This window comes from Dasania sp. GY-MA-18, from assembly GCF_024734385.1.
Taxonomy (GTDB): Bacteria; Pseudomonadota; Gammaproteobacteria; order Pseudomonadales; family Dasaniaceae; genus Dasania; species Dasania phycosphaerae.
In genome coordinates, this window is sequence record NZ_JANHAP010000003.1 from 230687 (window position 1) to 287738 (window position 57052).

The 57052-nt window shown below is 48.7% G+C and carries 52 protein-coding genes and 1 other RNA gene (2 of these 53 cut by a window edge); 31 read left to right on the forward strand and 22 right to left on the reverse strand.

Annotation, left to right across the window (positions count from 1 at the left end; genetic code table 11):
* The 5 genes in view from NO559_RS05215 to NO559_RS05235 are tightly spaced (at most 52 nt apart) and all read left to right on the forward strand, a layout consistent with a single transcriptional unit that may run on beyond the window.
* Positions 1-850, forward strand: partial view of an alpha/beta hydrolase gene (locus NO559_RS05215; RefSeq protein ID WP_258330740.1) — the 3' portion only. The gene continues 107 nt to the left of window position 1, outside the view; 850 of the gene's 957 nt are visible here — the last part of the coding sequence; the start codon falls outside the window, past its left edge; its stop codon occupies positions 848-850.
* Positions 851-2239 (forward strand): FAD-binding oxidoreductase, encoded by a 1389-nt coding sequence (locus tag NO559_RS05220; RefSeq protein WP_258330741.1) that lies wholly within the window; start codon positions 851-853, stop codon positions 2237-2239.
* A 33-nt stretch (positions 2240-2272) separates the two neighbouring features.
* Complete coding sequence (locus NO559_RS05225) at positions 2273-2653, forward strand: VOC family protein (protein WP_258330742.1); 381 nt, start codon at positions 2273-2275, stop codon at positions 2651-2653.
* Positions 2654-2685: 32 nt separating this feature from the next.
* Positions 2686-3039, forward strand: a complete 354-nt coding sequence (locus NO559_RS05230; RefSeq protein ID WP_258330743.1) for a DOPA 4,5-dioxygenase family protein — start codon at positions 2686-2688, stop codon at positions 3037-3039.
* Between the two features lie 52 nt (positions 3040-3091).
* Positions 3092-4153: a CNNM domain-containing protein gene (locus tag NO559_RS05235; protein WP_258330744.1), complete on the forward strand. Its 1062-nt coding sequence runs from the start codon at positions 3092-3094 to the stop codon at positions 4151-4153.
* Between the two features lie 3 nt (positions 4154-4156).
* Here the strand turns inward: NO559_RS05235 and NO559_RS05240 are convergent, their stop codons facing one another.
* Complete coding sequence (locus NO559_RS05240; protein ID WP_258330745.1) at positions 4157-4495, reverse strand: hypothetical protein; 339 nt, start codon at positions 4493-4495, stop codon at positions 4157-4159.
* 164 nt (positions 4496-4659) lie between these two features.
* Between NO559_RS05240 and NO559_RS05245 the strand changes: the two genes are divergently transcribed.
* Together NO559_RS05245 and NO559_RS05250 are read left to right on the forward strand one after the other, a co-directional pair.
* On the forward strand, positions 4660-5091 hold the full coding sequence (locus NO559_RS05245; protein ID WP_258330746.1) for a GFA family protein: 432 nt from the start codon (positions 4660-4662) through the stop codon (positions 5089-5091).
* 15 nt (positions 5092-5106) lie between these two features.
* The gene (locus NO559_RS05250) at positions 5107-5655 is read left to right on the forward strand and encodes an NADPH-dependent FMN reductase (protein ID WP_258330747.1); all 549 of its coding nucleotides are present in this window, start codon (positions 5107-5109) and stop codon (positions 5653-5655) included.
* Here the strand turns inward: NO559_RS05250 and NO559_RS05255 are convergent.
* The gene (locus NO559_RS05255; protein ID WP_258330748.1) at positions 5652-7919 is read right to left on the reverse strand and encodes an EAL domain-containing protein; all 2268 of its coding nucleotides are present in this window, start codon (positions 7917-7919) and stop codon (positions 5652-5654) included. The two genes, NO559_RS05250 and NO559_RS05255, sit on opposite strands and share 4 nt — an antisense overlap.
* Before the next feature lie 530 nt (positions 7920-8449).
* Between NO559_RS05255 and NO559_RS05260 the strand changes: the two genes are divergently transcribed.
* The 3 genes from NO559_RS05260 to dmeF all read left to right on the forward strand — a co-directional run bounded on the left by NO559_RS05260 (position 8450) and on the right by dmeF (position 13286).
* Positions 8450-9658 carry a multidrug effflux MFS transporter gene (locus tag NO559_RS05260; RefSeq protein ID WP_258330749.1) on the forward strand — a complete coding sequence of 403 codons (1209 nt, stop codon included), beginning with the start codon at positions 8450-8452 and terminating at the stop codon, positions 9656-9658.
* A gap of 309 nt (positions 9659-9967) precedes the next feature.
* Positions 9968-12070: a TonB-dependent siderophore receptor gene (locus NO559_RS05265; RefSeq protein WP_258330750.1), complete on the forward strand. Its 2103-nt coding sequence runs from the start codon at positions 9968-9970 to the stop codon at positions 12068-12070.
* Positions 12071-12326: 256 nt separating this feature from the next.
* Positions 12327-13286: a CDF family Co(II)/Ni(II) efflux transporter DmeF gene (gene dmeF, locus NO559_RS05270; protein ID WP_258330751.1), complete on the forward strand. Its 960-nt coding sequence runs from the start codon at positions 12327-12329 to the stop codon at positions 13284-13286.
* A 26-nt stretch (positions 13287-13312) separates the two neighbouring features.
* On the opposite strand, the gene NO559_RS05275 is transcribed toward dmeF, so the two are convergent.
* The 6 genes from NO559_RS05275 to rpiA form a co-directional block, all read right to left on the reverse strand.
* Positions 13313-14104, reverse strand: coding sequence for an alpha/beta fold hydrolase (locus NO559_RS05275; RefSeq protein WP_258330752.1), 792 nt, complete (start codon positions 14102-14104; stop codon positions 13313-13315).
* 75 nt (positions 14105-14179) lie between these two features.
* Positions 14180-14617, reverse strand: a complete 438-nt coding sequence (locus NO559_RS05280; RefSeq protein ID WP_258330753.1) for an OsmC family protein — start codon at positions 14615-14617, stop codon at positions 14180-14182.
* A gap of 107 nt (positions 14618-14724) precedes the next feature.
* The gene (locus NO559_RS05285) at positions 14725-16617 is read right to left on the reverse strand and encodes an FAD/NAD(P)-binding protein (protein WP_258330754.1); all 1893 of its coding nucleotides are present in this window, start codon (positions 16615-16617) and stop codon (positions 14725-14727) included.
* Positions 16618-16629: 12 nt separating this feature from the next.
* The gene (locus tag NO559_RS05290) at positions 16630-17094 is read right to left on the reverse strand and encodes a cupin domain-containing protein (RefSeq protein WP_258330755.1); all 465 of its coding nucleotides are present in this window, start codon (positions 17092-17094) and stop codon (positions 16630-16632) included.
* A gap of 182 nt (positions 17095-17276) precedes the next feature.
* A complete protein-coding gene (locus NO559_RS05295) occupies positions 17277-18920 on the reverse strand; it encodes a methyl-accepting chemotaxis protein (protein WP_258330756.1) in 1644 nt (547 codons plus the stop codon).
* Positions 18921-19060: 140 nt separating this feature from the next.
* Complete coding sequence (gene rpiA / locus NO559_RS05300; protein ID WP_258330757.1) at positions 19061-19732, reverse strand: ribose-5-phosphate isomerase RpiA; 672 nt, start codon at positions 19730-19732, stop codon at positions 19061-19063.
* Between the two features lie 200 nt (positions 19733-19932).
* Here rpiA and ilvA point away from each other — a divergent pair, with 200 nt between their 5' ends.
* Positions 19933-21456 (forward strand): threonine ammonia-lyase, biosynthetic, encoded by a 1524-nt coding sequence (ilvA, locus tag NO559_RS05305; RefSeq protein ID WP_258330758.1) that lies wholly within the window; start codon positions 19933-19935, stop codon positions 21454-21456.
* Positions 21457-22012: 556 nt separating this feature from the next.
* Here ilvA and NO559_RS05310 read toward each other — a convergent pair.
* The 4 genes from NO559_RS05310 to NO559_RS05325 all read right to left on the reverse strand — a co-directional run bounded on the left by NO559_RS05310 (position 22013) and on the right by NO559_RS05325 (position 23437).
* Positions 22013-22609 (reverse strand): 5-formyltetrahydrofolate cyclo-ligase, encoded by a 597-nt coding sequence (locus NO559_RS05310; protein WP_258330759.1) that lies wholly within the window; start codon positions 22607-22609, stop codon positions 22013-22015.
* Between the two features lie 63 nt (positions 22610-22672).
* Positions 22673-22852, reverse strand: a non-coding RNA gene (gene ssrS / locus NO559_RS05315) — 6S RNA.
* Positions 22853-22889: 37 nt separating this feature from the next.
* Positions 22890-23204, reverse strand: coding sequence for a cell division protein ZapA (locus tag NO559_RS05320; protein WP_258330760.1), 315 nt, complete (start codon positions 23202-23204; stop codon positions 22890-22892).
* 23 nt (positions 23205-23227) lie between these two features.
* Entirely contained in the window at positions 23228-23437 is a 210-nt protein-coding gene (locus NO559_RS05325) for a TIGR02449 family protein (protein ID WP_258330761.1), read from the reverse strand.
* A gap of 251 nt (positions 23438-23688) precedes the next feature.
* On the opposite strand from NO559_RS05325, the gene NO559_RS05330 reads away from it, so the two are divergent.
* From NO559_RS05330 to gcvH, 5 genes are all read left to right on the forward strand, one after another.
* Positions 23689-24333 (forward strand): UPF0149 family protein, encoded by a 645-nt coding sequence (locus tag NO559_RS05330; RefSeq protein ID WP_258330762.1) that lies wholly within the window; start codon positions 23689-23691, stop codon positions 24331-24333.
* A 17-nt stretch (positions 24334-24350) separates the two neighbouring features.
* The gene (gene pepP / locus NO559_RS05335; RefSeq protein ID WP_258330763.1) at positions 24351-25673 is read left to right on the forward strand and encodes a Xaa-Pro aminopeptidase; all 1323 of its coding nucleotides are present in this window, start codon (positions 24351-24353) and stop codon (positions 25671-25673) included.
* A complete protein-coding gene (gene ubiH / locus NO559_RS05340) occupies positions 25673-26947 on the forward strand; it encodes a 2-octaprenyl-6-methoxyphenyl hydroxylase (protein ID WP_258330764.1) in 1275 nt (424 codons plus the stop codon). Before pepP ends, ubiH begins: the two co-directional genes overlap by 1 nt.
* Entirely contained in the window at positions 26944-28182 is a 1239-nt protein-coding gene (locus tag NO559_RS05345; protein ID WP_258330765.1) for a UbiH/UbiF/VisC/COQ6 family ubiquinone biosynthesis hydroxylase, read from the forward strand. Before ubiH ends, NO559_RS05345 begins: the two co-directional genes overlap by 4 nt.
* 115 nt (positions 28183-28297) lie before the next feature.
* Entirely contained in the window at positions 28298-28687 is a 390-nt protein-coding gene (gcvH, locus tag NO559_RS05350; RefSeq protein WP_258330766.1) for a glycine cleavage system protein GcvH, read from the forward strand.
* 62 nt (positions 28688-28749) lie between these two features.
* Here the strand turns inward: gcvH and NO559_RS05355 are convergent, their stop codons facing one another.
* Positions 28750-29631, reverse strand: a complete 882-nt coding sequence (locus NO559_RS05355; RefSeq protein WP_258330767.1) for an HDOD domain-containing protein — start codon at positions 29629-29631, stop codon at positions 28750-28752.
* A gap of 186 nt (positions 29632-29817) precedes the next feature.
* Between NO559_RS05355 and NO559_RS05360 the strand changes: the two genes are divergently transcribed.
* Positions 29818-31020: a class I SAM-dependent rRNA methyltransferase gene (locus NO559_RS05360; RefSeq protein ID WP_258330768.1), complete on the forward strand. Its 1203-nt coding sequence runs from the start codon at positions 29818-29820 to the stop codon at positions 31018-31020.
* Positions 31021-31024: 4 nt separating this feature from the next.
* Here the strand turns inward: NO559_RS05360 and NO559_RS05365 are convergent, their stop codons facing one another.
* Both NO559_RS05365 and NO559_RS05370 read right to left on the reverse strand, forming a co-directional pair.
* Complete coding sequence (locus NO559_RS05365; protein WP_258330769.1) at positions 31025-31969, reverse strand: hypothetical protein; 945 nt, start codon at positions 31967-31969, stop codon at positions 31025-31027.
* 2 nt (positions 31970-31971) lie between these two features.
* Positions 31972-32628, reverse strand: a complete 657-nt coding sequence (locus NO559_RS05370; RefSeq protein ID WP_258330770.1) for an HAD family phosphatase — start codon at positions 32626-32628, stop codon at positions 31972-31974.
* A gap of 170 nt (positions 32629-32798) precedes the next feature.
* On the opposite strand from NO559_RS05370, the gene NO559_RS05375 reads away from it, so the two are divergent.
* Together NO559_RS05375 and ptsP are read left to right on the forward strand one after the other, a co-directional pair.
* Positions 32799-33284, forward strand: coding sequence for an RNA pyrophosphohydrolase (locus tag NO559_RS05375; protein ID WP_258330771.1), 486 nt, complete (start codon positions 32799-32801; stop codon positions 33282-33284).
* A gap of 27 nt (positions 33285-33311) precedes the next feature.
* Entirely contained in the window at positions 33312-35615 is a 2304-nt protein-coding gene (gene ptsP / locus NO559_RS05380; protein WP_258330772.1) for a phosphoenolpyruvate--protein phosphotransferase, read from the forward strand.
* Here ptsP and NO559_RS05385 read toward each other — a convergent pair.
* Complete coding sequence (locus NO559_RS05385) at positions 35596-36396, reverse strand: NRDE family protein (RefSeq protein WP_258330773.1); 801 nt, start codon at positions 36394-36396, stop codon at positions 35596-35598. The two genes, ptsP and NO559_RS05385, sit on opposite strands and share 20 nt — an antisense overlap.
* A gap of 160 nt (positions 36397-36556) precedes the next feature.
* Here NO559_RS05385 and lgt point away from each other — a divergent pair, with 160 nt between their 5' ends.
* From lgt to NO559_RS05430, 9 genes are all read left to right on the forward strand, one after another.
* On the forward strand, positions 36557-37375 hold the full coding sequence (lgt, locus tag NO559_RS05390; protein ID WP_258330774.1) for a prolipoprotein diacylglyceryl transferase: 819 nt from the start codon (positions 36557-36559) through the stop codon (positions 37373-37375).
* Positions 37376-37390: 15 nt separating this feature from the next.
* Positions 37391-38224, forward strand: a complete 834-nt coding sequence (thyA, locus tag NO559_RS05395) for a thymidylate synthase (RefSeq protein ID WP_258330775.1) — start codon at positions 37391-37393, stop codon at positions 38222-38224.
* Between the two features lie 17 nt (positions 38225-38241).
* A complete protein-coding gene (locus NO559_RS05400; RefSeq protein WP_309149059.1) occupies positions 38242-38772 on the forward strand; it encodes a dihydrofolate reductase in 531 nt (176 codons plus the stop codon).
* Between the two features lie 245 nt (positions 38773-39017).
* Positions 39018-39803, forward strand: a complete 786-nt coding sequence (locus NO559_RS05405) for a DUF3450 domain-containing protein (protein WP_258330776.1) — start codon at positions 39018-39020, stop codon at positions 39801-39803.
* Positions 39803-41188, forward strand: coding sequence for a MotA/TolQ/ExbB proton channel family protein (locus NO559_RS05410; RefSeq protein ID WP_258330777.1), 1386 nt, complete (start codon positions 39803-39805; stop codon positions 41186-41188). The genes NO559_RS05405 and NO559_RS05410 overlap by 1 nt, the downstream gene beginning before the upstream one ends.
* Positions 41189-41716, forward strand: a complete 528-nt coding sequence (locus tag NO559_RS05415) for a MotA/TolQ/ExbB proton channel family protein (protein WP_258330778.1) — start codon at positions 41189-41191, stop codon at positions 41714-41716. It begins immediately after the preceding gene.
* Between the two features lie 10 nt (positions 41717-41726).
* Positions 41727-42134: a biopolymer transporter ExbD gene (locus tag NO559_RS05420; protein WP_258330779.1), complete on the forward strand. Its 408-nt coding sequence runs from the start codon at positions 41727-41729 to the stop codon at positions 42132-42134.
* Positions 42135-42137: 3 nt separating this feature from the next.
* A complete protein-coding gene (locus tag NO559_RS05425) occupies positions 42138-42740 on the forward strand; it encodes an energy transducer TonB (protein WP_258330780.1) in 603 nt (200 codons plus the stop codon).
* Positions 42741-42757: 17 nt separating this feature from the next.
* The gene (locus NO559_RS05430) at positions 42758-44110 is read left to right on the forward strand and encodes a lipopolysaccharide assembly protein LapB (protein WP_258330781.1); all 1353 of its coding nucleotides are present in this window, start codon (positions 42758-42760) and stop codon (positions 44108-44110) included.
* A gap of 173 nt (positions 44111-44283) precedes the next feature.
* On the opposite strand, the gene ilvD is transcribed toward NO559_RS05430, so the two are convergent.
* The 5 genes from ilvD to trxA all read right to left on the reverse strand — a co-directional run bounded on the left by ilvD (position 44284) and on the right by trxA (position 50750).
* Positions 44284-46119 (reverse strand): dihydroxy-acid dehydratase, encoded by a 1836-nt coding sequence (gene ilvD / locus NO559_RS05435; RefSeq protein WP_258330782.1) that lies wholly within the window; start codon positions 46117-46119, stop codon positions 44284-44286.
* Positions 46120-46197: 78 nt separating this feature from the next.
* A complete protein-coding gene (hemW, locus tag NO559_RS05440; protein ID WP_258330783.1) occupies positions 46198-47334 on the reverse strand; it encodes a radical SAM family heme chaperone HemW in 1137 nt (378 codons plus the stop codon).
* Between the two features lie 54 nt (positions 47335-47388).
* The gene (ubiD, locus tag NO559_RS05445; protein ID WP_258330784.1) at positions 47389-48852 is read right to left on the reverse strand and encodes a 4-hydroxy-3-polyprenylbenzoate decarboxylase; all 1464 of its coding nucleotides are present in this window, start codon (positions 48850-48852) and stop codon (positions 47389-47391) included.
* Between the two features lie 82 nt (positions 48853-48934).
* Entirely contained in the window at positions 48935-50197 is a 1263-nt protein-coding gene (gene rho / locus NO559_RS05450) for a transcription termination factor Rho (protein WP_258330785.1), read from the reverse strand.
* 226 nt (positions 50198-50423) lie between these two features.
* Complete coding sequence (gene trxA, locus NO559_RS05455; RefSeq protein ID WP_258330786.1) at positions 50424-50750, reverse strand: thioredoxin TrxA; 327 nt, start codon at positions 50748-50750, stop codon at positions 50424-50426.
* Positions 50751-50907: 157 nt separating this feature from the next.
* On the opposite strand from trxA, the gene NO559_RS05460 reads away from it, so the two are divergent.
* The gene (locus tag NO559_RS05460; protein WP_258330787.1) at positions 50908-52416 is read left to right on the forward strand and encodes a Ppx/GppA phosphatase family protein; all 1509 of its coding nucleotides are present in this window, start codon (positions 50908-50910) and stop codon (positions 52414-52416) included.
* 9 nt (positions 52417-52425) lie between these two features.
* Here the strand turns inward: NO559_RS05460 and NO559_RS05465 are convergent, their stop codons facing one another.
* On the reverse strand, positions 52426-54822 hold the full coding sequence (locus NO559_RS05465) for a response regulator (protein WP_258330788.1): 2397 nt from the start codon (positions 54820-54822) through the stop codon (positions 52426-52428).
* A gap of 318 nt (positions 54823-55140) precedes the next feature.
* Between NO559_RS05465 and elbB the strand changes: the two genes are divergently transcribed.
* Positions 55141-55794, forward strand: coding sequence for an isoprenoid biosynthesis glyoxalase ElbB (elbB, locus tag NO559_RS05470; protein ID WP_258330789.1), 654 nt, complete (start codon positions 55141-55143; stop codon positions 55792-55794).
* A gap of 19 nt (positions 55795-55813) precedes the next feature.
* Positions 55814-57052, forward strand: partial view of an ATP-dependent RNA helicase DbpA gene (gene dbpA / locus NO559_RS05475; RefSeq protein ID WP_258330790.1) — the 5' portion only. Its footprint extends 153 nt past the window's final position; only the first 1239 of its 1392 coding nucleotides appear in the window; its start codon is at positions 55814-55816; its stop codon lies off the right edge, out of view.

Sequence of the window (57052 nt, forward strand, 5' to 3'; positions counted from 1 at the left end):
CTATGGCCTGGACTTTGAAAACCAATTTCAAGGTTTGCAGCATTATTTTGGCCGTATAGATTGCGACCCCTATCATATAGCCTGCCATTACTACGTAGCTAACGATGAGGCGGAAGCAAAAACAATAGTGATAGTCCATGGTTACTACGATCATGTGGGCTTGTATAAACATGTGATTGCGAATTGTTTAGAGCAGGGCTATAACCTGATAGCCTTTGACTTGCCAGGCCATGGCTTATCCAGTGGTGAGCGCACCCGGATTAGCCGCTTTGGTGAATACCAGCAAGTGTTAAAACAGCTCATTGCGCTATTTAATCAACAGCAAATAACCGTTAATGCCTTGCTAGGGCAGAGTACGGGTGCAGCTATTGTTATGCAGTATGTGTTGGAAAATCCGCTGCCACCAAAAGCCTTAGTATTGTTGGCGCCCTTGTTTAAGCCCTGCCAGTGGCGCAGTGTTAATGTGTTTTATCAGATATTTAAAAGGTTTATCAAAAAATTACCGCGTCGCTTTGCCAATAATAGTCAGGATAAAAATTTTATTTATTTTTTAAAATATCAAGATCCCTTGCAAGCTAGGTGTACCCATTTAGATTGGGTGGGAGCTCTGGCAGAGTGGATAGCTGCGTTTAAATATTTTAAAGTCAGTAAAAACACAGCACTGATTGTGCAGGGCAGGGATGATAGTACTGTTGATTGGCAAAATAATATCACCGCTATACATAAAAAATTGCCAAATGCCGATATACATTATATCGATGACGCGGGTCATCAATTAGTCAATGAATTGCCAGCGATACGCGATAACGTATTTACCCTTATTAACCAATATCTAAGAGACCAAAATTAAATGTTGTCAGATGAAATATACCAACAGTTAGCAGCGTTGGTAGGGGATAAAAAAATCACCCGCGAAGCTACCGAGCTGAGTTATTGGGGTAAAGATAGTACGTCATTAATCGCCAATGCGGCAGCCATTATTTTTCCACAAAATATCGAGCAATTGCAGGCCGTAGTGCAATTGGCTAATCGAGAAAAAATAGCGCTGGTGCCTTCAGCTGGGCGCACGGGTTTATCGGGTGGCGCTGTGGCCGCTCAAGGAGAATTAGTCGTATCGCTGCGGGATATGAATAGTATTAAACAATTTAATGCGGTAGATCGCACTGTGGTCTGCGAGGCGGGTGTCATTACTGCCGATTTACAAGCTTATGCCGAGCAGCAGGGTTTGTATTATCCGGTAGATTTTGCCTCTAGTGGCTCTAGCTTAATTGGTGGCAATATCAGTACCAATGCTGGTGGCATTAAAGTTTTAAAATACGGCATGACCCGGCAGTGGGTGGCAGGTTTGAAAGTGGTGACCGGTGCTGGTGATATTTTAGATATGAACAAAAGCCTGCTTAAAAATAATACCGGTTACGATTTGCAGCAATTATTAATAGGCGCTGAAGGCACCCTGGGGTTTATTGCCGAGGCCACCATGCGCCTAACCCGATCGCCAGAAAATTTAACAGTATTGCTGTTAGCGGTGCCCAGCTTAAGCGCGCTATTACAGGTATTAGCTCATTTTCAGGCAGGTATGGAGCTCACTGCTTTTGAGTTTTTTTCAGAACAGGCCTTGCAAAAAGTCACCACACAATTGCAGTTGCAAAGGCCCTGCGATGAAGTGGGCCAGTACTACACGTTAATAGAGTTTGAGGCTAAAGATGAGGCGATAGTTGATCAGGCCATGGCTTTATTTGAACAATGCCTAGAGCAGGGTATTGCCTTAGATGGGGTGATGAGCCAAAGCCAGGCGCAATATCAAAGCCTATGGCGGCTGCGGGAAGAGATTAGCTCAGTGTTGGCGCAGTGGCAGCCCTTCAAACATGATTTGTCCGTGCCGCCTTCGCAGCAAGGTGAATTTTTACTGGAAGTAGAAAAAATAATCAGCGAGTTAGCGCCGCAATATCAAGTGATATGGTATGGCCACATAGGCGATGGTAATGTGCACTTAAATATACTCAAACCCGATGAGCTGAATAAAACGGATTTCGACCTCAGCTGCAAGCTGCTTAGTGAAGAAATTTTTAAACACTTGGCCAGCTATCAAGGCAGTGTTTCTGCTGAACATGGCATAGGCTTATTAAAGAAGGATTATTTGCATTACAGCCGCAGCGACTTAGAAATTGCTTTAATGAAGGGCATTAAGCAGCAGTTTGATCCTAATGGCATAATGAACCCCGGCAAGATTTTTTCATAAACGAAATAAACAACAGCTGAAAGGAGAGTAGAAATGGCTAAGAATCCAGTGGCTTGGTTTGAAATATATGTGGATGATATGGCGAGAGCTCAAGCCTTTTACGAGTCGGTGTTTGCGGTGCGGCTACAGCCCTTAGGCGACCCCAGTGATAGCAGTATGGAAATGCAGGCCTTTCCCTCTGATATGGCAAGCTATGGTGTGACGGGGGCCTTAGTGAAAATGGATGGATTTGCTGCTGGGGGTAATAGCACATTAGTTTATTTTGGCTGTGATGACTGTGCTGTTGAGGCTGCCCGTGTTACTGCGGCAGGTGGCAAAATGCAAAAAGCTAAAATGTCTATTGGTGAATACGGCTATATAGCCCTAGCGCTAGATAGCGAAGGCAATATCTTTGGTCTGCATTCCATGCAGTAGTTTGTTAATAATATTAAAGTGTCGATAAAGTTATGAATGAAGTAAAACGCCCGGTTAATAGTCATAAAGCCTATCACGCCCATGTGTACTTTGATGAGGCCACAGTGGATTTTGCCAGTGAGTTATGCCGTGAAGCTGGTCAGCGCTTTGGCTTGCAGGTAGGGCGAGTGCATGAGAAATTAGTAGGGCCTCACCCTATGTGGAGCTGCCAAATTATTTTTGGCAGCAAAGACTTTGAGCAACTAATAAGCTGGCTGGATGAACATCGCAATGGTTTAACGGTGTTAGTGCATGCCTTATCAGGTAATGATTTAGATGATCACACCCACTACGCTTATTGGTTGGGTGATAGCCAAACATTAGATGTATCACAATTCACTGCCTGATAGCTAAACGGGCCTTAATTAAAAACGCGCTATTTAGCGCTATAGTGTTTATATGCTGTTATTAATTACTTACATACTTGTTGCCATAATATTTTCTTTTGCCTGTTCCATTTTTGAGGCGGTGCTGCTCAGTGTTAACCGCGCGCATATAGCATTAATGAAAACGCAGGGGCATAAGGCCGCGGGCAGTTTGTTGAAAGAACTTAAGGATGATATTAGCAAGCCTTTGTCGGCTATTTTATCGCTCAATACTATTGCTCATACCATAGGTGCCATGGGTGCTGGTGCACAAGCTACTGTCGTATTTGGCAGTGCCTATGTGGGTGTGGCCTCAGTGATTTTGACTTTATTAATACTAATTTTTTCAGAAATAATACCCAAAACATTGGGCGCTACATACTGGCGTCAGTTGGCACCTGTCACGGCTTATTCATTAAAGTATTTAATTATACTGCTATACCCTTTGGTGCAGCTGTCGGCAAAAATCACCGCTAATATTCCTAACGAACCCAGCTTAAATGGTTTTAGCCGTAAAGAATTTGCTGCCATGGCAGAGATTAGCTCGCAGGATGGCCAGTTAGCGAAGCAGGAATCTAAGTTTTTAAAAAACTTAATGAAGCTAAGAAGTACTTTGGTTAAGCATGCGATGACACCAAGAACTGTGATTTTTTCATTGCCGCAGCAGATGACAGTAGAAGAATTTTTTCACAAGCATGATAAAGAGCCTTTTACCCGTATACCGGTGTATGCCGATAGCCGCGAAGATATTACCGGCTATGTGTTTCGCAGTGATTTGTTTCTTGCGCAAGCGCGGGGCAATGGCGATAGTTTGTTAGCCAATTATCGCCGCGATTTGCCTGCGTTACTGCCCACTATGTCGTTAAGCCATGCGCTTAATGAAATGTTAGAGTCGCGGGTGCATTTGTTAATGGTGGTCAGCGAGTATGGCGGCGTGGAAGGTATTATTAGCTTAGAGGATGTACTGGAAACCATGCTGGGGCTGGAAATTATTGACGAAAAAGATAGAGCCATAGATATGCAAAAAGAAGCATTAAGGCAATGGCGGCGGCGAGAGCAGCAAAAAAATATTGATGAAGCCAGTACTGATGAGTGAGGTTTATTGCCCTAAATATTGATCAATTAACTGCGCCAGCTGCTCGTGTAAGTGGCTTTCAAATGTATCCAGGCTCTGATCAAATAAGGCTAAATAGCGTTCGGCTTGCTGATAGCTCAGAGTTTTATTACTGAGTTGATATTGCATCTCAGCCTGGTTTTTATCATGCCTGGGGCTAAGCTGCCAATGCACAAAGTCGGAATCTAGTGAGCTAAGCTGTTTTTGTGCAAACTCGCAGAAAGCGGCCACATGCTTAATCCCTTCAGGCCCTAGGCAGCCGGGCTCTATACGGCTTAATACCGTAAGCTTTTTTTCTTCAGCTAGGGGTAGCTTGATCTGCATCGCTTATCACTCAGTTAATCATGTAGTTTTAACTATAGAAGTTAATAGTAATTTTTCATCTATGCCAGTTTTTAATCTCTGTAATGGGCCGCTAAGGTCGCCATAGCTTTCTGCTTGGCGGTCTATAGTCTATCTTTTTAGCAGCAATCGCCAAGGAGCAATCGATGAGTAAAACAATCAAAAAGAGCAGTCGTTGCCTTTGTGGGCAAGTTGAAATTCACCTTGACCATATGAGCCAGCAGGTGGGGGCTTGCCATTGTTCTATGTGCAGGACCTGGGGTGGAGGCCCCTATATGGAGGTCAATTGCGGTACGGATGTGAGCTTTACCGGCGAGGAGCATATTAAGGTATACGCCTCTTCGGATTGGGCCGAGCGCGGCTTTTGTGGGGTTTGCGGTACCCACTTATTTTATAGGTTAAAACAAACGGGGGAGCATATGGTGCCCATAGGGCTGCTGGGTGATGAGCCAGGGCTGGTGTTTAAGAGCCAGGTTTTTATTGATGAGAAGCCAGACTTTTATAGTTTTGCCAATCAGACTCAAACGCTAACTGGGCCAGAGGTATTTGCTTTATTTTCATCGGCGGATGAAAGCTAAGGGCGGGGGGTTACCATGAATATAGTGGCCATTAGCGGCAGTTTGCGCTCAGCCTCTTGGAACACACTGTTACTAAAGGCCGCCGCTAAGGCGGCTAAAGCTGAGGGGGCAGAGCTAAATCTTTTAGATATAGGCGAGCTGCCTTTGTATAACAGCGATTTAGATGGCGAGGTAAAGCCTGCCGCGGTAAGCCGTTTATTGGCAGCGCTTGCACAGGCAGACGGCCTATTTATTGCCACCCCAGAATATAATTATAGTATCCCCGGGGTGTTAAAAAACGCGTTGGACTGGGCTTCGCGGCCGGCTTATCAATCGCTGTTGGTAGGCAAACCTTGCGGTCTAATCAGTGCCTCCATGAGCCCATTGGGTGGCGCTAGAGCGCAGGTGCATTTGCGTGAGGTATTGGCGGCAACCCTGACACCGGTGTATCTCGCGCCTGATTACCTATTACCGCTGGCGCAAAACGCCTTCGATGGCGCCGGGGCGCTCAGTGATGCTAAGGCGCTAGAGCGCTTGCAACGCTATGTTAAAGGTTATTTAGCTTGGGCAAAAAAATGCAGTTAGTTTGGCGCTGTTTGGTATAGGCGCCCCTGTTGTTGGTTAATTAATATTAGCAGTTGCTCGGCAGGCTGAGGTTTGGCAAATAAATAGCCCTGTATGTAATCCACCTTCATTTCACGCAGCTTATCGGCTTGCGCAATGGTCTCTACCCCTTCAGCGACCACCGTGTGATTCAGGGCATGGGCTAAATACACCACTGAGCTGACTATGGCTTGGTCGGCAGGGCTGTCCATAATATGGGTGATAAATGAGCGGTCTATTTTGATGGTGTCTACCGGGAATTGTTTGAGATAAGCCAGCGAGGAATAACCCGTACCAAAGTCATCAATAGAAAGGTGGGCGCCCAGATCCCGTAAGGTTTGCAGGGTGGTGGCTGCTGTTGCAGGGTCGCGCATTACTTCGGTTTCGGTTACCTCAAAGCCTAAGCGAAAACGGCTGGGGTCGATATTGGCGTGGCTGAGGGTATTGCTAATAGTGGTGACTAAGTCGGCTTGGGCTAATTGTCGGCCTGATAAATTGACAGAAATATCTAGCGGGCGTTGTATTTGGCATAGCTGTTCCCAGCGTTTAGCTTCCTGGCAGGCCAACTCTAGTATCCACTCACCCAGTGGCACGATTAAGCCGGTTTCTTCAGCCATGGGGATAAATTCTATGGGTGATAACAGGCCGCGTTCAGGGTGTTGCCAGCGCACTAAAGCCTCTAAGCAAACTATGTCGCCGCTTTGGCTTTCTATGATTGGCTGAAAGTGTAAACAAAATTGTTCTTTGTCATGCTCTAAAGCATGACGCATATCATTTTCTACTCGCAACCTTGCGGTAACCTGTACTTGCATACGCTCGTCAAATAATTGGTATTCGCCTCGGCCGCTGCTTTTTGCTTCATACATGGCGATATCGGCAGCGCTAATTAAATTTTCGGCGCTGCTGTTGGTGTCGGCTAGGGCTATGCCTACACTGGCATTTAAAAAGATGCTGTCGCCTTGTAGTTGCATGGGTGGGGCTAGGGCATCGAGTATGCGCTGCGCAATAATGGCGGCATCGCGGGGGCTTTTTATGTCGGGGCAGGCGATCACAAACTCATCACCTGCAAGGCGCGCTACCGTATCTACTGGCCTTACGGCGTGGCGCAGGCGATTGGCAACTTCTATTAGGGCTCTGTCGCCAGCTTCATGGCCAAAGCTATCGTTAATGCGCTTAAAATGATCCAGGTCTACAAATAAAGTGGCTAGTCCTGAGCGTCTGTTCTCGCGCTGCTCTAAATGTTGGCTGAGGCGGTCTAATAATAAGATGCGGTTAGGCAGGCCGGTAAGGGCGTCGTGCAGGGCTTTGTGTTTGAGTTCATCTTGGCTGCGCTTGCGTTCAGTAATGTCTCGAGCAAAGGCAAAAAAACTCCACTCACCTTTCTCTTGTAGAGACCACAGTGTTATTTCTATGGGGAACTCGTGCCCAGCATTGTGCATGGCGGGCAGTTCTAAGGTTTGCCCCAGTATGCTGGCCTTGCCACTTTTTAAAAAGCGTTGCATGCCATCGTGATGAGCTTGTCTAAAGGCCTGGGGGACAATAAGCTCCGACACGGTGCGGCCTAACGCTTGTTCTGAACGCCAGCCAAATATAGATTGCGCGGCCAGGTTCCATGCGGTTATTTCTCCCTGACTATTCATAGCAATAAAGGCATCGGCGGTACTATTAAGAATTTGCCGGTGGCGGCGCTCGCGATTAGCCAGCTGCTGTTGCGATTGCTCGCGTTCAAATACCCGCCCTAGTTGTACGCCTATATGCTTCATCACATCCAATAGTGTGTGGTCAGGACGTTGGGCCTGTAATGAATAAAACTCTAAGATCGCGACCACCTTGTTGCCAGTCAGCACGGGAAAAGCAAAACAGGATTTTAAGTTGGTTTTAATAATACTGTCGTGACGCAAATAAGTGTCGTCTTGTTGCGCGTTAATAATCCACTCGGGTTGGCCGCTAGCGTAGACACGGCCGGGTATGCCTTCGCCTTTGGCAAAGGGGCGAGCTTCGCTATCTTCACGAAAGCGCTCTAAGCTAGGGTGTTGGCTTTGGGCACTAATATGCCAGATATTGGCGGAGCGTAAAATATTATCTTGGTGGCTAACAAAAACATGCCCTAGAGCCCAGCCAGTCGCTTGGCAAATATATTCCAAGGCTTTTTGTAAAGAGTCATTGGTTGAGTTGGCCTCATTGGCTGCTACAGCAATATGCTCTAATAAACCCATATAGGCTTGTGATCTAATGGTAAGAGGCATAACAAAACTCTCTATTAATGGAATAAGCGAGCACGGCCATATTATTAGTAATTGCTTGTATAGCGATCAAGCGTTATGAAAGCCGAAGAAAACTGAAAATTGAGTTTATCTAAGATTATAGAAGTTATCATTTTTTTTATGACTAAGGCCAGTTGTTAGGCTGCCTTATTAAGTGTTTTTAATTTTGCTAGAAAAAATATAGGTGATTTTACGTATATAGCCATGAGCTTTTTACTACTGCTAGAGAAAATACGGAGCTGTGCAAAAATAAAAAAGTTCAGGGTGAAAATATCAATAAGAGTTTTTACACGTGAAAATATTTATAGCTAGCAATATTTATTTTTTTAAAAAAGAGGTTGATCCTGATAATAGAGAGCTGCCAATATTTACTGTGCTCATGTCGTGATTAAACTTACCGCTTAAACTTGCAAGGATTGCAGTGAGCCTGAAGGCTATGATTGTGATTAAGGAATATTTGCACAGGGCTTTCTGCTACCCTAGCTTTATTCATCTATTGTTAAGAGTAATGATTGTTGACTACCCCCACCGTTAAGCCTGCCTTGGCCATGCCGGAATTTATCGCCTTAATGGCGATAATGACTTCCTTAGTTGCCTTATCGATAGATTGTATGTTGCCAGCTTTACCCGCAATAGGCCGTGATTTGCAAGTAAGCGACGCCAACGATAACCAATTAATTATCTCTTTGTTATTTTTAGGTATGGCGCTGGGGCAGTTATTTTTTGGCCCCTTGTCCGATAGCCTGGGGCGTAAGCCTGCAGTAGCTATAGGCATGGCGGTATTTGCGGTGGGTAGTTTACTGTCTATTGTGGCTACGGATTTTTCTACCATGTTGCTAGGTCGTATCCTGCAGGGGATGGGCTTGGGTGCTCCGCGCACGGTATCTATGGCCCTGATTCGGGATATGTATCAAGGCCAAGCTATGGCGCGAGTGATGTCCTTTATTATGACGGTGTTTATATTGGCACCTATGCTTGCACCAGCCGTGGGCCAAGCCATTTTAGCATTGGCGGGTTGGCGTGCGATTTTTATCGCCATACTGCTGCAGGGCTTGTTGGTGCTATTGTGGTTTTACTGGCGCCAGCCCGAAACCTTATTGCCTGAGCAGCGAGTGCCTTTTTCTTTACAGCAAATAAGACGTGCCATTGCTGAGGTGTTAAGTAATCCAATTGCCTTGGGCTATACCCTAATGGCAGGGTTTGTGTTTGGTGCTTTTCTGGCTTATTTGGCAAGCACACAGCAGCTTTTTCAGCAGCAATATGGATTAGGGGCCTGGTTTCCCGCGTTATTTGCATTATTAGCGCTGGCGGTGGGTGGCGCTTCGTTTACTAATGGCCGTTTGGTGATGCGTTTTGGCATGCAGTATATCTGTGCCCGTTCGCTGTGGTTGTTAACCGGGGTGTCGTTGTTGTTTTGTGTGATTGTTTGGCAGTTTATGGGCCATCCACCCTTGTGGCTATTGGTGCTGTATTTTCTCGTGAGTTTATTTTGCACAGGGCTATTGTTCGGCAATATCAATGCCTTGGCGATGGAGCCACTGGGGCATATAGCGGGGGTAGGGGCTGCGGTAGTGGGCTCGCTATCGACTTTAATCTCCGTGCCTTTGGCGGTGTTAATAGGCGGCGCCTACCAAGGCAGTGTGCAGCCCTTGGTGATGGGCTTTGGCGGCTGTGCCGCTATCGCTATCTTGCTCATGCGCTGGACGGAAGCACGTCGCTAAGCGGCGACTATAGCTTTTAGGCTTTACTTTGTGGTTAATCTAGATCAGCTCTGGTTGTGGTGGTGGGCTTTTTATTATGCCGAATCAACATGGGGAACTTGACTTTTGTTTGCTAATGATAATAATTCGCATTATCGTTCGCGTGTACGGGCGCTAGTTAGAATACAGATAACTGTATGTCTGTAGCTGGCCTGGCCTCGCGTTGCATTGCAATAAACATTTGGCACACCGTTAATTAAACCTGGCTAGGGGGCTTCTTGCTATCGCTAAGGCTAGTGGCGGATGTGCAACAACAAGAGACCCACCACCATGATATTAGTACAGCAGCGCTATGCACCAACAGCTCTGGCCACAGCCATCATTACCACGACCTTGCCCGTTTATGCTAGCGATAGCGCCCAGCCCATAGAAGAAGTGATTATCAGCGGCAGTGTACTGGGCAGCTCATTGCCCGAAGAGGTGCAGTTTTACCCCGGCAACCGCAATATTATTAGCGCCGAGATGTTAGAAAAAAACGCCGTACTTTCTATAGACGGTGCCCTGCAAAGTGTTTCAGGTATTAAAGTACAAGATGAAACCGGCACCGGCGTATTGCCCAATGTTGCGGTGCGCGGCCTTAACGCCAGCCGTAGTGGCTATACCCAGTTTTTATTAGATGGCGTGCCACTGACCTTGGCCCCCTATGGCCATACAGGCCAGTCCTTGTTTCCCATGACGCTTAAAAGTTTGGATCGCATCGATATAGTGCGTGGTGGTGCGGCGGTGCAATACGGCCCCAACAATGTAGGCGGCGTGATCAACCTGGTGACTAAAGCGATACCTGAGCAGTGGCGCACTAGCTTGTCTGAAAAGCTAACATCTTTTTCTGGCGGTAACTTACTCTCCGATAGCTATGTGCAAACAGGTGGCAAGCTTAGCGATAATTTTGCCCTGCAATTGGAAGGTAATTTAATTAAAGGGGAGTCCTTCCGCGAGCACTCGGATACCGAGGTGCAAAACTGGTTGTTAAAAACAGAGTGGGCCATAGACGAGCAGCAAACCCTAGCCACGACTTTGCAATACTATGATGCCGATACCGAAATGCCCGGCGCATTAACTACCGCTGCCTATAAACAAGATCGCAGCCAGTCGCTGCGATTAGAAGATGAGTTCCAAGGCAATACCAAACGCATCACCACGCGCTATAACTATCAGTTTAAAAACCTGGCAGGTGCCGACGCCGGTGAGTTTGATTGGATGGCCTTTGGCCATGACTCCAGCCGCAACTTTGATTGGGGGTTTAGCACTCATCCCGATGCAACGCACTGGGCCGACAGCAGTGCGCCGGTAACCCATTTGCGCAGCTCGCCCCGAGAGTTTTCAGTGTGGGGTACTGAACCTAGGGTAAGCTTGCAATTTAGCGGTGAGCAAGTGAGCCACAAAGTCACTATAGGCAGTCGCTTTGTAGAGGAAGATATAGATTATAAGCTGGAGCAAACCGATATCAGTACCGGCATTAAAACCACACCTCGCGACTGGCGTTTACAAACCAGCGCTATCGCCGCCTATGTGAGTGATGAAATAAGCTTGCTAAATGATCAGCTTAGCATCACCCCCGGGGTACGTTTTGAACAAGTCGATATGGAATTTACTGACCTAGGCCTTAACACCGAGGCGGATAATAAAATCACTGAAACCTTGCCGGGCCTAACCGTAGGTTATGCCAGTGATGAAGCCTGGTTTTTTTACGGCAATGCCCAGCGCTCATTGCGGGTGCCGCAAATAGCGGTGATACGCGGCAGCGGTAATGAAGGTGCCGAATTGGCTTGGAACTATGAATTGGGCACCCGCTATAACTGGTCAGAAAATGCCAGCGTTAGCGCTTCTTTATATCGCATAGATTTTAAAGATCAGTTGCTATACAACAGTACTAATCAAAGCTTTGAAAACGTAGGTGCCACTCAACACCAAGGTGTAGAGCTGGAAGTGTTTTACGCTGTTGCCGCCTTACCCGCTTTAAAATTACACATGGCTTATAGCTACTTAGATAGTGAGCAGCTAGAGGGCGTGGATAAAGGCAAGGAGTTACCCTACGCCTCTAAACATCAACTGAGCTGGGATGCCAGTTACCAGTGGCAGGATATAGATATGATGTTATCGGGCTACTATTACAGCAGCTCATATAGCGATAATGCCAATACCAAAGTCGAAAATGTGAGTGGCACGGTTGGTGAGTTGCCCGCTTACACGGTGTGGAATTTACAAATCAGCAAAACTTTTGCCTTGGCTAACGAGCACAGTTTGTTTACGGCGCTATCGGTTAATAATGTATTTGATAAGGAATATTATTTCCGCGGCATAGATGTTAGCCCAGCCGGCCGTTACCCCGCCACTGAACGCTCGATTAGCTTAGAGGCTAAATACAGTTTTTAAGCGCTAAGCTTAATCGCTATTGCAGGTTTACGGGTCGTTGTTCGCAACGACGTTTTGCTCCGCTCTTTTGAGTGGAGCTTTTTTCTTGGCGTAGGCTATTATTGGGCGCTGTATATAGGGAGTGGCCATGATTTGCGCTAGGCAACGCGACCTTGCTGCAAATTTATTAATACGGATTTTTTATAGCTAGAGCAATGCCAGTATTACCATGAGCTAAATTAAACGCTAGGTGCTAGCGCGTAAAGTGAGATCTATCATGCATGAACATAATCTACAGGCTTGGCAGCACGAACATACCTTTGATCAGGATCAGCGCCGCCCCGGCGAGTCTAAAACATTAATCGTAATTGCTATTACCGCCATTATGATGGTGGTAGAAATTAGCGCGGGCATACTCTACGGTTCCATGGCTTTGTTAGCCGACGGCCTGCATATGGCCTCGCACACCGTGGCCTTAGCTATTACCGCCTTTGCCTATATTTATGCTCGGCGCCACGCCAGTAATCGCGGCTTTAGTTTTGGCACCGGCAAGGTGAATGCCTTAGGTGGCTTTACGGGGGCGTTAGTACTGGTTATTTTTGCTGTGTTTATGGTGGTTGAGAGTATTGAGCGTTTGCTTAACCCCGTCGCTATAGTGTTTAACCAAGCCATTGCCGTTGCGGTATTGGGTTTGCTGGTTAATGCGCTGTGTGCGTTTATCTTAGGCGTTCATGACCATGACCATGACCATGACCATGATCATGATCACGGTCATCATGATAGCCACGATCACCATCACGATCACAATTTAACGTCAGCTTACCTGCATGTGTTGGCCGACGCCCTAACCTCGGTACTAGCTATAGTGGCCCTGGTTGCTGCTAAATATTATGGCTTTATGTGGATGGATCCGGTGATGGGCATAGTGGGAGCAATATTAATAGCGCGTTGGTCCTATGGTTTATTGAAAACTACCAGTGCCGTGTTGCTGGATAAGCAGGCACCTAAACCTTTGCGTGAACACATAAAGCTAGCCTTAGAAGGCGATGATGACAGCCGTGTGACTGACCTGCATGTGTGGTCTATAGGGCCCAATATTTACTCGGCACTGATTACCGTGGTCGCTCATAATCCTGCCACAGCTAATGACTATAAGGCACGTTTGCCTGCGTCTTTGGGCTTAGTGCATGTGACTGTAGAGGTGCATGTGTGTGATCAGCATGAAAGTGTAAATTAAGGCGTCAAATAAGTTTTATAAAAGCGTTAGCTGTTTATAGGCTGCTGCAATATATTGATACAAGCATCGCTATGGCTGTTTACTAAAAAGTGACTGGCCCCGGCTATGCAATGGATTTGGCTATGGGGAGTGTGCTCAGTAATTAGCTGGGCTATGGTTTTTAATATGGGGTTGGATTGGTCGCCATAAATCACTTGGGTGGCAATATTGAGTTGGCTTAAATCTCTCAAGTTATAGCTTAGTGCCATGCATTGCTGCCAATGCTTTATATTAAGTTGGGTTAAGGGCGGCATACTGTTTTGGATAAATTCAGGCAGTGAGGCGTAGCTGTTTTCGCCACCCCAAAAGTCTATGACTTTGGCGCAGGCCTGTGGCTGCTGTTGGGCAATAGTTAGTTTGTAGTCGGCTACAAACTGATTAAGTATGGTTAACTCTGCCTGAGTGCGTTGCTGGTATTGTAATAACCATCCAGATACTGGCTCAAATAAACTGAGCTTGCTGAGTGCCAAGGTGTTTTCTAAGGCCAGTGCTAAGGCGACTACAGCACCGTAGGAGTGGCCGACTATATGTGCGGGTTGATCGCTGAGGCTAGTTACAATCTGCTTAATCAGTGCTGTTTCGCCGCTTATGTCGGCGGGGTTGCTATTGGCTAGTGGCGGCGCACCGCCGTGGCCGGGTAGCTTAATGCTAATGCAGAGATATTTGTTGCTGAGTTGCTCACAATATTTTTTCCACGTGTTATAGCTGGCAAATGAACCGTGTATAAAAACGATAGGCGGGCCTGAGCCTTGTTGCTCAAAATAGGGCTGTATATTCATGAGGCAGCTACTTGCTTAGTTGAAAGTAGCAATAACTATAGCTGTTGCTTTGCCGCTATAACAGCCCGACTAGATTTAGCTGGCGCTGCTAATCTCGCACTGTAGTTGTGACTGCGAAGTCATAGAATTTAACACTAAGCAGCTTTGTTCAGCCTTATGTAATAGTTTTTCTGCTTTGTCTTTATCTTGTGGGTCAGTGATTAGCAGTTTGACAGTAGTGTCGATACGGGTGAACTGCATGCTGCGCTCAACCTTATCTAAGGTGCCTTGCGATTGGCAGTCAATCTGCTGCCAGGAGAGCTTTGAGGCATTGGCAATGGCGCGAAAAGATAAAACAAAACAGCTGGCCACTGAGGCCATTAATAAATCTTCTGGTGACCATAGGTCGCCGGGGCCGTCAAAGTCTTTGGGCGGGGCGCAAGTGAGTGTAGGTAAATTATCGCTGGCTAGTTCTAGGTTGGTCTGTTCTTCAGCGCGGGCGGTCACGGTGTAGTGATGGGGTAAAGGCTGCATGGTTGCTCTCTTTGCAATAAAGGTATGGTTATGCAGTATAGTTGTTCGCGCTAGCGAGTAATTGATATAGCTCAAAAAGTGGGCTTATCCCTAAGCCACAGCTATGGTTAGCTATTAATTTGCTCAGTGACTGCGCGGTGGGCCGCGTCAAACGCGCCATTAACATAGGCGTAGGCACAGGCGTCAGAGTTGGCGATAGAGATGCGCCCGATTTGAGCCCGGCCAGCAATATGCGGGCCGTTATTTCTATTCCAATCCTTGGGTTCAAACAGCTCGTTATATTCATAGGCGTAGCCATGGGGCCAGCGGTTCACAGTAATGGCGGCTATCTCTTTAACGGCATCAAAGCCGTAGGGTGATAGTGCGCCATCCAATATGCTGAATAAATCTTTTTCAAAATCTTGGAAAGAAAGTTGGTACAGCTGCTGCCGACCACGTTTATGTTGTTCGCGTCCTGTTAAACCCTGATAGGGGGCGGTGGGAACCATGCTGCAGTGCAGCACTATAGGTTGGTCGGGATTTTGCGCAAACTGGTAGCCGCCCATGCTAACAGGGAAGTCCAGCTCAACATTGTGAAACAGTGGATTGTTGGGAATATGAAAACCACTGTAACCGGCTTTGGCAAAAGCGCGCCAGTTTTTCACCGCAACATTGGCATATACCAACGGTACTTTGCTGGCATAGCCTATGGCGGTTTTTTGCTGCTCTGACACTTCAGGACAAATGTGGGGAATGATATTGTTGTAGCAAGCCATGATGCAGTGCTTAGCCTGTACTCTAAAGCTTTGCCCTTGTTTCACATAGCTGATGTTAACGTGTTGGCTATCCTGACTGTGCTGCACTTTAACAACGGTGCTGTTTAGGCGTAAGCGCACAGGGGAGTCACTTTTATCTAAGCGGCTGTAATCGATCTTGTTGAGCACCAGCTCTTCCATGTTTGTTCCGGCCATACTTGCGGGTATCAGCCTGCGTACCAAGGCGCGAGCTATGCCGGCATTGCCATCGGGGAAGTGGTAAATATAGGGCTCTTCATCGCCTACATGGGTGTTAATATCATCGTAGTTAATGCCTAGCCGTTCAGTGCCTGGCATGCCCATACGCACGGCTTCCAGCGTTGAGAGTGCGTCCCAGCCTACGCCCCACAGGCCTTTCAGATTGCCATTAAAGGTGTTGATGGCTTCGTGCGTGAGTTTGGCGTACTGCTTAAGAAAATCGTAATAGCTGAGCTTGCGTAAGCGCTCTATTTTTTCTGCATAGCTCCAGGCTGGCAGAGTGATATCCTGTGAATCATTAAGATAATTTAATAGGCTTTTTTTGGCGCTGTCTGAAATGGGGTAGCTGTCTATAGTGTCTTTTAATGAGGCTAGTTTTTCACCGTGCCAGCTAAAAGGGTTTTCGGCCAATACATTTTTGCCATAGTGCTGTTCGCTAAAATATAAGCCGTATTTTAAGCCCCATTTTTTTTTGAAATTACTGTCGTAATAATCATTAAAGCGAGCAGTGTCTATAGCCAGATCTTTTAATAGCTGTGCCGATGCTTTAGAAAAACCCGAAGGTGTATCTATGGATTGGCTGCCGCCATAGCTAATCAGTTGCTTGCCATCCACGGTAAATTCATTGCGCTTGGCGTGGCCGCCAAAGTCATCGTGGTTTTCTATAATTAATATGCGGCTGTGGGCGCCAGCCTGCTGTTGAAATAACAGCGCGGCACTTAGCCCGGAGAGACCACCGCCGACCACCACTAAATCGTAATCGCTATCAGTTTGCTGGCTGGGTATAGGCCATTGTTTGCCCTGCCAGGCGATTGAGTGCGCCACTTCAAATGCACCCTTGTGGGTGCCACGCAGGCCGGTAAGCGCCGGGGGATAATAAGCAGGGCTGGCCTGGGCTGCTGTGTTGTTAGCTAGGGCGCTTAGCGGGGAGCTAATGGCACTGGCTCCCAAGCTTAAGGCCATGCCATTAAGAAAGTCGCGGCGATCAATAGCGGGCTTGTTAGACATAGGGCTGAGCTCTTAATCCATGGGCTTATCGGGTGAGTAGATCACATAGATTTTGGTATAGCCTGGGGTGTCCCAAATACCAGTCCACTCTTTAGCAATGGTGACGGCATCGCCAGCTTTGATTTCGGTGACTGTGCCATCGCTAGAGGTTAGTGTGACGCCGCCTTCTAAAAAGTACATATACTCATCAACGCCGTAAGGCTCAGTAATTTCAAAGCGGCCAGCTTCGGCTTTATACATGCCGCTAACAAATTTTTTGTCGCTGCTTAGCAGTGAAACTACATCTAAAGCTTGAGTGCCGTTGTCGCGTTTTTCAATAATCACATCGGGGCGTTTAAAAATATCCCCGGCTATATCTTGCTGAGTCATCACGGCGGGTTTTGCAAGCTTGTTTTCTGCGGCGCTGGCAGACAGACTGCTTAGGCTGGCGATGGTGATAGTGCTGGCTATCAATAGTGCGTGTTTTAGGGCTGGCATTATTATTGTCCTTAGCCACTAGGGCTGTTTTTTGTATTAACTCATCTTTGTGTTTCTCCCCAATATTGTCAACCGCCTGTATGTATGGGCTATAAGTTTTTTGTCATGTTGTGTCAGCAAATGCTAGGCATAAAAAAAGGAAGGCTAAGCCTTCCTTTTTTTGCTAACGCATGTTTGTTTTTTTATTGGGTTTTAAATTCATTTACCAAGCTGGCTAAGCGGTTGGACACATCTTTAAGCTGTGAACTGGCTTGATCAATTTCGGCCACGGAGTGTTCTGAACTTTTGGCAACGTCAGAAATATTAACCACGTTATGGGATATTTCCTGGGATACGGTTTTTTGTTCGTCAGTGGCGGCGGCGATTTGCGAGTTCATTTCGTTGATCAGCTGTACGGCCTTGGCTATAGCCGTTAATGACTGGCCAGCTTTGGCGGCGCGCTCCAGCGTGCGGCTCATTTCGTCGGTGCCTTCTGACATAGACTTAACCGCTTCCTGTGCACCACTTTGCAGGCGCTCTATCATTTGCTGAATTTCCTGCGTGGATTCGGCGGTGCGCTGTGCTAATGAACGTACCTCATCGGCAACAACCGCAAAGCCGCGGCCCTGTTCGCCCGCTCTGGCAGCTTCGATAGCGGCATTAAGTGCTAGTAGGTTAGTTTGTTCGGCAATGCCGCGTATAACGTCTAACACGGTGCCTATGGCAGAGCTGTCGGTTTCAACACGATTAATCACTTCGCTAGAGGCGTTAATGCGACTGGCTAAGCTGTTAATAGAGTTGATGGTTTCTTCTAATACCGCATTACCATCAATGGTTTCGCGGTTGGCGTCATTGGCGGCGCTGGCAGCTTGTGAGGCGTTGCGGCTAACTTCTTCTATGGCGTGGGTCATTTCAGTGGTAGCGGTGGCGACCTGGTCTGTTTCGCGCGTTTGTACTTTGACGCCTTCACGGGTGATCTCAGTGTTATTAGACAGTGAGTTGGCAAAGTCTTGAATTTGGAAACTGGTGTCACGTACATCCGCCAGTATGCCGCTAAAGCGGTTAACCATGCGCTGGAAGGCTGCTGCTACTTCACCGATTTCATCTTTTTGCTCTATGCTGATTTTAACGGTGAGGTCTTGGTCGGCATCCACCTGCTGGATTAAGGCGCGTAATTCGTTTAGCGGCTTGGAGATAGAGCGGCCCACGATAATGCCGGATACGGTCATCAGCACGGCGGCAATCAGGCCTAAGGTAATCAATAGATTAAAAGAGTCGTCGTAAATGCTTTGGGCGTTTTGGCGCTCTTGTTTGGCGATATTTAATTGCAACTCGATTAAGGCGGCAATCTCTGTGGCGATAGGGTCGGTGTATTCGAATAGGTCACCGTTGTAGTCGGTGATCAAGGTGTCACCGTATTCGTCAAAAGCCAAGGTGCTGCCCATGCTGGCTAATATTTCAGCAGCTTCGTCGATAATGGTGTCGGCGGCACCAAATTTGGAATTGGTAGATTCAACCAGCTTGCGCTCCTCCTCATTAAGACGGCTACGGGTATAGCTGGCCCAATTGGTTTTAATCATCTCCTCGCCTTTACGCAGTTCTTTTAAGGCTTCATCAGGGTTTTTCAGGCCATTATCGGCCTTGTTAATAGCGTTAATAATATCGGTATAACCATCCATAATGGATTTTAGCTGGGTAAGCGGTACTACCCGGTCATCATAGATGCGGCCCACGCCATTATTAATAGTTGAGAAAGAGGAGAGTGAAGAGATGACCAATAGAATAATAATGATCAGTGGCACAGCTACCAAAACGGCAAGGCGTTGGCCCACACTAAGTCTATTCATGATTAATACCTGTTCTCTTGTAATGCATTGCGCAAATGATTAAGCGATTCCGTGAAAGTAGATGTCGGCCAATGAGCCAATGCCTTTAATGTTTAATTACTTATAGCGACATTAGGCTAAACATTAGCAGGCACTTGGTCTCAACAGTGTAGCTGTTTTACACCATTTTGAGTGGCTAACAATAATATATCCGCAGGGCGTTGGGCAAATAGGCCGTTAGTAACCACTCCGGTAATTTGATTGATGGCGCTTTCTACCGCCAGGGCGTCGGCAATAGCAAAATTATAGACATCGAGAATGATATTGCCGTTGTCAGTGCTTACGCCTTGACGGTAGACCGGGTCACCGCCTAACTTCACCAACTCACGTGCAACATGGCTGCGGGCCATGGGGATAACCTCTACCGGCAGTGGGAAGCTGCCCAAGGTGTCGACTAACTTGCTTTCGTCGGCGATACAGACAAACTCTTTGGCGCAGGCGGCGACAATTTTTTCGCGAGTAAGCGCCGCGCCACCACCTTTGATCAGCTGCAGTTGATGATTGCTTTCGTCAGCGCCGTCTATATAAAAGCTGATTTCATCCACGCTGTTTAAATCAAATACGGGTATGCCGTGTTGCTTTAAGCGCTGAGCTGAGGCCTCTGAGCTGGCTACGGTGGCATTAACCTCGGCTTTAATTTCAGCTAAGTAATCGATGAAGTAGTTAGCGGTGGAGCCAGTACCTATGCCTATCACCGTGTGCTCATCGATGTGGGGCTTTATATAATCCAATGCGGCTTTGGCTACGGCTTGTTTTAACTCGTCTTGGGTCATGTTGGGGCTCTGTGCTGGTGGTGTGAAGGCCCTAATTATAGAGAGCTGCAGCGCGAATGGAAAAGATATCTCGGTTTTGAGTCATTTTTTTATAGGCTAAGGCCCGCCAGACCAGCTTTGTGCTGAATTTTTTTGTGCAAGCGATTACTATGGCAGGCTGACGTCCTCATCACTATTTATTTCTTGGGAGTTTGCTTGCCATGCCGCAGCGCTATATCAAAAAAATACTCGAAGCCCGTGTCTACGATGTGGCCATAGAGACGCCAATTGATAAAGCTCCCGCCCTGTCTAAGCGCTTTAATAATGAAATTTTGCTTAAGCGTGAAGATTTACAGCCGGTATTCTCCTTTAAGCTGCGCGGTGCCTACAACAAGATGATGCACCTTAGTGAAGAGCAGCTCAGCAAAGGGGTGGTGGCCGCCTCGGCGGGCAACCATGCTCAGGGCTTGTCTATGGCAGCCTTAAAAATGGGGGTGAAGGCCACCATAGTGATGCCCAAAACCACCCCGCAAATCAAAGTGGATGCTGTGCGCAGCCGCGGTGCCAAGGTGGTGCTGCACGGTGACACCTTTGATGAGGCCTCTAAACACGCCTATCAATTGATGGAGCAAAAAGGTCTGGTCTTTGTGCACCCCTATGATGACCCCGAGGTAATTGCCGGCCAAGGCACCATAGGCATGGAAATTTTACGCCAGCATAACGGCCCGCTAGATGCGGTGTTTGTGCCGGTAGGCGGCGGCGGTTTATTAGCCGGTGTGGCCGCCTATATCAAATACCTGCGCCCGGATATCAAGGTGATAGGGGTAGAGCCAGAGGATGCAGCTTGTCTTAAGCTGGCCATGGAAAAGGGCAGGCGCGCGGTCTTACCGCAGGTAGGTATTTTTGCCGACGGTGTGGCAGTGGCACAAATAGGCAAAGAGACCTTTAGGGTGATACGCAAAACCGTGGATGCGGTGATTACCGCCAATACCGATGAAATCTGCGCAGCCATTAAAGATATCTTCGACGATACCCGCTCCATAGCCGAGCCCGCCGGTGCGCTAGCTTTAGCGGGCCTGAAAAAATATATAGAGCAAAACGGCTGCCAGGGGCAGACGCTATTGGCCATAGATAGTGGTGCCAATACTAACTTTGACCGTTTGCGTTATATTTCGGAGCGCACGGAAATTGGCGAAAAGCGCGAGGCTATACTCAGCGTGATTATCCCCGAGCGCCCGGGCAGCTTTAAGCGCTTTTGTAGTGACTTGGGCAAGCGCAATATCACCGAATTTAATTACCGCTATGCTTCGCAAAAAGAGGCCAGTATTTTTGTGGGGGTGCAAACCTCGGGGCAGCCGGAGGACAGGGAGGAGCTGGTGCAGGCCTTGGCCGATAAGGGCTACCAAGTGACCGACCTCACCGATAATGAAATGGCTAAACTGCATGTGCGTCATATGGTGGGCGGGCATGCGCCTTTTGCCGCGGGAGAAGAGGTGTTGTATCGCTTTGAGTTTCCCGAGCGCCCCGGTGCTTTGGATAAATTTCTGGCCTGCTTAGGCAGCCGCTGGAATATTTCCATGTTCCACTACCGCAATCATGGTTCGGCCTATGGCCGGGTGTTAGTGGGTATGCAAGTGCCCAAAAAACAGCGCAAACAGTTAAAGCCCTTCTTTGATAAGCTGGGTTATAACTACACCGATGAAAGTGATAACTGCGCTTATCAGCAGTTTCTCAGCGCTCAGTAGTATCGGTGTTAGCCGTAAATGTGGAGTTTTTAGGGCTTTTTGTGAGTTTTTTTGTTAAATAATTACAAAAAGCCCTGCAAAAACTGGCGGATTGGCAATTACTCTGCCAGTATTTTGAGCCCAGCTGTAATGCTGCTGTTATTGGTAGCCCCATGTGGTTTATGGTGGCAGCAGTTAGTTGTAGTAGCTCGGTGGTATAAAAACAATAAAAAACGATGCCCAATGTTTATCGATTGCCCCCATAGCATGATTTTCGATAGCCGTATCTTGTTAATCGTTTAGGCAAATGCCTAATGCGCGCCAGCTTGTGATGTACTTGTGATGTAGTTAACAGGCGGGCTTGTGAGCCTATCACAGGAACGAGGATTGGCTTTGCGCCGGTGGGATTTATTCCTTAATGTGCAGGGAGTGGCTAATTGATTGAAAGCCCGAAACAGGGTTTAGGAGAGAACAGTGTTAACCAAAGTTGATTCACTAACGATATTAATGATTGTATTTAGCGTGGGTACCGTACTAACGGGCACCCTGCAGATGTATTTAGCGTAAGTTTTGTTCGCTAAATAATTAATAACTCTTTATCGGTGGCTACCGCCGATAAAGGGATATCCCAGCTCGCTAGCTCTAGCGTCGCCACTTCCTGACAATGATGTGCCAAACCCAGTAATTTAGGGTGTTCAGTGCTGCTTGACTGTTGCAGCCAGGCAAAGGTTCGGTCGTAAAAACCACCCCCCATACCCAAGCGGCCGCCGCTGCGGTCAAAGCCCACCAGCGGCATTAACACCAAATCCAGTGCTGCAACGGGAATATAGTCGGGATGGCTGGGCTCAGGTATGGCATAGCGGTTGAGGGTGAGCTTGTCACCGGGGCGGTAGCGGCTAAAGCGCAGGCTGTTGTTGGGGCATAGCACGGGTAGGTAGCAGTGCTTGCCTGCGGCCACGGCGTTTTCAAGTATGTATTGGGGGTCTATCTCGCCATCGTTAGCCAAGTACAGAGCGATATGCTGGGCAGTACGGTAATAAGGGCTATGGCTGATAAGCTCAGCGAGTTGCTGGCTGGCGAGTTGCTGTTGTTGGCTGCTGAGGTCATTGCGCAGGCTGCGCAAGTGTTGTCGTAGCTGGCGTTTTTGCTGTTCTAATTGTTCTGGGCTACTCACAGATGAAACCGGCCTTAGGATTATTATGCTGTTGCTGGGTGGCTAGTTGGTGCGGTTTGAATAGGGCTCTCCCTGTCTACCGCTGGCGGTCTGGCCCTTGAACCCAGCGGTTCAAGGTGGTGGTTTCTGACTAGTATCGGGCTTTCCGTCAAGCGGACAGGCACGCCAACAAGGCGAGAAACCCCCGGGTATATAAGCATCGGCTCAGGGGTCTGAACTACCTGGCAAATAGACGAGAGAGCTGGGCTAATTATAGAGGGTATTGGCAGAGGAAAGAAGGCTAGCCTATATCTAATTGGCGAAAGCGGTGCAGGGCCTCATCAATTTTATTGCCCAGCTTGTTGATCTGGTCGCTGTTAGCCTTAGAGGCTGCGCCGGTTTGCGGGCCATTTTCCAATAGCTCATGGCTGATATTAAGCGCCGCCATTACCGCGATGCGCTCCACGCCCAAGACCTTGCCCGACTTACGTATGCCGGCCATTTTTTGATCTAAATAGGCTGCGGATTGCTGCAACGCCTGTTCCTGGCCCTCGGGGCAAGCGATTTGATAATCTTTGCCTAGGATTTTTACAGTCACGGTGCCGTTGCTACTCATGTGTAGGTCTCTTGCTGGTCGCATTAAGATTCTTGTTCTATGGCTTTTAATTTGGTGATCATGGCTTCAACGCGGTTGCGCGCGATATCCGTTTTTTCTATTAACTGCTCGCGCTCCTGTTGCCAGTTTCTGGCCTCAGCTTTGAGCTTGCGGTTTTCGCTGTCTAGCTGGCCGCAAAACTCAATCAAGTCTTCAATTTTCTTGCTTAGCGCTTTCAAATTGTGATCGTCCATTCGCCTAGTCTAATAAAGGTTTAGTCACCGCTTAATATAGTTGCGCAAAGCGGTGGGGTCAATGTAATAAATCTTAATAATTTCAATAACCTGCCGAGGGTTTTGAAAAATGTGCGCAAGTTTGCGTTTGCTCACTGTAGGCCAGCTGGGCAGAGGGGTGTCGATTTTGTGGTAGCAAGGCGCTAAGATGCCGCCATAGCAGTGTGAACTGCATTTTATCCCCGTATTTTTATCTCCACATTGAGTTTTTTATGTCTGAGCTAGCGACACCGAATTTTGATGACTTAGCCACCGTGTTTTGGCGCCTAGGTTCCATGTTACCCCCCAGTCAATTGCAGGGTTATTTAATGGGCCAGCTGGCGGTGGGGGCAGAGCTGGCGGAGCCCGAGTGGTTGGAGCAAGCTTGGCGATTGATTGATGGTGTAGAGCCCGGCAGTGATGAAGACAATCAACTCTTAAGCGAATTATTGGCGACTACCCAGGCTATCTTTGCCGAAGGCAGCTTAAACGCGCAATTATTATTGCCCGATGATGATATAGAGCTTAGTCAGCGGGTAGAGTGCCTAGGCTTTTGGTGTCAGGGTTTTCTGACCGGCTTTGCCTTAGCCGGTAAGCAAAAACAAAGTGACCAAGGTCAACAGGCTTACTCTAATGAAGTGTCTGAGGCCTTAAGTGATATGGCAGCCATAGCTCAAATTGGTTTAAGCGAAGAGGATGGCAGCGAGCAAAGCGAAAGCGATTTTTTTGAGGTATTAGAATATGTGCGCCTGGCGGCAATGAATATTTACTTTGAGTGCCTGCCCAAACAAGAGCCGCCCGCCGCTGAAGCTGCCCCCAAAACAGAGTCGGCTACCGGCAGCGCGGCGCATTTATTTTCTAAAAAACAATTACACTAATAGTTTGAATAGCCTTCATGACAAAAATATCAAAACAGGAATTTGCTAGGCGCCGTAAAAACTTAATGGCGCAAATGGAAGCCGATAGTATTGCCATAGTGCCTGCTGCCAAAGAGGTAATCCGCAATCGCGATTGCGAGTATCACTTTCGTCAAGACAGCGATTTTTATTATTTAACCGGCTTTGCCGAGCCCGATGCGGTGTTGCTATTAATTCCCGGCCGTGAACACGGCGAAACCATAGTCTTTTGCCGTGAACGCGACCCTAAAATGGAATTGTGGAATGGCTATCGCGCAGGCCCCGAAGGGGTGTGTGCGGATTACGCGGCCGACGATGCTTTTCCGGTTAGCGATATAGATGATATCTTGCCGGGCCTGCTAGAGGGCCGCGAGCGAGTGTATTACTCCATGGGCCGCCATCAGGATTTTGATAGGCGAGTCATGGGCTGGGTAAACACCATACGCTCAAAAGTCAGATCGGGCGCGCACCCCCCGGGTGAGTTTTTAGATTTGGATCACCTGCTACACGATTTGCGCCTTTATAAAAGCGCCGCCGAAATACGCATTATGCGCAAGGCGGGTGAATTATCCGCCCAGGCTCATAAGCGTGCTATGAAAATCTGTAAGCCGGGTTTAATGGAGTATCAATTAGAGGCCGAGATACTGCATGAGTTTGCACGCAACGGTGCCCGTTTTCCCGCCTACTCCACCATAGTGGGGGCCGGTAAAAATGGCTGCGTACTGCATTACATAGACAATAACTGCAAAATCAAAGACGGCGATTTAATTTTAATCGACGCCGGTTGTGAGCTAGAGCATTACGCCGCCGATATTACTCGCACTTTTCCCGCCAACGGCAAATTCAGCAAAGAGCAAAAAGCCCTATACAACATAGTGCTAGATGCTCAGCAGCAGGCTATAGCCACGATTAAACCCGGCAACCACTGGAATCAATCCCACGACATTACTGTGCGGGTGATTACCCAGGGCTTACTGGATTTAGGTTTATTAAAAGGCAAGTTAGATAAGCTAATCGCCGATGAAGCCTATAAAGATTTTTATATGCACCGCGCCGGTCACTGGCTGGGTATGGATGTACACGATGTGGGTGATTACAAAGTCGCCGATGAATGGCGGGTGCTGGAAGAGGGTATGGTGATGACCGTAGAGCCTGGTATCTATGTCGCCCCCGATAATATGAAGGTCGCAAAAAAATGGCGCGGCATAGGTATACGCATAGAGGACGATATAGTCGTGACCAAAGACGGCTGTGAAAACCTTACCGCTGCAGCCCCCAAAACCGTTGCTGAAATAGAAGCCTTTATGTCGGCCGCCCGTTAATGACTAGCGCGTTAGACTACGATGTGGTCATCGCAGGTGGTGGCATGGTGGGTGCAAGCCTAGCGCTGTTATTGCAGCACAGCAGCTTACAAACTGGCCGCTCACCAAAAGTGTTAGTGGTGGAGAGTTATGCGCCAAGCAGCGCGGCGGCGCAAAATAAGGGTGCGAGTTTTGATGCGCGCTCTACGGCCTTATCTTATGGCAGCCGCATTATTTATCAGCAGCTGGGTCTTTGGCAGCAACTTGCTCCCTATGCCACCGCCATAGAGCATATACACGTTTCTGAACGCGCCGCGTTTGCTTCCGCCTTATTACATGCCGCCGATATGCACTGGCCCGCGTTAGGCTATGTGATAGAAAACCGTGGCCTGGGCGAGGTATTACACGCCGCCTTAGCTGCCAGCGATATAGAGTTGGCCTGCCCAGCTACGGTGGTGCAGGCGCAGCCTCAGCAGGGAGCCATGGCCATTACCCTCAGTGAAGGTGGCCAGCAGCGGCAGCTGCGCTGTCAGTTATTGGTGGTGGCCGATGGTGCGCAATCACAATTGCGCCAGCACTTGGGCATAGCGCACAGCGTACACAGCTACCAGCAGTCGGCGGTGGTGGCCAATGTCGCTTTTGAAAAAAGTCACCGCCAAGTTGCCTATGAGCGCTTTACCGATCAGGGGCCGCTGGCGCTGCTGCCGCTGGCCGAGCCTAACCGGGCCGCACTGGTGTGGACACAAAGTCCTGAGCAAGCGCAGCATTTATGCAGCTGCGATGAAGCAGAATTTTTAGCGGCTTTACAGCAGCGCTTTGGTCACCGGCTGGGGCAGTTCACGCAAGTGGGCAGCCGTCAGCAATACCCTTTACAGCTGGTCACCAGCACCGAGCAGTTGCGCTCGCAGGTGGTGATTATGGGCAATGCCGCTCATGCTTTACACCCCGTGGCGGGGCAGGGTTTTAATTTAGCTTTGCGGGATTGCGCGCGTTTAAGCGAGATATTGCTAGCCGCCCACGCTAAGCAGCAAAACTTGGGGGAGCTGGCTGTGCTAAAACAGTATCAGCAGGCGCAGCAGTTTGATCAGCATAAAACTACTTTGTTTTCCGATAAGGTGGGGGCGGTTTTTGCGCATCGGGCTAAGCCCTTGATGCTGCTGCGCAACTTGGGCTTGAGTGCGGTGGATGCTGTGCCCAGCCTGAAACAACAATTTATACGCCACGCCGCAGGCCAGCATTACGGTGCCGCCTTGGGCCTATTGGCCAGTAACCCCACAGAGGCGCAGCCGCTATGAGTGCTACCCACAGCGCCAGCCACAGTTTTGACTTGATTATCGTCGGTGCCGGTTTAGCTGGTGCGGCCCTGGCTTGTGTGGTGGCGCAGGCCAATAAAGAGTTGCGCATAGCCATGGTAGAGGCACAGACCCTGCCCGCAGAGCCCCCCAGCCTGGCGCAAGCCGTGCAGGGCTTTGACCCCAGAGTGAGTGCACTCACCTTAGCCTCGCAGCAGCTCTTGCAAGGTATAGGTGTATGGCCAGCCATAATCAGCCAGCGCGCCGAGGCCTATAGCCATATGCAGGTGTGGGATGCCGAAGGCACCGGCAGCGTGAGTTTTGAGGCCGCTGAAGTGAACCAGCCCTGTCTGGGCTATATTGTTGAAAATCGCATCACGCTATCGGCGTTGTTAAATACCTTAAAGGGCTTGGCCAATGTGCAGTGCTTTAACCCGGCAAAAGTGGCGGCTTTAGAGAGCGAGCCGCAACAGCGCTGTTTGCGTTTGGAAGATGGCCAGCGCCTGAGCGCGCCGCTAATGGTGGCCGCCGATGGTGCCAACTCACTGCTGCGCCAGCAAGCGGGTTTTGCAGTACGCGAGTGGGATTACCAGCATCGGGCCATAGTCGCCACGGTGCAAACCGAATTGCCCCATCAGCACACCGCCTGGCAGCGTTTTTTACCCCAGGGGCCTTTGGCTTTTTTACCGCTGGCTGCCGCTGCGGAGGCTGACAGCCATTTTTGTTCTATTGTGTGGTCGGCGGTGCCGGAATATGCCCAGCAGCTTATGGCCTTGGATGACCAGACCTTTGCTCAGCAGTTAGCTGCAGCCTTTGAGCATAAGCTAGGGGCGGTGCAGGCGCTGTCCCAGCGCTATAGTTTTCCGCTGCAGCAGCGCCATGCGGTAGATTATATTCAGCCCGGTCTGGCCTTGGTGGGCGATGCCGCACACAGCATACATCCTTTGGCGGGGCAGGGTATTAACTTGGGCTTTAGCGATGTGGCGGTGCTGGCAGAGGAAATCTTGCGCGCCAGCCAACGAGGGCTAGCATTGGCGGATTACAGCATATTGCAGCGCTACCAGCGCCGCCGCAAAGCCGATAATCTCAGCATGATGTTGGCTATGGATGGTTTTAAGCGCCTGTTCGCCGAGACCAATATTGCACTGCGTTGGCTGCGCAATACCGGTATGAATAGTTTTAACCGCAGCCCTGCGATTAAGCGCAAGATCATGCGCAGTGCCATGGGTTTGAATTAGTTTTATCGCCGGTTGGTGCTTGTGTTTCCGCTGAGCAGCGTTAGAATGCAGGCAAATATTAACAATAGCTTTCACCCCCTTACATTTACCTGGTGACCCATAAGAGGAAAAACCTATGAGCAATACCCCTAGCGAATTGAAATATGCTCGCAGCCACGAGTGGGCGCGTTTAGAAGAAGATGGCACGGTTACCGTGGGTATTTCTGATTTTGCGCAAGAGTCTTTAGGTGATGTAGTGTTTGTAGAAGTGCCAGAGTTGGGTACCAATGTAGCGGCTGGCGATGAAGTGAGTGTGGTTGAATCAGTAAAAGCGGCCTCTGATATCTATGCACCTATAGGCGGCGAAGTGATTGCTGTTAACGAAGCTTTAGAAGAAGAGCCAGAAACGGTTAATACTGAGCCTTACGAAGATGGCTGGTTATTTAAGCTGCGCCCCAGCGACGTTTCCGAGCTGGATAATTTGTTAGATGCTGAGGATTATCAGCAGTTGTGTGAAGACGAATAAATCGCATTAGATTTTACATTCAACGCCCGCTATTGCGGGCGTTGTTGTTTGTGGCCTGGCCGTTATTGGTCGAAGTAGTCGCTGCTCCCCAGGCCCAACTCTAGGCAAGTGGCTTTGATGCCTTCAAAGTCATAGTGACTTAGGCCTACATAGATTAATAGTGTCTCTTCTATTTGCTGCCATTCAAAGTCCTCGGTTTGATTACCTATGATTTTGTAGTTGCCGCATATGTGTTCGGCCATTTTTAAAATAGCTAGCAAATTCTTTTTTTCAATTTTCGGATAATCGGGGTTGGCAAAAATAGCAGCGCAGCTGTGATGATCGGCGATAGCTTCGCTGATATAGGCGGGCAGGTTCCAAGACTTGGCAATGTAATAGCCCACTACCGCGTGGTTGGTATTAAGGCTGTGGTTTTCGCTATCAACAATACGTTGGTTGTGGCAGCCATAGGATGCCACCATCACCTCTGGGTAGTTATCAAAACGCTGCATCAGTAGGGGGACGCCGCAATTATGAAACAGGCCTACAGTATAGGCTTCATCGGGGGACTGTATGCCTAGTTGTTTGGCGATGGTGGTGCAGGCCATGGCAATATCCATGGCGCTGTCCCAAAATTTATTAAGGCTGCTGACGTGTTCATCACTCAGCTCACTGCGTATGGATAGTGCGTTTACAATGTTAATTACGCTGTTTATGCCCATTAGATTACAGGCCTGTTGTATGGAGCTGATTTTATTTTTTAGGCCGTAAAACGGGGAGTTAACGGTTTTTAAAATACTGCCAGCTATACCCACATCTTGGCTGATTAGCTCGGCGATACGGTTGATACTGCAGTCGGGTGAGACCTGCTCTCTTTGCAGGTCCACCATAATTTGCGGCTGCGGGGGGATGCTAATGCCCTGTAAAACTTGGCTAACTTGTTCCTGGGTTAAGCTAATACTCATGCTTAGGTGCCTATTTTGGTGCTTGCTTGGGTGTGTATTTGGGTGCTTGTCTAAAGCTACCTGAGCGCTAGGTATAACAGTGTAGATTAACGCGGTCCAGCTTGCTGTGAGTGAGCTGCACAAATCTCAGGTATAATACGGCGCCTTTCGATTAGCCTCGCCTTTTTTGTAATTCAGGATATAGCCATGAGCACCGATTACCCCCTAATACGCTTAAACAATAAAGCTGACCGTCGTTTGCGGGGTGGCCATGTATGGATTTACAGCAATGAGATAGACACCAAGGCCACGCCTATTAAAGATATAGAGCCGGGCCAGCAGGTGTTAATAGAAAATGCTCAGGGCAAATTGATGGGCTTGGCCTACCTCAATCCGCATAACTTAATTTGCGGCCGCTTAATCAGCCGCGATGGCAAACATGGTTTAGATAAATCTCTATTAGTGCACCGTATCAATATTGCCCTGAGTTTGCGCCAGGCTATGAACGACAAACCTTATTATCGTTTGGTTTACGGCGATAGCGATGGCCTGCCCGGCTTGGTGGTGGATAGATTTGGCGAGGTGTTGGTGGTGCAATTGGCCACCGCCGGTATGGAGCGGGTGAAAACAGAAATCGTCGAGGCCCTGTGCCAAGTGCTAAAACCCAGCGGCATATTAATTAAAAACGACTCCCGTATACGCAGCGCCGAAGGCTTGGAAGACTATGTGGAAGTGGCCTACGGCGAGGTGCCCCAGCGGGTATTGATAGAAGAGAACGGCGTGCAGTTTGAAGTGCCGGTATACGAGGGTCAAAAGACCGGTTGGTTTTACGATCACCGCGCCAGCCGCGCCAACCTGGCGCACTATGTCAAAGGCAAGCGCGTGCTAGATGTGTTTAGCTACATAGGCGGCTGGGGCGTGCAGGCCGCGGCCTTTGGTGCTGAATCGGTAATGTGTGTAGACAGTTCTGAGTTTGCGCTGGACTGTGTGCATCGCAATGCCGAGTTAAACGGCGTTAGCGATAAGGTAGAAAGCCTGCAGGGTAATGCCTTTGAGGCCATGAAACAATTAGCCTTAGAGGGCGAGCGCTTTGATGTGGTGATTATGGATCCACCGGCGTTTATCCCGCGCCGCAAAGATATTAAAAAGGGCGAGCAGGCTTATAGGCGGGTGAATGAGCTGGCTATGCGTTTGCTTAATAAAGACGGCATCTTGGTGTCGGCCTCTTGCTCTATGCACTTGGGGCGTGAGGTATTGGTGGATATATTGCGCCAGTCCTCGCGGCATATAGACCGCCAGCTGCAAATACTGCAGCACTTTGGCCAAACCTATGATCACCCGGTACACCCGGCTATACCCGAAACGGATTATCTAAAGGCTGTGTTTACCCGCTTATTACCCGTTTCTTAACAGGCTATTGCTCGTCTTTAAAGCTTAAGGCCAGCATGAGCTCGCCCAGTTGTTGATTTAGGCTGAGGGGGTCGGGGTCTGGTTGTTGCAGTAGCTGGGCAATGCTGGCGTAGTTGGGGTGGGCCGCGGTGTGTAGGCTGATGCTGGTCAGTACGGCGATGGGCCACTGGCTATCTTGGCTGTAGGGGCTGTGTTGGCCATTTGCTATAGCGCCTAGTTGCTGCTGCCACAATATGCGTATCTCGGTGGCGGCAGGCAGTTGCTTATGATGGGCCTGCCAATAGGCGTGAGCGCTTTCTACATCGCTAAGCCACTGCTGTGCTAATAAGGCTAAATAGTCCCGCCGTCTGGGTAGGGCTAGTTGCGTGAGGGCATCTGCGTCGGCGTTGCTATAGTGGCTGAGCTCGCGGCCCCAAATAAAAAACTCTAATACGCTCAAGCCCAGGGCAGCTTCTTCGTCACTATAGCGCTGGTGCTGTTGTGCTAAGTTGGCGAGGCTGAGGTGCAGAGTGCTGTCGTTGACTATGCCACTTTGCGGGTAGCCCTCAATACTATCTAAGTAGCCAGCACTAATGTCGTGGCTGTGTAAGCGCTGCTGTAACTCGATAAGTTCAGGCTGGGCCGGCAGCAAGGCTAGGTAGCTCGCACTGTGGTGCCACTGGCGGTGGCTGGCCAGCCACTGCGCTCGCAATTGCTGCCAGTGTGAGGTATCGCTGTGTTCTAGGAATTGCTGGCTGCGAGCTAATAAGGCTTGGGCGCTGGCGATGCTCTGGCGCAGCGAGAGCTCGGCTTGCTGGGCTATGCGATGGTGTAGTTGTGTTACATCTATAGCGGGGGCACTTGCGGCTGGAGGGTTAATGGCGGCGCTGTCGCCGGAGCTATCGGGCTGGCAGCCTAATAATAGGCTGCACAGGCTTAATAGGGCGATAGTCTTAAGGCGCAGCGCCATGTTTAGCCTCTTAAACTAATACAGGGCCAGCCCTGTGCTTGGGCGTAGGCGCTGAGGGTCTCGTCGGCATCCACGGCCACCGGGTTATCAACCAGCTTTAGCAGTGGCAGGTCGTTGAGAGAGTCGCTGTAAAAATAACTGCCCGCCAGGCTGTGGCCATGTTCGGCCATCCAAGCTTCCAAGCGCTTAACCTTGCCCTCTTGAAAACAAGGCGTGCCGGTGACGCGGCCGGTGTACTCGCCGTTAACCAGTTCGGGTTCGCTGGCCAGTATATGTTCTACCCCCATGCTGTTAGCGATAGGGCCGGTAACAAATAAATTGGTGGCTGTAATAATGAGTAGCTCGTGGCCTTGCTTGCGGTGTTGCTGCAGTAGGGCGTCAGCTTTGGCTTGCCGCATAGGGGCGATGACCTCGGCCATAAACTGCTGGTGCCACTGGTCTAACTGAGCCTTGGGGTGGGCTTTTAGCGGCGCTAGAGAAAACTCCAAGTATTCATAAATATTTAAACTGCCATCTTTATATTGTTGGTAAAAGTAATCGTTGCCTTGCTTGTAGCTGTGGCTATCGACTATACCTTGTTCTACTAAGAACTGGCCCCAGCCGTGGTCGCTATCGCCGTTGAGTAGGGTGTTGTCTAGGTCAAAGATGGCCAGTGTCATGGTGGTATCCAAAATAGGGGTGGAAAAAGCCGCCTAGCATAAAGGGCCGCGGCCTTTTTTGCATCTCGATTGTGATTATTGGCGTATTTGTGGAACAATGCTGGGGATGATAAACGGATAAGGTGGTTTTTGCCCGTCCAAATGTGGCAAACAACCATAAGGATGTAGATGTGATTGATGCAGATGGTTTTCGCGCCAACGTTGGCATAATGCTAGCCAATGGCAAAGGTGAAGTGCTGTGGGCACGCCGCGTTGGCCAAGATGCTTGGCAGTTTCCCCAAGGCGGCATTAATCAAGGCGAGACCGTAGAGCAGGCGCTATACCGCGAGCTGGGTGAAGAGGTGGGCCTCAGTGCCAATGATGTAGAGATTATGGCCTGTACCCGCGGCTGGTTGCGTTATCGCTTGCCCGAGCGCTCTATACGCCGCGATAGTAAGCCTTTGTGTATAGGCCAAAAACAAAAATGGTTTTTATTAAAAATGTTGGCCGATGATGATTCGGTCAGCTTTGATAATGGCTGTAAGCCTGAGTTTGATCACTGGCGTTGGGTGAGTTATTGGTACCCCCTGGGCCAGGTTATCCCCTTTAAACGCGAAGTGTATAGGCGGGCAATGAAAGAGTTGGCGGTGAAGCATAGCCGTTTAGTATTAGAGTAGCCCTAGGGCTAAACCCATAGGTAGAGCATGCTTGAATCACTGCGCATCATAGTACAAGAGTTAAACAGCATACGGGGCTTGCAGCCGGTGCTGGATACGATTGCTACGCGTGTGCGTGATGCGATAGGCACCGAAGTTTGCACGGTGTATTTACGCGATCAAAAAACGGATCGCTATATATTTATGGCTACCGAAGGCCTAAACCGTGAGTTTATAGGCAAGGCTTCAGTAGGCTCCCACGAGGGCTTGGTGGGCCAAGTGGCGCGTAGGGAAGAGCCTATCAACCTGCAAAATGCCATGGCCGATCCCCATTTTATTTGCCTGCCGGGTATAGGCGAAGAAGCGTATAGGGGCTTTTTAGGTGTGCCCATTATCCACCAGCGCACCGTGCTGGGGGTGTTGGTGGTGCAGCAAAAAAGCCAGCGCCGCTTTGATGAAGATGAAGAAGCCTTTTTAGTTACCGTGTCGGCGCAATTGGCCGGGGTGATTGCCCATGCCCAAGTCACCGGCTCTATAGGCCTGTTATCGGAAGACGAAGATGAAAAGCTGGCGGGCGGCAAGTTTGACGGGGTTAGTGGCTCGGCAGGGGTATGCATAGGTACGGGGGTAGTGGTCACACCTACCGCCGATTTATACTCGGTGCCCGATCGTAGCTCCACCAATATAGAGCTGGAACTGAAGTTTTTTAATCAATGTTTACAAGCCGTACGCAAGGATATAGAGGAGCTTAGCGGCAAGCTGGCCAGCCGTTTAGCCCGAGAAGAGCAGGCTTTATTTGATGTTTATCTCAGTATGCTGGATGACAATGCGCTGCCCTTAGAGGTGTGCCAGCGCATAGAACAGGGCCAGTGGGCGCAGGGGGCGGTCAGTCAAGTCATACGCGCTCACGTAGACACCTTTGAGAGTATGAATGACCCCTATCTTAAAGAGCGCGCCACCGATGTTAAAGATTTAGGTAGGCGAGTACTTGCTTACCTGCAGCTTACCGATGATGAAGAGCTGATATACCCTGACCAAACCATTTTAATCGGCGAAGAGCTCACCGCCTCTATGTTGGCAGAAGTGCCGCCAGAGAAGCTGGCGGGCTTGGTATCAGTGCGCGGTTCGGCCAACTCCCACGTTGCTATCTTTGCGCGCTCCCTAGGTATACCCACGGTCATGGGGGTGCAGGATTTGCCCTTTACCAAGTTAGAGGGGCGGGAAATTATACTTGATGGCTATAACGGCCATGTGCATTACAACCCCAGCGAAGAGTTACATAGCCGCTTTCAGGCCATCATAGAAGAAGAATCACAGCTGATTAAGGGCTTTGAGGTTTTAAAAGACCTACCCGGTGAAACCACGGATAAGCATCGCATAGGCCTATGGGTTAATACCGGCCTGATGGCCGATGTGCTGCGCTCTTTGGAGCGGGGCGCTGAAGGGGTGGGTCTGTACCGCAGCGAGGTGCCGTTTTTACTGCGTGAACGTTTCCCTTCGGAAGAGGAACAACGGGCAATTTACCGCGAGCAGCTAGAGGCCTTTGCACCGCGCAAGGTCACCATGCGTACCTTGGATGTGGGTGGCGATAAGTCGTTGTCGTACTTTCCTATAGTCGAAGATAACCCCTTTTTAGGCTGGCGCGGTATTCGCGTCACCCTGGATCACCCGGAAATATTTTTGGTGCAGGTACGGGCCATGTTGAAGGCCAATCAGGGTTTAAACAATCTGCGCATTATGCTGCCTATGATTAGCAGCGTGACCGAGCTGGAAGAGGCTTTAGAGCTGCTTTATAGGGCCCACGATGAATTAATCGAAGAGCTGGGCGTGGAGCTGGAGTTGCCGGAAATAGGGGTGATGATAGAGGTGCCAGCGGCGGTATATCAGGCTAGGGATTTGGCCAAGCGCGTCAGCTTTTTATCGGTGGGTTCTAATGATTTAACCCAGTATTTATTGGCGGTAGACAGAAATAACTCGCGGGTAGCCTCGATTTTTGATCCTTTTCACCCAGCCATCTTGCAGGCCTTGCAAAAAGTGGCCGAAGACGCTCACGCCGAAGGCCAGCAGGTAAGTATTTGCGGTGAGCTGGCGGGTAACCCCTTGGCGTCGCCGCTACTGGTGGCCATGGGCTATGATGTGCTCTCTATGAGTGCCAGCAACCTGCCTAAAGTTAAATCGGTGGTGCGCAGCTTGAGCTACCAGCAGTGCCAAGACTTGCTGCAGCAGGCTATGCAAATGGATAACTCCCGCGATATACGCGAGTTGCTGGAGCAGGTGCTGACCGATGTAGGGGCGCATCGCATGCTCAACCCGGTATTAGATGAGGGTGAAGCTAAGCCTGAGCATGGTTAGTGGCAGCGTTAGCGCTTATGTGCTGTTCGACTTTATGGCTGGCATGGCCATCCGCCGTATAATTTTGCTCCACAAATTTTATTGCGCCGCTGCGGTGAAATAGCACAACGCTGGTGCAGCGGGTACCGTAATCCTCAGACACAATAAAACGGCTGGATAGCAATTGCTCGCGCTCGCGGCTAAGCCCTGTGTTGGGTAAGTGTTGGGCGGCGGTGTGGCGGTCTTGCATGTCGGCAATGAGGCTGGCGCTATCGAAAGCGCTATCGATAGCGCCGCTAGTTAAGCGCTGCTGCAGGGCGGCCTTGCTGCTAATGACCTTGGGCCAGGCGCTGTCCAGTGGGCCGTTACTCAGCCCATAAATACCGGGTTTAAGAGTCTGCGGGCTGGCCAGGCGATTGCTGAAATAGTGCAGTTGCTGCGCATTGCCACAGATAAAATTAAAGCCCGCATAGTCTTGTTGCTGTGCGGCTAGTTGGCTGAGGTATTCGCTGGCAGAGGCTGAGCCGGATAAAAAATCACGGCTTAGCGCGCCCCTAGAGCGTGCTGCTGTGGTGTATGGGTTTAGGGTTTCGCGATAATTGGTGACGGCGGCAAATTGGCCTTGCTGGTTGATCCCTAACCAAGTGCCGCCTGCTTGCAGGTCGCGGCCGGCAAAAATCTGCGGCTGCTCCTGCCAGAAATGAGCGCTGGCCGTGGCGCGGGCATAATACTCATCACGGTTGGCTAGCACGATCAACGGCCAATCTGGGTGTTGCTGTAGGGCGAAGGTAATTAAACACATAAGGCTAAGGCCGGTATAAAGAAGCCCATTATAGACGCATAAATTATCAATCGGCCAAGGCTTTGGGCATAATGGCTTTTTCAGGCATAGGCCAAGCCACAGCTGTAATATACGCTGTTTATAAATCGCGAATAAATCTAAATTAGGTAGCTCAACTAGCATGTTACAACACCCGAACTTTGATCCCATTGCTTTGCAGTTGGGGCCTTTATCCATACATTGGTATGGCATTATGTATTTGCTGGGTTTTGCTGCCGCTTGGTGGCTGGCGCAGCGGCGCAGCCAAACCGATTACTCGCCTATAGCCGCCAAACAAGTTGATGATTTAATTTTTTATTGTGCCTTAGGCGTGGTGTTAGGCGGTCGTTTTGGCTATGTGCTGTTTTATAATTTTGATAAATTTTTAGCCGATCCTATTTGGCTGATTAAAGTGTGGCAGGGTGGCATGTCTTTTCATGGCGGCTTGTTGGGTGTTTTTACTGCGTTAATTTTATACGCGCGCCATTTAAAAATATCTTTAGGGGCGCTGTGTGATTTTGTTGCGCCTTTGGTGCCTATAGGTTTGGGCTTGGGGCGCATAGGTAATTTTATAGGGCAAGAGCTCTGGGGGCGGGTTAGCGATGTGCCTTGGGCCATGGTTTTTACAAGCGATCCTGAGCGCTTGCCGCGTCATCCTTCACAGCTTTATCAATTTATGCTGGAAGGGGTGCTGCTATTTATAATTTTATTTTTCTTTTCTGGTAAGCGCAGGCCTGAGTGGTCGGTAGCGGGTTTGTTTTTATTGAGTTACGGCGCGTTTAGGTTTGTGGTGGAGTTTTTCCGTCAGCCCGATAGCCATATAGGTTTTGATGCCTTTGGTTGGTTAACTCGCGGGCAGGAATTGTCCTTGCCTATGATAGTCGTGGGGGCCGCCATGATGTGGTGGGCCTATAGTCGAAATAATATTAGTGCTAACAGTACAGCTAAGCCGTATAAGTAAAGGGTATAGTCAGTAATGAAACAATATTTAGATTTGTTAAATCATATTTTAGAAAATGGCGAGCAAAAAGGGGATAGAACCGGTACCGGTGTTAAATCAGTATTTGGCTATCAGTTTCGCGTTAACTTGGCGCAAGGCTTTCCCTTGGTGACGACTAAAAAACTGCATCTGCGCTCTATCATTCATGAGTTGCTGTGGTTTTTAAATGGCGATACCAATATTAAATATTTGCAAGATAACGGCGTAACAATTTGGGATGAGTGGGCTGACGAAAATGGTGAGTTGGGCCCCGTCTATGGTAAACAGTGGCGCTCATGGCCTACGCCTGAGGGTGGCCATATTGATCAAATTGCAACAGTGATAGAGCAGTTAAAAAATAATCCCAATAGTCGCCGCATGATAGTGTCGGGTTGGAATGTGGCAGATTTGCCTGATGAGTCTTTAAGTCCGGTAGAAAATGTTAAGCAGGGTCGTATGGCCTTGGCCACTTGCCATGCTTTTTTTCAGTTCTACGTTGCTAATGGCAAGCTTTCTTGTCAGTTATACCAAAGAAGTTGCGATACTTTTTTGGGCTTGCCATTTAATATTGCTTCCTATGCTTTGTTAACGCATATGCTGGCCCAGCAATGTGACTTAGAGGTGGGCGATTTTGTTTGGACGGGCGGTGATGTGCATTTATATAATAATCATATGGAGCAAGCTCAACAACAGTTAAGTCGTGAGCCTTTACCGCTACCTACATTAAAAATAAAACGTAAGCCTGCAAGTATTTCTGATTATCACTTTGATGATTTTGAAATTATTAATTATCAAAGCCACCCGGCGATTAAAGCGCCTATTTCTATTTAATAAAATGAATAAAAAAGATGAATGATATAGCAATAAAAATTTCTATGATAGTGGCTGTTGCCGAAAACGGTGTGATAGGGCGCAATAATCAATTGCCCTGGTACTTGCCCGAAGATTTAAAATATTTTAAGCGCGTGACTATGGCCAAGCCTATAGTGATGGGCAGAAAAACTTTTGAGTCTATAGGCAGGCCGCTGCCTGGGCGCAGCAATATCGTTGTTACCCGTAACACTCATTTTAGTGCTGAAGGCGTAAAAGTCGTCGGTAGTATAGATGAAGCAATTAAGTTGGCGGACGATATTGCTGTGATCGATGGTGCTAAAGAATTAATGATAATTGGCGGTGCGCAATTGTATGCGGATATTTTGCCAAAAGTAGACCGGCTCTATCTTACCGAGGTGCATGCGGTGGTAGAGGGCGATGCTTTTTTTCCCGAAATAGACAGAGAAATGTGGCGAGAAGTAGCGCGTGAAAAGTATTTGGCCAGTGGGCCAAATACCTATGATTACAGCTTTGTAGTGCTGGATCGCTGCAAAAATGACCAGTAGGCATGTGTTACCAAACGTGGCAAAAGTGTTTCCATATTTCTCTTGGCAAGGTAACACTTCACCCTTTGGTGGTAAATTTTAGAATTTACTGCTGAAAATAGGGAATGAGCGTTGATTATTGAATTCAGATCCTATTAAATGCGCGCTTGTTCTTGAAATGCAAAGTAGTACGACTACCTTAAATTGATAGGTTAGAAGTTTCTCAAACTGTTTTAATAAACATCCCTGAAGGAAATGCAATCCCCATGAATATGCATCGATTCAAAACGATCGCGTTTGCCATGACTATGTCAGCTGGCACGCTGCTTGGCGCTTCTGGCGCACAAGCGAACACCGTTGATGCTGTGATCAAAGTAGGCGAGGCAAAAACTGTCGCCGCCCAACAATCACAGAAGAAAATTGACACATTAGCTGGAGAGACCGACAGCTTGTTACAAGACTATAAGACAGTCATGAAGCAAGTAGACGGCCTTAAGGTGTATAACTCACGTCTGGAAAAGCAAATTGCTAACCAGTTAGAGCGCATCGAAGATATCGAAGCCTCTATCGGTCAAGTAACTGTTATACAGCGTCAGGTAACCCCTCTGGTTATTCGCATGATTGACGGTTTGGAGCAGTTTGTAAAACTTGATATTCCATTCCATCAAGAAGAGCGTGCAGCGCGCATTAAGTTCTTGCGCACTAACGTAGACCGCTCTGATTTGGCTGTTTCTGAGAAGTTTCGCCAAGTATTAGAGGCTTACAAAATCGAAAATGAGTACGGTCGTAAGATCGATGCTTATAAAGGTAGCGTAGCTATAGACGGTGTTGAGCGTGAAGTTAACTTCTTCCGCGTTGGCCGTGTAGCCTTGTTATATCAAACAACTGACACTGAAATCTCAGGTGCCTGGGATAAGAAAACAGGTCAATTCGTTCAGTTAGAGAAAAGTGCCTATCGCAGTGCAATCTTGAAAGGTTTAAAAGTTGCACGTAAAGAAGCCTCTATCGATATCTTGAAATTACCGATTCCTGCTCCGGAGGCCGCTAAATAATGAAAACTCAATTATTTAAGTCAGCAATATTTGCTGCGTTGACTATGGCTTCAGCTACTGTAGTAGTTGCACAAGAAGCTAAATCATTAGACCAATTGTTAGGTTTTGTTAAGCAAGGTCAAATTGACGAAGCTAAAGAAAACAAGCAGCGCGAAGCGGCTTTCCGCAACGCTAAAGCTAAGCAAGGTCAATTATTGAACGAAGCTAAAGCTATGCGTACCGCTCAAGAGAAGCGTTCTGCACAGCTAGAAGGCGAGTTCGAGAAAAACGAATTGCGCGTAGCTGATAAGCAACGTCAATTAAAAGAGCGTTTGGGTACTTTGACTGAGTTATTCGGTCACCTAACCTCTACTGCTGGTGACTTACGCGGTAACTTCGGTAGCTCATTAGTAAGCGCCCAGTTCCCTAACCGTGAAGCTTTCCTAGACGAAATGATTGCTAAGATGAGCGGAGCTGAGAAGCTACCTAGCATCGAAGAAATCGAGCGTTTATGGTTTGAATTACAGCGTGAAATGACTGAATCTGGTCGTATTGTTGCCTTTGACGCCGAAGTATCTACTCCAGGCGGTGAAAAGTCAGTACGTAAAGTTGTACGTGTTGGTACTTTCAACATGGTGACTGAAGACGGCAAATACTTACAGTATGTGTCTGAAACCGGTGGTTTAAACGAATTAGCACGTCAGCCTTCAGGTCCTGTTGTGGGCTGGGCAAAAGATTTAGCTAATGCGACTGAAGGCTTCAGCCCATTTGGTGTTGACCCCACAGGTCCTACTGGCGGTACTTTCCTAGCTGCGTTGATCAACTCTCCAACTTTGGGTGAGCGCTTTGAGCAAGGTGGCACTATCGGTAAGGCAATTGCAGCTGTAGGTGTGTTCGCAATATTGTTAGCCTTGTGGCGTCTAGTAGTGTTAACCGGTGTTAATGCCCGCGTTAGTGCTCAGCTTAAGTCTGATAAAGCCAATACTAACAACCCACTGGGTCGTGTGTTGATGGTTCACGAGCAGAACCCAACTATGGATACTGAAACTCTAGAATTGAAGCTTTCTGAAGCGATTCTACGTGAAGTACCTAAGATTGAGTTTGGCTTGAACCTGTTGAAAATCATTGCCGCGATTGCGCCTCTGATGGGTCTACTAGGTACCGTAACCGGTATGATCATTACCTTCCAAGCTATCACCATCTTCGGTGCTGGTGATCCAAAAGCAATGGCTGGCGGTATCTCTGGTGCGCTTGTAACGACGGTATTGGGTCTATTAGTAGCGATTCCAACAGTACTACTACACACTGTGACCAGTGGTCAGGCTAAGAAAGTTATCCAAGTATTGGACGAGCAATCTACAGGCCTAATCGCTGAGCATACTGAGGCTCAACTGGGGAAAGCGTAAATGAACTACCTCTATGACGCACCGGATATAATCAGACGGTTCATGGAGTCTGGGGGCGATGTGCTTTGGCTCATCGCTCTACTGACCTTCGTAATGTGGTCACTGGTATTCGAGCGTTTTTGGTATTTCCATGGGGCTATGCGCCGCGATGTTGATAATGCAGTAAATGCATGGGAAGCACGCAGCGAACGCAAGTCCTGGAACGCCCACCAGATTCGTCGCCAATTAATTTCACAGGTGACTTTAAGAATCAACCAAGGCTTACCAATGATTAAAACATTGGTAGCCATGGCGCCTTTATTAGGTCTGCTAGGCACGGTAACAGGTATGATAGAAGTATTTAATATCATGGCTGTAACCGGCGGTGGCGACGCTAAATCAATGGCGGGTGGTGTATCGAAAGCGACGATCCCAACTATGGCTGGGATGGTAGCCGCGCTATCGGGCGTGTTTGCCAATACTTATGTAACTCGTGTTGCTGAGCGTGAAAGCGAGCTGCTCGAAGACCATCTGACAACTGATCACTAAGAGATTCAACATGCGCAGAAATAATAGAAGAGGCGGTGAAGATAACGCCTCAGAAATTGATTTAACGCCAATGCTGGACGTTGTATTCATCATGCTGATTTTCTTCATCGTGACGGCTTCGTTCATTAAAGAAGCAGGCATAGAAGTTAATCGTCCAGAAGCATCGACAGCTAGCAAAAAAGAGAATGTAAATATTCTTGTTGCGGTAAGTGCTACCAACGAAATATGGATAGACAAGCGTCGTGTAGATAAGCGCTCTGTTCGTTCCGTTATCGAACGTATGCACGCAGAGAACCCGAAAGGGGCAGTGGTAGTTCAAGCTGATTTAGCTTCAACAACCGAAACTGTAACCTCTGTTATCGATTCTGCTCGCGCTGCGGGTGTATTCGATGTGTCGCTAGCCACAGAAGATGACTAAAGTATGAATTACGCACGTTTACTAATTGGCACGGCATTAGGTTTTGTTGTAACAGCAGTCCTATTTGTCATCATGCCAACGTTAATCGAAATGGCAGATAAATCGTTGGATGAATCAAAAATCCAACGTATTGCTGACATCACGATGCCCGAAGTAGAGATCGACGTGAACTTGGCTGAAGTCAAGCCGCCCAAGCCGGCTGACCCTGAAGAGCCGCCACCTGAAATGGATCAACCCGATGTTAGCGATGTGGATATTAGCCCTGATGCGGTTAATATGACGCCCACCGCTTCATTAGAGATTGATATAGGTTCAGGCTTTGGTGGTGCTGATGGTGAATATTTGCCGATCTTTAAAGTGGCACCCATGTATCCTCGTAGAGCGAATAGCCGTGGTATAACCGGTTACTGTATTGTTGAATACACCGTAACAACTACCGGCGCAACAAAAGACGTAGTACCTGTCGATTGTGAACCTGCGGGCTATTTTGAACGTACTTCTGTGAAAGCAGCATTGAAATTTAAGTACAAGCCGCGTGTATTAGATGGCGAGCCCATCGAAGTACCTGGCGTTCAAAACCGCTTTATCTACGAGCTTGATCAATAACTACGGGTCATTTGATAATGAATGTTTTACAGATGAAAACAATCAAGCGATGGACCTGTGCAGCTGCTATCAGCATGCCGGTACTCGCAATTCAAGCCGTACTGCCCAGCGTTGTTGCCCCTCTTTTTAATGATATGGCCATAGGCTCTGCCTATGCTGAAGAAGAAAAAAGTGGTGATCAGCGTAAAGCGAAGCGTACGCAAGCAATGAACCAGAAGGTTTATAAAAAGCTACAAGAAGTGCAAGAGTTAATTGATGCTAAGGATTATGACGGCGCGCATCAGCTAATCGCTGAAGTTAAAGGTGGCAGCAAGCCACTTAACGACGCCGAGCTATCAACAACTTTAAACCTTGAAGCTTTTATTTTCTATAACCAGGATAAGCTTACGGATGCCATCAAGGCCTATAAGCAAATCATAACCTTAGAAAAAGCACCTGAAGGTACCAAGCTTGCAGCTAGATATAGTGCCGCACAAATGTATTTCGCTATAGAAGAATATAGCAAAGGTGTAGAGATGTTGAAGACTTGGTTCAAGGCTTCAGATCCTAATACTATAGGCGCTAACGCTTATGTGCTATTAGCACAAGGCCAGTACCAAATGAAAGAGTACGACAGTTCTATTAAGAATGTCGACAAAGCTATAGGCATGTACAAAGAGAAAGGCAAGGTACCTAAAGAAAACTGGTATGGCTTGCAGCGCTTCTTGTACCAAGAGAAGAAAGACTACGATAAAGTTATTAGCATTCTTAAAGAGATGCTAGTTCACTATCCTAAAAAGCAATACTGGGCGCAGCTTTCAGCCATGTATGGTGAGAAAGAAATGTTAAGTAAGCAGTTAGCTGCTTATGAAACAGCGTATGTACAGAATTTGTTTGAAAGTGAGCAAGACTTAACGCGTATGGCTTATATCTTCTTAGCCAGCGAAGTACCTTACAAAGCCGCTAAGGTTATGGACAAAGGTATTAAAGCTAAGCAAATTAAAGCAACTTCCAAAAACTTGGAATTATTAGGTAATGCGTGGCGCGCATCACAGGAGTTAGATAAAGCAATTCCTGTTATGGCTCAAGCTGCTGAAAAATCTGATAAGGGCGAGCTATGGACGCGTTTAGGTACTTTGTACTTAAATAATGATAGCTTTAAAGAAGCTGCTGAAGCGATTAAAGCAGGTTTGAAAAAGGGTGGTGTTAAGCGTCCTGATCAAGCTAATTTGGCTTTAGGTATGGCTTACTTCAACATGAAAGATTACAACTCGGCACGCAAAGCTTTTGGCGAAGCGGGCAAAGACAAGCGCTCTACTGAGACTGCTGGTCAGTGGTTGGATTACATGGAAAAAGAAATAGAGCGTCAAAAGAGTTTGTTAGAAGGTTGATAAATACATTTTGGCGAAAAGGCAGCTTTGAGAGCTGCCTTTTTTTTTGCCAATTTTTAGCTACAAGCTACAAGAAATACGTTGTAAGAAGAAAGTTTAAAGACAAAAAAACCAAGCCATAGGCTTGGTTTTTTTGAAGAGGTTTCGCTAGTTACAGCTGTTGCATAGCAGGCTTAATCCAACATAGATAAGTCTCTAACGGCACCTTTGTCGGCGCTGGTGGCCAGTAAGGCGTAGGCCTTAAGGGCTGCGCTGACTTTGCGGGGACGCTCTTTGGCAGGCTTCCAGCCTAGGGCGTCTTGCTCTACTCTGCGAGCGGCTAACTCTTCATCGCTCACTAACACATTGATGCTACGGTTAGGGATGTCGATAAGAATTTTATCGCCGTTACGAACTAGGCCTATAGCACCACCTGCGGCGGCTTCTGGCGAGGCGTGGCCTATAGATAGGCCCGAGGTGCCGCCAGAGAATCGGCCATCGGTGAGTAGCGCACAAGCTTTGCCCAAGCCCTTGGATTTAATGTAAGAGGTGGGGTATAGCATTTCCTGCATGCCGGGGCCGCCTTTAGGGCCTTCATAGCGCACAATAACGATATCGCCGGCTTTCACCTTATCATCCAAAATATTCTGTACGGCTTCATCTTGTGATTCAGTGACGTGGGCGGTGCCTTCAAAAACCAGTATAGATTCATCAACACCTGCAGTTTTAACTACGCAGCCGTCTACAGCGATATTGCCTTTTAGTACGGCTAAACCACCTTCTAAGCTAAAGGCGTGATCTATAGAGCGTATACAGCCTCTGGCGCGATCGGTATCTAAGCTAGGCCAGCGAGTAGACTGGCTAAATGCTGTTTGGGTGGGTATGCCTGCGGGGCCAGCTTTGTAGAAGGTGCGTACCGCCTCGCTGGGGTTGCGCATAATATCCCACTGCTCCAAGGCCTCGGCCATGGTGGCACTGTGTACCGTTGGTAAGTCAGTGTGTAGTACACCGGCTCTGTCCAGCTCCCCTAGTATGGCCATAATGCCGCCAGCGCGATGCACATCTTCGATGTGGTATTCCGGGGTGTTGGGGGCAACTTTACACAGCTGCGGTACGGTTTTCGAGAGGCGGTCTATATCGTCCATGGTGAAGTCGATCTCGGCTTCTTGGGCGATGGCCAGTAAATGCAAGATGGTATTGGTGGAGCCACCCATGCAGATATCTAAGGTGATGCAGTTTTCGAAGGCTTTAAAATTACCTATGTTTCTCGGTAATACGCTCTCGTCATCTTGTTCATAATAGCGCTTGGCTAGCTCAACAATCAGGTGGCCACCACGTTTAAATAATTGTTCGCGGTCAGAGTGAGTCGCTACTACGGTGCCGTTGCCGGGTAGGGCCAAGCCTAAAGCTTCAGCTAAGCAGTTCATAGAGTTGGCGGTAAACATACCTGAGCAAGAACCGCAGGTAGGGCAGGCGCTGCGCTCGTATTCGGCGACTTTCTCATCGCTGGCGCTGTCATCTACTGCTATCACCATGGCGTCAACCAGGTCTAGTTTTTGGTCGGCTAGCTTGGTTTTACCGGCTTCCATAGGGCCGCCAGTGACAAAAACTACAGGAATATTGAGGCGCATGGCTGCCATTAGCATTCCGGGGGTGATCTTATCGCAGTTGGATATGCAGACCAGCGCATCAGCGCAGTGAGCATTAACCATATACTCAACGCTATCGGCAATAATATCCCGTGAGGGCAGGCTGTAGAGCATGCCGTCGTGGCCCATGGCGATGCCATCATCCACCGCTATGGTGTTGAATTCTTTGGCAACACCGCCAGCCTTCTCAATTTCGCGGGCGACTAACTGACCCATGTCCTTAAGATGTACGTGGCCGGGGACAAATTGGGTAAAGGAGTTAGCAACGGCAATAATGGGTTTATGAAAATCGTCGTCTTTCATACCGGTAGCACGCCATAAGGCACGGGCACCGGCCATATTACGGCCACTGGTAGAGGTTTTAGAGCGATATTTCGGCATAGCGGGCCTCGAGGTGGTGATCAAAAAAAGAGAGCTATTTTAGCATAGCTCAGGGGGTGGGCTACAGCTTATGGGGTATTAAAAAGCCGCCAGCACATCGTTTAAGAAGCGGCGCCCTAAAGCGGTGGTGGCGATGCTGTCGCCGCTGCGTTGTAATAATTGCTTGTGGCTTAAGGTATTGATGGTTGCGGCTATAGCTTCAAAATCTAAGCTGGTACGCTGTTGAAATAAAGCAATACTAAAACCCTGGTGCAGGCGCAGGGCGTTCATAATAAATTCTAAGGGTAGTTCTTCGGCGCTGAGTAGGCGCGAGCCCGCGCTATAGTCGTTTTGTTTACTCAAATAATCAGCGGGGCTGCGAGTTTGCCACTGGCGCTTAATATGCTGTTGGGCTAACTGGGTAATTTTGCCATGGGCACCTGCCCCTATGCCCAGGTAGTCACCAAACTGCCAGTAGTTCGTGTTATGCCTAGAGTGTCGGCCCTGTTGGCTAAAGGCCGAGACTTCGTAATGTTGAAAACCCTGTTGTGCTAACAGGCTCTCACCTGCCTGTTGTATATCGGCTAATTGATCGTCATTGGGGATGATAGGGGGGGATTTATAAAATGCGGTGTTGGGCTCTATGGTGAGTTGATACCAGGATATATGGGGCGCCCCTAAATCTATCGCCTGTTGTAAGTCTTGCAGTGCCTGCTCGGCGGTTTGTTTGCTAAGACCGTGCATTAAATCAATATTAAAATTATCAAAGCCTGCAGCTTGTGCCCTTGAAGCAGCTAATAGCGCTTCTTCGCCATCGTGTATACGGCCCAGGTTTTTTAAATGCTGCTGATTAAAACTTTGTACACCTATAGAAAGACGATTAACACCAGCGGCTCTATAACCGGCAAATTTTTCTTGTTCAAAAGTGCCGGGGTTGGCCTCTAGGGTAATTTCTATATCGCGGCTAAAGGGTATCCGCTGTTCTACCCCTTGCAGTATCCGTGCTATCGCTTTGGCCGAAAATAAACTGGGGGTGCCGCCGCCTATAAAAATGGAATGCAAATCGCGGCCTTGTACATAAGCTAATTGAAAATCTAAATCAGCTAACAGTGCGTCAACATAGCGCTCTTCGGGTAGCGCTTGCTCGCTAGTGTGCGAATTAAAATCACAGTAGGGGCACTTACGTACACACCAAGGTATGTGTATGTATAGAGATAGTGGCGGCAGGGTTAGCATGGTGGTAAGTCGCTAGTGGGTAGTCTCTAGTCGCTAGGGGAAAAGAGATTAGGGCTAGAGGCCTAGGGTCTCCCAGAGTTCATCGACGCGTTGTTTTACTTCGTCACTCATAGCAATGGGTGTACCCCATTCGCGAGTTGTTTCGCCTGGCCATTTGTTGGTGGCATCCATACCTATTTTTGAGCCTAGGCCTGAAACTGGTGAGGCAAAATCTAAATAGTCTATGGGGGAATCTTCCACAAACATGCAGTCGCGTTTGGGGTCCATGCGCGTGGTCATGGCCCAGATTACGTCATTCCAGTCGCGGGCATTAACATCGTCGTCGGTGACGATTACAAACTTGGTATACATAAACTGACGCAGGAAAGACCACACGCCCATCATCACTCGCTTGGCGTGGCCGGCATATTGTTTCTTCATGGTCACTACCGCTAAGCGGTAAGAGCAGCCTTCGGGGGGTAAATAAAAATCCACAATTTCTGGAAATTGTTTTTTCAAAATAGGGATAAACACTTCGTTTAAGGCCAGCCCTAAAATAGCAGGCTCATCGGGTGGCCTGCCGGTGTAAGTGCTGTGATAAATCGGGTCTTCGCGGTGGGTAATATGGGTCACCGTCATTACTGGAAAACTATCGACCTCATTGTAGTAGCCGGTGTGGTCCCCAAAGGGACCTTCGTCGGCCATTTCGTCGGGCGCGATATAGCCCTCTAAAATAAACTCGGCGCTGGCGGGTACCTGTAAATCATTGCTAATCGATTTAACCACTTCGGTTTTGCTGCCGCGTAATAAACCGGCAAAAGCATATTCGCTAAGGCTGTCAGGCACTGGGGTGACGGCACCTAAAATAGTGGCGGGGTCAGCACCTAGGGCGACAGAAACGGGATAATTTTTACCGGGGTTTTTGGCCTTAAATTCTTGAAAGTCTAAAGCACCGCCGCGATGGGATAGCCAGCGCATAATTAATTTATTTTTGGCGATCACCTGCATGCGATAAATGCCTAGGTTTTGGCGTTCTTTTTCAGGGCCGCGGGTGACCACTAAGGGCCAGGTAATCAAGGGGCCGGCATCACCGGGCCAGCAGGTTTGTATGGGCAGTTCACCCAAGTCCACAGCCTCGCCTTCTTTAACATGGTATTGGCAGGAGGCGTTGCTCAGTTCTTTGGGGGCCATATTTAACACCTGTTTTAATACAGGCATTTTATCCCAGGCATCTTTTAAGCCCTTGGGTGGGTCAGGTTGGCGCAAATAGGCCAGCAGCTCACCGACTTCACGCAGTTTGCTAATGCTTTCCTGACCCATGCCCAAGGCGACACGATGCTCGGTGCCAAATAAATTGGCCAGCACTGGGGTGTTAAAACCTTTGGGGTTTTCAAACAAAATTGCGGGGCCGCCCTTGCGTAAAACACGGTCGCAGATTTCGGTCATTTCTAAATGAGGGTCTACGGCTTCGCTAATGCGAACCAGCTCGCCTTGTTGTTCTAGGGAGTTTATAAAGTCGCGAAGATCTTTATATTTCATGCGGGACAGTCTCTAGAGGTCGCCAGTCGCCAGTCACTAGATGTAGCACTGGCGACTAGTGACTAGCGGCTAGTGACTGTAATTATTTACGCTTCATGGACAGGAAGAATTCGTCGTTGGTTTTGGTGTCTTTTAAACGATCTAACAGAAACTCTATGGCGGGAGTGTCTTCCATGCCGTGTAAGAGTTTGCGCAGTATCCACATGCGCTGTAGCTCTTCTTCACCAGTTAATAGTTCTTCGCGGCGGGTGCCTGAGCGACGAATATTGATGGCGGGGTAAACACGTTTTTCGGCTATCTTGCGGTCTAGATGCAACTCCATATTGCCGGTGCCTTTAAACTCTTCGTAGATCACCTCGTCCATTTTTGAACCGGTGTCTACTAGGGCGGTGGCGATGATAGTCAGGCTGCCGCCCTCTTCTATATTACGCGCGGCACCAAAAAAACGCTTGGGGCGTTCTAGGGCGTGAGCGTCTACACCGCCGGTTAACACTTTGCCCGATGAAGGGATGATGGTGTTGTAGGCACGGGCTAGGCGGGTAATAGAGTCTAATAAAATTACCACGTCTTTTTTGTGTTCTACCAAGCGCTTGGCTTTTTCTATAACCATTTCGGCTACTTGCACATGGCGGGTGGGTGGCTCGTCAAAGGTTGAGGCAACTACCTCGGCCTGTAGTACCGAGCGCTGCATGTCGGTGACTTCTTCCGGGCGCTCGTCGATTAACAAGACGATGACATAACACTCGGGATTATTGCGCACTATGCTCTGCGCCATGTTTTGCATCATTAAGGTTTTACCCGCCTTGGGTGGTGCCACGATTAAACCGCGCGCGCCTTTACCTATGGGGGCAGTTAAATCGATGATGCGGCCGGTTAAATCTTCGGTGGAGCCGTTACCGGCTTCAAGGCGCATGCGTTCGTTGGGGAAGAGGGGGGTAAGGTTTTCAAATAAGACTTTGTTCTTGGATTTGCCGGGCTCGGTGTAGTTAACGTCGTTAACCTTGAGTAGGGCAAAATAGCGTTCACCGTCTTTAGGGGGGCGTATCTTGCCAGAAATAGTGTCGCCGGTGCGTAGGTTAAAGCGGCGTATCTGGCTGGGCGATACATAAATATCATCAGGCCCTGCTAAATATGAACAATCTGCTGAACGTAAGAAGCCAAAGCCATCTTGGAGGATTTCTAATACGCCGTCGCCGTAAATGTCCTCTCCGCTTTTAGCGTGACGCTTTAATATGGAGAAAATAATGTCTTGTTTGCGAGAGCGGGCGATGTTGTCTAGGCCAATCTCTTTGGCGATATCCAATAGTTCTTGGGTAGGTTTGGTTTTTAGGTCGGTTAAGTTCATAAGATTGTATTTGTGATGAATGGAATAGAAACATCAAATGATGGACGCGGGCGCGTCATACCTGAATGTTTTGGAGTTTATAATTCTGATTCTTAGATAAGATTGGTGAAATAGCCACAGGACATGCAGCTACGTTTCAATCTAACACTGAATTTACAAAGCGTCCAGCCCCATTTGCGTTTTTTTATGGTTGGTACGCGGCTAGGGGCTGGTGAGCGGTATAGGCTTAGATGGCAGCGTCGATGAACTCAGTCAGTTGAGCTTTAGAGAGCGCCCCTACTTTAGTGGCTTCGGCTGCGCCATTTTTGAAGATGATTAACGTGGGTATGCCGCGTATACCAAATTTAGGTGCAGTCTCTTTGTTGGCATCAACATCGATTTTGCAGATTTTCAGCTTGCCTGCATAATCACCGGCGATTTCTTCTAATACAGGAGCGATCATTTTACAGGGGCCACACCATTCTGCCCAAAAGTCGACAAGTACAGGCAAGTCAGAGTTCAGGACATCGGCCTCAAAGCTGGCGTCAGTTACGTGGATGATGTTGTCGCTCATGGATATCTCCATTAATAAAAATCAGTTAACAAAATAAGGACTGGTAAAAAAGGAGCTCATCTTAGCACTGTTACTGTGAATATCGAAACCCAATTAATTGCGCTGATTAGTGCTAGAAAGCAGTAATAATGGGCTAAGTGCTCTAGAATCTATCGTTATGAAAAATAATTATACAAACAACGGTGCCTTATTCGCTGCTATCGATATAGGTTCCAATAGCTTTCACATGATTATAGCTAGGTGCCACCAAGGTGAGTTACGGCCCATAGAGCGCATAGGTGAAAAGGTGCAACTAGCGGCGGGCATGGAGGCTGGGCAATTAAGCCCGGATGCCATGGCGCGTGGCTTGGCTTGTTTGCGGCGTTTAAGGCAGCGCTTGGATGCCTGGCCACAGTTATCGCTGCGGGCTGTAGCCACCAATGCGGTGCGCGCGGCTAAAAATGCGCGTGAGTTTATAGAGCCCGCAGAGGCGATTTTAGGCTGCGCCATAGAGACTATAGCCGGCAGGGAAGAAGCGAGATTAGTGTATTTGGGGGTGGCGCATAGTTTGGCTGATGATGCCGACAAGCGCTTAGTCATAGACATAGGCGGCGGCAGTACTGAGATAATCGTGGGCGAGCGTTTTCAGCCCCAGCTTACGGAAAGCCTGCATATGGGCTGTGTTTCCTATTTGCAGTATTTCCCGCAGGGGCAAATCACCCGTGAGGGCTTTCAAGAGGCTTACAATGCCGCCTATAGAGAGGTGCTGAATGTGCGCGGCCAATATCTGGGGCGCTGGCAAAAGTGTATAGGCGCTTCGGGCACCTTGCTGGCCATAGAGCAGGTGCTGATAAAGTATGAGTTTTCTAAAAGTGGTATAGACCACGAAAATCTGGTGCCGCTATTAGAGATGCTGCTCACCTTTGAGCATTTAGATGCGGTGTCCTTTCAGGGTTTAAAAGAAGATAGACGGCAAGTGTTTGCCTCGGGCTTAGCCATCACTATGGCCCTGTTCGATGCCCTGAATATAGAGCGCATGAGCTTGTCGGATGGGGCCCTGAGAGAAGGTGTATTGTACGACCAGCTGGGCCGTTTAGAGCATGTTGATGTGAGGGAACACAGTGTGCAGGCACTGGAGCGGCGTTACGATGTAGACACCAGCCGCGCTAAGGCTATAGAGGAGTTTGCCCTTAGTATTTTTGACAAGGTCTCAGAGGGATGGGCGCTGCAAGCCCACCCCGATCGCCGCTTATTAGTGTGGGCGGCGCGGCTGCATGAGATTGGTTTGGCGGTATCCCATAGTCATTTTCATAAGCATGGCGAGTACCTGATACGCCATGCCGATTTGGCTGGGTTCTCTAGGGGTGAGCAAGAGGGCTTAGCTTTGTTGGTGCGTGCCCACAGACGTAAATTCCCTGCCAATATATACGCCAAACTGGACTGGCCTGCTGACAGTAAGCGGCGGCTGCGCTGCGTGGCGGTGATTTTGCGCTTAACCATACTGCTCAAACACTTGGACCCGGTAGAGGTATTGCCGCAGTTTGAGGTGACGCCGGTGGGAGGTGATGGCCTATTACTGGCTTTCCCCGAAGGCTGGCTGGCCGACAAGCCGCTTACTGCCGCTGAACTGGCGCAGGAAAGCGACAGCTTAGCGGCTATAGGCTTTGGCCTAAGAGTGCTGGGCTAGCCTTGTCAGCTAGCCAGACGAGAGTAGCTTGGCGCGTTTAAAGGCGCGCGCCAAATCGGCTAGGTTAACGGGCTTGGCTAGATAATCATCCATACCCGCCTGGCTGACCTCGCGGCGATGCTCCTGCAGTGCGTGGGCGGTTAGCGCCACTATGCGGCAGGGCTCTAGATGATGGGTTGCTTCAAATTTGCGTATGCGGCGGGCGGCTTCAAAGCCATCCATGATAGGCATGTCGCAATCCATAAAAATGATGTCAAAAGCCTGTTCAGGCTGGCAGATCAGGTCTACCGCTTGCTTGCCGTTTTCTACAAATACGGGCTCTACCCCAAACTTACTGAGTAAGCCCTTAATGACTATGCGGTTAACGGCATTGTCTTCGGCGGCCAGTACGCGGGTGCCGGCGATGACGCTGAGCTTGCGGTCAAAACGGCTGTAGTCGTGCATGGCGGGGACTTTACCCAAGCTCTGCGCTAAACACAGTTTAAGCGTAGACGGGGTAATAGGCTTGCGTATCACTTTATATATATTGAGCTCTTTGAGTTGCTGCTCTGAAATAGCCTCATCACTGGCGGTAACAATAAAGATAGGCGTGTCCTTGAGTGCAGCTACTGCTCGTATTTGGCTGGCCAATTCTAGGCCGCTAATATCCGGCAAAATCAGGTCTAGCACAATAAAGTCATAGGGTTTGTTATTAGCTGCGGCCTTGCTAAGCATGTTAACCGCGTCGGCCCCTAAGGCTAGGGTATGGGTGTTCATGCCCCAGCTTAAGCTGTGGTGATACATGACCTCGCAGAAATACTCGTTATCTTCCACGATTAGCAGGCGCTTAGCGGTTAGGGCGGTGCTGATAGTAATGTCGTGTGAGGGGGAGTCGGCAACATCGTCGCACAGGCTAAACTGAGCGCTAAACCAAAACGTAGAGCCCTGATCCACTGTACTTTCTACGCCTATCTGGCCACCCATCAGCTCGGCCAGTTGTTTGCAAATGGCTAAGCCCAAACCCGTGCCACCGTATTTGCGGGTGGTGGAGTTGTCGGCCTGATTAAAGGAGTCGAACAGGTGGGGCAGCATTTCTGGGTTAATGCCTATGCCGGTATCCTTCACCGAAAAACGAATAATGGGGCGGTCTATAGGGCTGTTCTTTTCACGCTGGATTTCTAGAGCTATATGGCCCTCGCGGGTAAACTTAAAGGCATTGCCCAGTAAGTTAATCAGTATTTGTCGCAACCGCGTAGGATCACCCTTGAGCCGCAACGGCGTGGTGGGGCTAACGCTGCCGATTAAATCCAGGTTGCTTTTGCTGGCGGTAGCGCCAAACAGCTGGATGCAGTCTTCGGCTAATTCCTCAAGGTTAAAGCTGGTTTGCTCTATGGTCATTTTACCGGCTTCAATTTTGGAATAGTCGAGTATGTCGTTAATAATCTCAATTAAGGTTTCACCCGAGCGATAAATAATATCCAGATAATGTTTTTGGGTTTCCGTTAGGTTGGTGTCTTGCAATAGCTCTACCATGCCTATGACGCCGTTCATGGGGGTGCGTATTTCGTGGCTCATAGTGGCTAAGAATTGGCTTTTTGCTTGGCTGGCAGCCGCCGCTATATGGGCTTCGCGTTGCGATTGCAGCTTGGCGTCTTTTTCTTTTAATAAATCGTTTTCTACTCGGCGGCGCTGTTCTATATCTTGCAACAGGGTGTTGCGCATTTGATTAATGGAGTTCACCACCTTGTCTATCTCATCGGGGGTGGTGCGTAGTTTTTTATCTTTTAATACCAGTGGGTTACCTAGGTCATCGAGGTTGAGGGTGCTGGTATAGTGGGTGATTTGGTTGAGGTGGCGAATCAGGTAGCGCCGGATGGCTAATAAAATAATCGTGGTTAACACGATAATATCCAAGCTTTGCATCATGGCGGTAAAGGTCGCCTGCTGCCACAGGCGCTGGTATACCCCGGTGAGCGAAGTGGTGATCTCGATGGTGCCCAGCTGTTGGACTTCGGTGTCGCTGTCTTGGTACACCAGGGGGTGGGTGGTGACATAGGCATTTTCCGCCAAGCGCTGGTATTCTTCGGTGCTGATATTATCGCGTTGATGCTCACGGGTTTTGGCGCTGTTGTTCCAGTCGTTCCAGGTAATAGCAACCTTAATCACGTCTTCTACATCTAAAATGCCCTTTACCTGTACGGTGAGCTGCTCTTCATCAAAACTCCACAGGCTTTTGGCGATACTGGGCAGGGTGCTGATGCGGATTTGATCTATACGTTGTTCAATGTTGCTAAGATCGCTGCGGTAGTTGAGGTAGATCTGAAAGCTAATGCCTATGGCCGCTACTATAAGGCCGCAGCCTAAAGTAATAAGTAGTAGCTTGGTGGCTATGGGGTTTTTTAAATTGTTAACGAGGTTTCTTAGCATTGGCGGTTCGGTATAGTTTTAGGTTTGCCTGTGATGGCGTTTATAAATCGCGGCTTAGCACTTCACCGAGTGTAGCAGGGATGATTTATTCTGGTAGTGTTAGTCATTGATTTGACATGATTATTTACTGGCTGCTGGCTGATTTTTGGCAGTTTGAGCTAATGTCAGCAACGGTATTGGCATTGCGCTGGTATACTGGCGCTGTTTCGCGGGCTCAGCTTTGAGCAGCAATTGTTAGCGCGGCGCTGTAGTAGCGTTATAGGGTGTAGGGCCGTTAACAACAATTAAATATGAGTAAGACAGTAAAAAGGAAACACTATGAAAAAAGTAGCCGTAGTTTTAGCCGGTTGTGGCGTTTATGACGGTAGTGAAATCAATGAGGCAGTATTGACCCTGCTTAGCCTAGAGCAAGAAGGCGCTAGCTATCAATGCTATGCCCCGGATGTAGAGCAAATGCATGTGGTTAATCATCTCACTGGCGAGGTAAGTGAGGGCGAGAGCCGTAATGTATTAGTAGAGGCGGCGCGCATAGCTCGCGGCGAGATTAAGCCTTTAAGCACAGCCAATGCGGCAGACTACGACGCATTAGTGGTACCCGGCGGTTTTGGCGCAGCAAAAAATTTATCGGACTTTGCGGTTAAAGGTGCAGCGCTAACGGTGCAGGCTGATTTACTTAAGCTGGCGCAGGCCATGCGGGCGGCTAATAAGCCGGTAGGCTTAATCTGCATTGCGCCTACTATGTCGGCAGCGATTTTTGGTGAGGGCGTTAAATGCACCATAGGTCACGATGCCGAAGTGGCAGCCGCTATTACCAGCATGGGCGCTGAGCATGTAGATTGTGGTGTAGAGCACAGCATAGTCGACAGCAAAAACAAATTGGTCACTACCCCGGCCTATATGTTGGCGGGCTCGGTATTAGAGGCTTATAAAGGCATACATAGCTGTGTCAAAAACGTATTGGCCATGGCCTAATTAACGACTGGTGTAAACTTTGAAACATTCCCCCAATGCCGCGCAATTATTCACCAGCTTGAATTTGCCAGAAGCATTAACGCAAAACCTAGCCTCTATGGCTTACCACAACATGACCGATATACAGGCGGCGGCGTTGCCGCCCGCCCTAGCAGGGCAGGATTTAATTGCGCAAGCCAAAACTGGCAGTGGTAAAACTGCAGCTTTTGCCATCCCTTTATTATTAAAAATTAATCCGCGTGATTTCGGTGCGCAGGCCTTAATACTGTGTCCCACTCGCGAGCTCAGCACGCAGGTAGCGAATGAAATTCGCAAGCTCGCTCGTTACCAACAAAATATTAAAGTGGTGACCCTATGTGGCGGCCAATCCATAGGCCCGCAAATTGGTTCTTTAGAACATGGTGCGCATATTATTGTGGGTACGCCGGGGCGTATTAAAGATCACCTGCGTAAAAAAACCTTAGACATTTCACGGGTCAATACCGTGGTATTGGATGAGGCCGATAGAATGCTGGACATGGGCTTTATGGAAGATTTGCAAGGTATAGTCGCGCAAACTCCCAGCCAGCGTCAGACCTTATTATTTTCCGCCACCTATCCCGACGACATAGAGGCCTTAAGCCGCCAGTTTCAACAACAGCCACAACGAGTGAGTGTGGAAAGCCATCACGATGATGCAGTGATAGAGCAGCAGTTTTATCTCTGTGAAAAATCGCAGCGCTTCGAGTCCGTGTATAAATTACTCAACGCCTATGCGCCCGACTCCGCCATATTATTTTGCAACACCAAGCAATATGTGCGCGATGTGTGCAAATATTTAAATGACAGAGGCGTGAGTGCCGCAGCCCTGCATGGCGATATGGAACAGCGCGATAGAGATCAAGTGTTTGTACAATTTAAACAGCAAAGCTGTCGTTTTTTAGTAGCCACCGATGTGGCCGCTAGAGGCTTGGATGTAGATGAATTACCTATGGTGATTAATGTCGAGTTACCCCGCGACCCTGCTATTTATGTACATCGTGTAGGCCGCACTGGCCGCGCTGGTAAAGAGGGCTTCGCCCTAAGCCTATGTGTGGATAGCGAGCGCTATAAACTCGATGCTATAGCCGACTACCAACAACGGGAAATAGAGTTCGAAGTAATAGAGCAGGTAGCAGATACACTAGCCGACCTTAGCCCCAGCGTTAGCACCCTGTGCATAGCCGGTGGCCGCAAACAAAAAGTGCGTCCCGGTGATATTTTAGGAGCGCTAACCGGT

What these genes read in the sequence shown, in the direction of transcription:
- ubiD (WP_258330784.1), bottom strand. Translation starts at nt 48,852, where the DNA reads ATGAAATATAAAGATCTTCGCGACTTTATAAACTCCCTAGAACAACAA.
- ubiH (WP_258330764.1), top strand. Translation starts at nt 25,673, where the DNA reads ATGACTAGCGCGTTAGACTACGATGTGGTCATCGCAGGTGGTGGCATG.
- gcvH (WP_258330766.1), top strand. Translation starts at nt 28,298, where the DNA reads ATGAGCAATACCCCTAGCGAATTGAAATATGCTCGCAGCCACGAGTGG.
- NO559_RS05250 (WP_258330747.1), top strand. Translation starts at nt 5,107, where the DNA reads ATGAATATAGTGGCCATTAGCGGCAGTTTGCGCTCAGCCTCTTGGAAC.
- NO559_RS05355 (WP_258330767.1), bottom strand. Translation starts at nt 29,631, where the DNA reads ATGAGTATTAGCTTAACCCAGGAACAAGTTAGCCAAGTTTTACAGGGC.
- lgt (WP_258330774.1), top strand. Translation starts at nt 36,557, where the DNA reads ATGTTACAACACCCGAACTTTGATCCCATTGCTTTGCAGTTGGGGCCT.
- NO559_RS05235 (WP_258330744.1), top strand. Translation starts at nt 3,092, where the DNA reads ATGCTGTTATTAATTACTTACATACTTGTTGCCATAATATTTTCTTTT.
- dmeF (WP_258330751.1), top strand. Translation starts at nt 12,327, where the DNA reads ATGCATGAACATAATCTACAGGCTTGGCAGCACGAACATACCTTTGAT.
- NO559_RS05265 (WP_258330750.1), top strand. Translation starts at nt 9,968, where the DNA reads ATGATATTAGTACAGCAGCGCTATGCACCAACAGCTCTGGCCACAGCC.
- NO559_RS05360 (WP_258330768.1), top strand. Translation starts at nt 29,818, where the DNA reads ATGAGCACCGATTACCCCCTAATACGCTTAAACAATAAAGCTGACCGT.
- NO559_RS05425 (WP_258330780.1), top strand. Translation starts at nt 42,138, where the DNA reads ATGAATTACGCACGTTTACTAATTGGCACGGCATTAGGTTTTGTTGTA.
- NO559_RS05365 (WP_258330769.1), bottom strand. Translation starts at nt 31,969, where the DNA reads ATGGCGCTGCGCCTTAAGACTATCGCCCTATTAAGCCTGTGCAGCCTA.
- NO559_RS05225 (WP_258330742.1), top strand. Translation starts at nt 2,273, where the DNA reads ATGGCTAAGAATCCAGTGGCTTGGTTTGAAATATATGTGGATGATATG.
- pepP (WP_258330763.1), top strand. Translation starts at nt 24,351, where the DNA reads ATGACAAAAATATCAAAACAGGAATTTGCTAGGCGCCGTAAAAACTTA.
- NO559_RS05385 (WP_258330773.1), bottom strand. Translation starts at nt 36,396, where the DNA reads ATGTGTTTAATTACCTTCGCCCTACAGCAACACCCAGATTGGCCGTTG.
- NO559_RS05240 (WP_258330745.1), bottom strand. Translation starts at nt 4,495, where the DNA reads ATGCAGATCAAGCTACCCCTAGCTGAAGAAAAAAAGCTTACGGTATTA.
- NO559_RS05320 (WP_258330760.1), bottom strand. Translation starts at nt 23,204, where the DNA reads ATGAGTAGCAACGGCACCGTGACTGTAAAAATCCTAGGCAAAGATTAT.
- NO559_RS05410 (WP_258330777.1), top strand. Translation starts at nt 39,803, where the DNA reads ATGAAAACTCAATTATTTAAGTCAGCAATATTTGCTGCGTTGACTATG.
- NO559_RS05465 (WP_258330788.1), bottom strand. Translation starts at nt 54,822, where the DNA reads ATGCTAAGAAACCTCGTTAACAATTTAAAAAACCCCATAGCCACCAAG.
- NO559_RS05430 (WP_258330781.1), top strand. Translation starts at nt 42,758, where the DNA reads ATGAATGTTTTACAGATGAAAACAATCAAGCGATGGACCTGTGCAGCT.
- NO559_RS05400 (WP_309149059.1), top strand. Translation starts at nt 38,242, where the DNA reads ATGAATGATATAGCAATAAAAATTTCTATGATAGTGGCTGTTGCCGAA.
- NO559_RS05420 (WP_258330779.1), top strand. Translation starts at nt 41,727, where the DNA reads ATGCGCAGAAATAATAGAAGAGGCGGTGAAGATAACGCCTCAGAAATT.
- NO559_RS05460 (WP_258330787.1), top strand. Translation starts at nt 50,908, where the DNA reads ATGAAAAATAATTATACAAACAACGGTGCCTTATTCGCTGCTATCGAT.
- ilvA (WP_258330758.1), top strand. Translation starts at nt 19,933, where the DNA reads ATGCCGCAGCGCTATATCAAAAAAATACTCGAAGCCCGTGTCTACGAT.
- NO559_RS05275 (WP_258330752.1), bottom strand. Translation starts at nt 14,104, where the DNA reads ATGAATATACAGCCCTATTTTGAGCAACAAGGCTCAGGCCCGCCTATC.
- NO559_RS05245 (WP_258330746.1), top strand. Translation starts at nt 4,660, where the DNA reads ATGAGTAAAACAATCAAAAAGAGCAGTCGTTGCCTTTGTGGGCAAGTT.
- trxA (WP_258330786.1), bottom strand. Translation starts at nt 50,750, where the DNA reads ATGAGCGACAACATCATCCACGTAACTGACGCCAGCTTTGAGGCCGAT.
- NO559_RS05405 (WP_258330776.1), top strand. Translation starts at nt 39,018, where the DNA reads ATGAATATGCATCGATTCAAAACGATCGCGTTTGCCATGACTATGTCA.
- NO559_RS05280 (WP_258330753.1), bottom strand. Translation starts at nt 14,617, where the DNA reads ATGCAGCCTTTACCCCATCACTACACCGTGACCGCCCGCGCTGAAGAA.
- NO559_RS05230 (WP_258330743.1), top strand. Translation starts at nt 2,686, where the DNA reads ATGAATGAAGTAAAACGCCCGGTTAATAGTCATAAAGCCTATCACGCC.
- NO559_RS05415 (WP_258330778.1), top strand. Translation starts at nt 41,189, where the DNA reads ATGAACTACCTCTATGACGCACCGGATATAATCAGACGGTTCATGGAG.
- rho (WP_258330785.1), bottom strand. Translation starts at nt 50,197, where the DNA reads ATGAACTTAACCGACCTAAAAACCAAACCTACCCAAGAACTATTGGAT.
- NO559_RS05345 (WP_258330765.1), top strand. Translation starts at nt 26,944, where the DNA reads ATGAGTGCTACCCACAGCGCCAGCCACAGTTTTGACTTGATTATCGTC.
- NO559_RS05330 (WP_258330762.1), top strand. Translation starts at nt 23,689, where the DNA reads ATGTCTGAGCTAGCGACACCGAATTTTGATGACTTAGCCACCGTGTTT.
- NO559_RS05295 (WP_258330756.1), bottom strand. Translation starts at nt 18,920, where the DNA reads ATGAATAGACTTAGTGTGGGCCAACGCCTTGCCGTTTTGGTAGCTGTG.
- rpiA (WP_258330757.1), bottom strand. Translation starts at nt 19,732, where the DNA reads ATGACCCAAGACGAGTTAAAACAAGCCGTAGCCAAAGCCGCATTGGAT.
- NO559_RS05290 (WP_258330755.1), bottom strand. Translation starts at nt 17,094, where the DNA reads ATGCCAGCCCTAAAACACGCACTATTGATAGCCAGCACTATCACCATC.
- ptsP (WP_258330772.1), top strand. Translation starts at nt 33,312, where the DNA reads ATGCTTGAATCACTGCGCATCATAGTACAAGAGTTAAACAGCATACGG.
- NO559_RS05285 (WP_258330754.1), bottom strand. Translation starts at nt 16,617, where the DNA reads ATGTCTAACAAGCCCGCTATTGATCGCCGCGACTTTCTTAATGGCATG.
- NO559_RS05325 (WP_258330761.1), bottom strand. Translation starts at nt 23,437, where the DNA reads ATGGACGATCACAATTTGAAAGCGCTAAGCAAGAAAATTGAAGACTTG.
- ilvD (WP_258330782.1), bottom strand. Translation starts at nt 46,119, where the DNA reads ATGCCGAAATATCGCTCTAAAACCTCTACCAGTGGCCGTAATATGGCC.
- NO559_RS05220 (WP_258330741.1), top strand. Translation starts at nt 851, where the DNA reads ATGTTGTCAGATGAAATATACCAACAGTTAGCAGCGTTGGTAGGGGAT.
- NO559_RS05370 (WP_258330770.1), bottom strand. Translation starts at nt 32,628, where the DNA reads ATGACACTGGCCATCTTTGACCTAGACAACACCCTACTCAACGGCGAT.
- NO559_RS05255 (WP_258330748.1), bottom strand. Translation starts at nt 7,919, where the DNA reads ATGCCTCTTACCATTAGATCACAAGCCTATATGGGTTTATTAGAGCAT.
- elbB (WP_258330789.1), top strand. Translation starts at nt 55,141, where the DNA reads ATGAAAAAAGTAGCCGTAGTTTTAGCCGGTTGTGGCGTTTATGACGGT.
- hemW (WP_258330783.1), bottom strand. Translation starts at nt 47,334, where the DNA reads ATGCTAACCCTGCCGCCACTATCTCTATACATACACATACCTTGGTGT.
- thyA (WP_258330775.1), top strand. Translation starts at nt 37,391, where the DNA reads ATGAAACAATATTTAGATTTGTTAAATCATATTTTAGAAAATGGCGAG.